Here is a 57,671-nt window from a genome sequence, read left to right on the forward strand (position 1 = left end):
GTTATTTGTTCATTGGGAACTCCTAGGTAGTAAACCAACGGTTTAGATAACCGGAGCCGTATGAAGGGAGATCTTCACGTACGGTTCTTACAGAATCTCAGGCTGAGATGCCTGGGTTTACTTACTAGTCTAAAGGTCTGTTTTACATAGGAATGGCAGTAAGTGAGAAGTATCACTTACTGCCATACTGTTTATATACCATATTGTGGCGTCTGCGCAGGTAGTTTCAGGCTGTCTTTGATCAGGCGTTTATCAAATGGTATGAGCGCTTCTCCGCGTGCTATTTTCTGTGGCAGATCAGGATTACTAATGGCCGCTTTCCCGATAGATACCATATCGGCCAGTTCACCCGACAGCATCGACGCAGCTAATGATACATTGTGCATTCCCCCATTGACAATGACAGGCCGGCCGGTCAGTCTTTTTGCAATACTATTGGAAGAGCGGCCATCAGCATACAATGATTCTCTGCCCCAATTACCACCTTCCGAAGCAATGTGAATATAGTCTGCGTTCAATTCATTGAGTATAGTAAATATGGCAGTCGCCGCCTCAGCGCCATTGGGCCATCGATAAGTAAGATCGTTAACCTTGCTTTCCGACAGCCGGACGCCGACAATAAAATCTGCAGGTACCACGGCTTTTATCTCCTGGTACACTTCCATCAGAAAACGCAGTCTGTTGCGGTCATTACCACCATAATTATCTGTTCTGGTGTTGGTATGGGGTGTGATAAACTGGTCAATCAGGTAACCATTGGCCGCGTGTATTTCCACACCGTCGAAGCCAGCAAGTACAGCCCGCTGGGCAGTAGCAATGAAACCTGCTTTAGCAGTAGCTAGTGTAGCTTCAGTCATTGCGGTGGGAAGGGGGAAGGCGCCTTTCAGGCCGCCGCGCTCTGTATTGCGTACACCTACCGGCTGCACTGCCGAAGGCGCTATAGTCTGATTTGTATGCTGTACCAATGCTCCACCGTGCATCAACTGTAGAATGATACGGGCTGTTTGTCCGGAGTTATCACGTCCGTTATGATGTACACTATCCGTAATATGTTTCCAACCCGCCAGTTGTGCATCGTTGACAAGTCCTGGCTGGTCATCGTCCGTACGACTGAAGTGTATATCCGTATAAGTACCTTCTGTGATAATCATGGCGAAGCCGCCGCGTGCAAAGGCTGCGTAATATGATGCCATTTCAGCGGTTGGTACACCATCAGCCGTGGCACTTCTGCGGGTCATGGGTGCTACAGCAAAGCGGTTTTTCAGTACCTGCGCGCCTATTTTAAGTGGTCGAAATAATAAGTCTTGTTCCATATAAAGAATGTTTTCTTGACTGGAACAAAGTTCATATACAGGAGGGCATTCGGACGTATAACTAATTTAATTTTGGTACTTAAACTTCTTTTATTACTTACTTTTTGTAAGCTTTTCTGATCTGACTGAGGAAGACAGGCGTTATCCCCAGAAAGGAAGCAATATGTTTCTGCGGTAGTCTTTGCTCAAGAGTAGGATATTTATTGATAAGCGCTTCATAACGTTGCGCACCGGTCATAGAGATAGCATTCAGAATACGTTGATCCTGCGATATCAGTGCCTGTTGATTAAGTATCCGCCAGAATCTTTCAAATGGAGGCGCTTCATCAAATAGTGTTTCAAGTCCTGCTTTGTCAATCTGAAGTACGGTGCAAGGTTCCAGTGCTACAATATTGATACTCGAAGGAATTTGCGGTATGAAGCTGGAAGAGTCTGATATCCACCAGTCTTCCATAGCGAAATGTAAAGTATGGTCATTCGCATCATCATCAACATAAAACGACCGTAGGAAACCATTGCAAACGTAACTTTCATATCTACAGACCTCTCCCTGTTGCAGCAGATATTGCCTGGGCAGTAATCTCCGTAAGGTCAGTAAACCGGTAAACCGCTCCTGCTGTTCTGCCGTAAGATTGATCCGTTGCTGTACATGACGAATAATCTGCTGATGTAGTGCTGATAGTGATCCGGGTACGGTCATATAAATAGCTTTATACCAAAAATAGAAAAACGTCGTCTTCTAATCTCAAGACTCTTAACATCTTAACACCCTGTTAGTAACTCTCTACGCCTTTTAATTGCTTTTGTCAAACAGATTTTTAACATTTGCGAAAAAAATTTAAGGGACATGTCAGTGAATCTTGAAGTGGTGCGGGAGGTTAGTGAATTTAACAATTATTACAATAGCCTGGCGGAGTTATTAAATAGGCACTTGGCAGACAACAACCTTTCTTTATCTGCACTTCGGGTATTAAGAAAGTTAAAGGAGGAAGAGGACCAGTGTACTGCTGGGAAACTGATTGCCAACCTGGGTATAGACGGTGGTTACCTCAGCCGCATCCTGAAGTCCTTTGAATCAAATCAGCTGATTTCCAAGCGTAAATCCAACCTGGATGGCCGTACCTGGTATCTCCAATTAACGTCTAAAGGATCCAGACTACTGGAAACGCTGGAAGAGGGGTCCGCTACACAGATCACTAAACTGTTGGAACCTGTTCCCGCAGAACAGCAGTTGGCACTGGCCGGCGCTATGAAAACAGTGCGTCACATTCTCTCTGATGACGCCCGGATTTCGCCTGAGGATATCACTTACAGACGCGACCTGCAACCAGGAGACGCCGGATTCATCATGCACATGCATGGTTCCCTGTATGCAAAAGAAGCAGGTTATAACCTGGAATTTGAAACACATACCTGCAAGACTTTTTACGAGTTCCTGGAAGCCTATAACTCTTCCAAAGACCAGGTATTCCTCGCAATGCATGGTAATCAGATCATTGGGTCAATTGCAGTACTAGGTCATTCCCGCTATGCTACTCAGTTGCGTTGGTTCCTGGTACATCCCGACTATAGAGGTATCGGTATCGGACAAAAACTGCTTACTGAAGCAATCAATGCTGCAAAAGAAAAGCTATTTCAGAAGATCTATCTCATTACAACCAGTCAGCAGGTAGCAGCTACTTCATTGTTTAAAAAGAACGGCTTCCGGAAATCAGGGGAGAAACACATGCCAATGTGGGGCTTACAGCTGACAGAAGAACGTTATGAGATCGACCTGGTCTAGGAAACGAGACATTTCTTGTTAACCCCCTTGCTTTATTTAAAATATTTGGATATTTTTATTTCGCTGTAGTTTTATCCAGGGTAGAATGTAGTTATCATACATAAAACCCTTGACAATGAAGTACCCATTTCTTCATTATTTCCCTTCCATTTACATATCATTGATTCGCCAGCCCAAGGGTATTGGCCACAACTTTGCATTCGCTGATCCGATCATCAGCCCGCAGTTCCGTATTCGCTCCATTCCACGGGAGCAGAAAACAAGTCCGCACACGTCCGGCAGTTTAATTATTCATTTATACTGATCCTTCAAAACCATTTCAACATGAGATCACTTCTACAAGTGGCCGTACTGCTGCTGTGTATGCAGTTCAGTTCATTCGGCCAGCTCGCAAATTTCAATTCCACGGCAGAGGCCCTGCAAACAAGTATGTACAATACTTTCGGAGTACCTAATGAGAATTACTGGTGGTGTTCCCATGGTGTACATGCATTACTGGACGGCTATACGCGTACCCGTTCCGAGACTTACAAAACCCGTATGAAAGCCCTATTGCTAGGTACTAAAGCCTTTAACGGCAACACTTACATTAACTACTTTTATGATGACATGGAGTGGATGGGCATTGCAACATTGCGTGCCTGGCATGAAACCGGCGATGTAGAGTATTACAATGTCGCTACCCAGTTATGGACTGACATCAAAGGTGGCTACACCAATGGTGCTATTGACTGGAATAAAGGCTGTGCAGGTTGTAAGAACTCCTGCTCTAATGCGCCAGCTATCATCCTTGGTGCAAGAATATACCAGGTCAATGGATCCGCTGCCGACCTGCAGCTGATCAAAGACATCTTTACCTTTATGAAAAACAATCTTGTTGATCCTTCAACAGGTGCAGTATGGGACGCTATCAACCTGAATACGGGCGTAACTAACAAAGACTGGATCTTTTCCTACAATGTAGGCACTTTTATAGGCGCAGGATGGGAGTTGTATAAAATAACCGGCGATACCTATTACCTGAATGAAGCCGTTAAGACAGCCAATTATGCACTCAGCCGCAATTCCAATGGAATGCTGTTTGCCAATGAGACAGGCGGTGGTGACGGCGGACTGTTCAAAGGTATCCTCATTCGTTATCTTTCAGAACTGGCAAGAGAGGGAAATATCCCAGCTACTACCAGAGCGGCTTATAATGAAGCTATCCGTTTTAACGCGCAGACACTGAAGACAAACGGTATAAACCCCTCTACAAATCTGGTCGGTACTATCTGGTCACAACAGCCTTCAGGTAGTACAGACTATGCCACACAGCTGAGTGGGGTGATGCTCATAGAGGCAGCAGCCCTGCTGGACCAGTCTTTCTTTTATAAGGATATCAACTATGGTGGTAGTTACCGTGGTTTAGGCGTAGGTAGCTACAATACTGCTGCATTAATAGCCCGAGGTATCAATAACAACGATGTAACCGGTTATGCTATTCCAGCTGGTTTCCAGGCTACGTTATATAAGAACGATAACTTCACTGGCGACAACATTACCGTGAGCGGTAACAGTGCCTGGATTGGAGGAGCCTGGAATGATAGCGTCTCCTCTATTATCGTTCGGTACACAACGGGAGCTTCACTTTTTAAGGATTGCAACTATACAGGTGCAGTGGTAAGTCTGCCGGCAGGTAACTACACGCTTGCACAGCTACAGTCCCGGGGCGTCTTGAATGAAGACCTCTCTTCGCTGAGGGTCAGCAGTGGTTATCAGGTAATTCTGTATGAAAACGATAATTTCTCAGGCACCTCGGTTACTGTGAATAGTGATAACAGCTGTCTGGTAGCCCAGAATTTCAATGATAAAACAACCTCTCTGCGGATTATAGCTACCGGTGCTGCGCCGGCGGCTGTTACAACGGCAATGACCACAGCGAAAAGCAACAGTCTGCTAACCGGCGTAACACTTTACCCTAACCCCGCTGGTAACACGTTGTATTTCAAGGCAGGTGTTAACCTTACTGGTGCAGATGTGGCCATTGTTGATATGTCCGGAAGGGTAGTCCTGCGTAACAGGCTGACTACTAATAATCTGAATGTTTCTAGTCTTGCCAGCGGCGTTTATTGGATAACGATAGTGAAAGAAGGTAAAAAAAGTACTATTTCTTTTGTGAAATAAGTGCCTGTAAAAGAATTATCTATCATCAGAAGGCCGGAATGCTGCGCGCATTACCGGCCTTCGGCTTGTATAATCCAACCGGATTGATGTATATTTGAGGCCATAAAACCTCAAAGGGACTGTTCGTGAATGTAAAGTGTAGACATGTTTTTTAATGTTCCCCCAGGAATGATATTATACACTCTAAGAGACTGGATTTCATTTTAATATATTAGTTACTGTATGCCGAAAGTTGCCGCAAAGAGCATTTATTTGTATTCTTTCAATATTGTCATTTTCCTTTTGTTGATTCCTGTGTTCACACGAGACACAAGAAACAATCATCCACTGCGTCCAAGAAGATCTGCCGTCAGTTACAATCACTTACAACAGGATACTATCCTGCCACAGGTACCTGTTGTAGATACCTTGCCCGACACCATCAGTTTTTCTATTGTAGGAGATCTTATGGTCGGCTCTTCCTACCCGGCAGTGTCTTTCTTACCAAAGGAGGAAGAAGGTAATATCCTGCAATATGCAATGCCGGTTTTACTACAAACAGATCTCAGGATCGGTAACCTGGAAAGTGCCGTTTCAGACAGCGCCAAGGTGTTCAAAAACTGTGGTACGTCTCAGTGCTACGCGTTCCGTACACCCTACAAACAGGCCATGTGGTACAAAGAGGCAGGATTTGAATACCTCAACCTGGCTAACAACCACTCTTTTGATTTTGGCATGAAGGGGGTGAAACATACCATAGGTTTTCTTGATAGCGTCAATATTAAAACCAGCGGTGTACCCCAGCGCCGGTTCGACACCTTGACTGTTCGGGGTACTACCATCGGATTCGTGTCTTTCGCTCCTCATAGTAATTGCCTGGATCTGAATAACGATACCCTCATACAGGCGACCATAGCAGAGGTACGTCCGCTTTGTGACCTGCTTGTTGTGTTCTTCCACGGTGGAGGCGAAGGCGCTTCCCGTATACATACGCCTAAAGGCAGGGAGTTCTTTTTAGGACAGAACAGAGGAGATGTAAGGCATTTTGCTCATATGTGCATTCGGGAGGGGGCAGACCTAGTAGTAGGTTCCGGCCCTCATGTGGTAAGAGGAATGGAGGTATATAAAGGTAAGCTAGTGGCTTACAGTTTGGGAAATTTTGCAACTTATCATCAATTCAATCTAAAATATCCCAATAATATTGCACCTTTGCTGCGGTTAAAAATCACCAGTCAGGGAAACCTGGTCGAGCATAAAGTGTTTTCCTACCTTCAGGAGGGGGAAGGGATACCTAAACCGGATACAACGTTGAAAGCTTTCAAAATGATCCGTTCTTTATCAATAGAGGATTTTGGATTCTCTGGGGTAGAAGCGGGGACCTTTGACTAAAACCATGTTACTGTGAAGAAGTTATTGCCGATAATCATATCTGTTGCCAGCATTACAACCGTTGCGGCACAAGTAAAAAAGAAACCAGTTAAACACGCGCCTGCGAAAAAGCATACTACTGCTTACCATAAAAAAGCGACTACCCATAAGACAAAGGTAGTGGCTCCTAAAAAGGTGGTTACGCCACCCCCGATGCCAGACAGTTTGTACTTTCCAAACTCTGAAATCACACTCAATACCTACGATACCTCCGGTCTCAGAAGCAATATCAAACAGCTACTGGCTGTTCTGGAATCGGAGCTGGGCAAACCTTACGTACGTGGCGCTATCGGGCCAATGGGCTTTGACTGCAGCGGGTTGATCAAATTCGGGTTCTCTTTCATAGGAATGACCCTGCCCCGTACAGCTGCCGATATGAGTACCATCGGTAACCTCATTACGGCCTCCGACTGGAGCCCCGGCGACCTGCTGTTTTTCACAGGCCGTAATAATAAGTCGAAGATCAAAAGGATTGCACATGTGGGCTGCGTCTACAAGGTAGACAACGGCAAGGTATTGATGATTCATTCCAGTAACCAGGGCGTTAATATCGTAGATGTCACTAATAGTGAGTACTACAAGAAACGCCTGATCGCCGCTAAACGGGTGATCGAGGTGGATTCTACTAACACAGTCATCCCCATGTCCAAAGAGGGCATCATTACCGACTTCTAGGTTTTCTTCTACTATGCTATCTTACTAAAGGTCATAGCCATGACCAGTAACTTAATATTGCCTCGCCGGATCTGTATATACCAGGTCCGGCGAGTGTGCTTTATCCGCCTGTTAGCAAAAAATCATCCCACTGTGATATTACAGACTGTTTTTCCTTATTTTTAGTTGTGGCCATTAAAAAGCCCCGAACCAAAAACAATCATATGGATGCACAGCAACTGGACATGAACCGGAACGAAGATGCGATGCGCAGATCTCTAAGCACGCTCAGACAACGCCTCTCCGTCATAGAACAGGGAGGAGGTAAAAAGAACCTCGAGAAAGTGCGGCAGAAAGGTAAGTTGACCCCACGAGAAAGAATTGCGTATCTGCTCGACAAAGACACCCCCTTCACTGAAATCGGCGCTTTCGCCGCTTATGACATGTATGCCGAACATGGTGGTTGCCCCGCTGCCGGTACTGTCGGTGGTATTGGTTATATCAGCGGCCGCCAGTGTATGATCGTTGCCAACGATATGACCGTGAAAGCCGGTGCCTGGTTCCCGCTGACAGGCAAGAAAAACCTTCGCCTGCAGGAAATTGCCATGGAGAACAGGCTTCCCGTTATTTATCTGGTTGACAGCGCTGGCGTATACTTGCCAATGCAGGATGAAATATTCCCTGATAAAGAGCATTTTGGACGCATATTTCGTAATAATGCGCGTATGAGCGCTATGGGTATCACCCAGATCGCGGCGGTAATGGGTAGCTGTGTTGCCGGTGGAGCATACCTGCCTATCATGAGTGATGAAGTGCTGATGGTCAATGGCAACGGTTCCATCTTCCTGGCTGGTCCCTACCTGGTAAAAGCTGCTATCGGTGAAACTGCAGATGCTGAGACCCTGGGCGGTGCGGTTACTCATACCGAGATTTCTGGTATTGCAGATTATAAATTTGATTCCGACGAAGAATGTCTTGATCACATCAAGAAAATTGTCAGTAAAATCGGCGATCCTGTCTCCGCAGGATTCAACCGTATTGCTCCTGCTGCGCCGGAAATTGATCCTGCTACGCTGTATAACGTTGTTCCTGAAGACAGTACACGCCCCTACGATATGCTCGAAATCATACACCGGCTGGTAGATCGCTCTGAGTTTGACCAGTATAAGGAAGATTACGGCAAGACTATTCTCTGCGGTTACGCTCGTATCGACGGATGGGCGGTAGGTATTGTTGCTAACCAGCGAAAAATGGTAAAAAGCAAGAAAGGTGAAATGCAGATGGGCGGTGTTATCTACAATGACAGCGCTGACAAAGCGGCCCGCTTTATTATGAACTGTAACCAGAAAAAGATTCCGCTGGTATTCCTGCAGGATGTTACGGGCTTTATGGTGGGTAGCCGTAGCGAACATGCGGGTATTATCAAAGACGGCGCTAAACTGGTGAACGCCGTGGCTAACTCTGTTGTGCCTAAATTTACCGTGATCGTTGGTAACTCTTACGGCGCTGGCAACTATGCTATGTGTGGTAAAGCTTACGATCCTCGGTTTATCTATGCATGGCCTAACGCAAAGATGGCAGTGATGGGCGGTGAACAGGCAGCTAAGACATTGTTGCAGATCCAGGTAGCCTCACTCAAGGCCAAGGGTGAGGAGATCACGCCGGAAGCAGAAAGCCGCCTGCTGAAAGAAATTACTGACCGTTACAACAGCCAGACTACACCATACTATGCCGCTGCACGCCTCTGGGTAGACGAAATCATAGACCCGCTGGATACACGCCGTATCCTGTCTGAAAGTATCGCGGCCGCCAATAATGCGCCTGTAGAAGATAGCTTCAGCCTCGGTGTATTCCAGGTGTAAATCCTTAGCGGGTAATCCTTATCTTTGCCCGCTATGTCAGAAGTCATTATTTACACGGACGGTTCTTCACGCGGTAACCCGGGCCCTGGAGGCTATGGTGTGATCCTTATGTGGAATAACGTTCGCAAGGAACTTTCGCAGGGATATCGCCTTACTACCAATAACCGTATGGAACTGCTTGCCGTTATTGTAGCCCTGGAAGCACTGAAAAGAGACGGACTGCAGGTCAAGATCTTTACAGACAGTCAATATGTAGTCAATAGCGTTGAAAAAGGCTGGTTATGGGGGTGGGTGAAAACCGGCTTCAAAGACAAAAAGAACAAGGATCTCTGGCAACGCTTTATACCCGCTTTTAAAAAGCATCAGGTGAAATTCAACTGGGTCAAAGGCCATTCCACCAATCCGATGAACAACCGTTGCGATGAACTGGCTACACAGGCAGCTGATAGTCGCAATTGGCTGGAAGATGTCGGTTTTGAAGGAGGAGACTGATAAGATACATTACTTTATTGCACGGGGCCGTCCATATAGGACGGCCCTTTTTGCTGTAAAACGAAATTTGTCCACCATTATCACATTTTTATCCATTATTAAATTTCTAATGTAACTTACTTTTACAGTATCAGATAAAGCCTAAAACGAATAAATATATGACACACTGGAAGATTGATGCATCACACAGCGAAATTGGATTCAAAGTTAAACACCTGATGATTACCAACGTAAGCGGCTACTTTACCGAATTCTCTGGTATGATTCACAACGAAAGCGCAGATTTTCACGACGCGACGATCACTTTTGAAGCAGTTACAGCTAGTATCACTACCAACAACAAACAAAGGGATGAACACCTGAAAGGAGATGATTTCTTTGATACTGCACATCACCCGAAAATCAGCTTCGTATCTAAAAAAGTAAAGAAGATCACCGACGAAGATTACAAACTGATAGGCGATCTTACCATCAAAGGTCATACACACAGTATTGAACTGGAAGTGACCCGCCATGGCGCTGTGACAGACCCTTACGGACAGGAAAAAGAAGGCTTTTCCATCAAAGGACGCCTGCACCGTGCAGACTATGGTCTGCGCTGGAACGCGGCCACCGAAGCTGGTAGCATTGTGTTGAGTGACGAAGTAAAGCTGTTGATGGAAGTACAGGTAGTAAAAGTACCAGCACAGGAGCTGGTGGGTGCAAACTGACTCGTGCAGTGAACCCGTTATAACTATATGGAAATTGGAATAGACAGTTTTGCGGCAAGGTTCAGTGATAACGCTGCCGCTGCGTTAAGTGACCGGGACGCCATGTTCCAGTTGCTCGAAAGAATGGAACATGCTGATCGTGCTGACCTGGACGTATTCGGCATCGGAGAACATCATAGGAAAGGTTTCCTGGATTCAGCGCCTTCTCATATACTGGCAGCTGCTGCATCCCGTACCAAGAAGATCAAGCTGGCCAGCGCAGTAACTGTGCTGAGTGCCATAGATCCGGTACGTGCCTTTCAGAACTTTGCGACACTGGATCTGATCTCTGACGGTCGCGCAGAAATGGTAGTTGGCCGTGGCTCATTCACCGATGCTTTCCCGTTATTCGGATACAAGCTGGATGACTATGATGACCTCTTCACCGAAAAACTCGACCTGCTGCTCCGTATCAGAGATGAGGAATTTGTTACCTGGTCCGGTAAGTTCCGGCCCGCTATGAAAAATCAGCCGGTATACCCCAGACCATTGCAGGAAAAACTGCCCATCTGGCTCGGGGTAGGTGGCACGCCACAGTCTTTTGTACGCGCAGGCGCATTAGGACTGCCGCTGATGGTAGCTATCATAGGAGGGGAAACACACCGTTTCCGTCCACTGGTAGACCTGTACCGCGAAGCCGGCCGCAAGGCTGGTCACGCTCCGGAAAAGCTTACCGTCGGACTGCACTCCCTTGGATACGTCGGAAAAACTACCGGCGAAGCTATCGATGACTTCTACCCAGGTTATGCTGCCAGTATGACCAAGATCGGGAAAGAACGTGGATGGCCTCCAATGACGAAACAACAGTTCCTGGCACAGGCAGGGCCCACTGGCGCGTTGCTGGTAGGTAGCCCGGAAGAAGTGGCTGATAAGATCCTGCGACATGCTGCCGCATTAGGCGGTGTATCCAGACTTACCTTCCAGATGGATTCGGCAGAGGTTCCCCATGATAAACTCATGCGGGCTATTGACCTCATTGGTGCCAAGGTCAAACCTTTAGTAAACGCATAAAGAAAAAAGGGTGTATCTACTATCAGATACGCCCTTTTCTGCTTAATAGCAGCTACCTCCGCAATAAGAATTACCGGCGTACAAATCCGCTGACGCTCCTTATTGCCTGATAAACAATCTGCTAGTAACCAGGAGCTTAATGCTACACCAAGGACCAAAATCACGGTTTTTAGTGTATTATCCCATCATTTGCATTTATTGTCGTCGCAGTTCGGTAGTTTTGTGACGGATTTCAACCTGTAGACGAACATGAAGAACTTACTGATTACCGGCATGGCCCTGCTATTCAGCCTGATGAGTTACGGACAGCCCACATGGACACTTAAGCATAATAAAGATGGTATACAGATCTATACCAAAACTATAGAGAACTCTGACTATAAGGGAATCAAAGTAAAATGCTCACTGCCAGCTACATTGACCCAGTTTACCGCCGTAATTATGGATGTAAATACAGCAGGAGAATGGCTGTATGCTACTAAATCAAGCACTTTACTCAAACAGGTTTCGCCAACTGATGTATATTACTACTCAGAGGTTGGCCTGCCCTGGCCGCTCAGCAACAGGGACTTTATTTGCCACCTGACTGCCAGTCAGGACCCTCGCACAAAGGTGGTAACGATAGACGGCCCCGTAGTGCCTAACTACATGCCTGAAAAAGAAGGCATTGTACGCGTAACGCATTCCTCAGGCAAATGGGTCATTACGCCCGCCGGTAGCCAGATAAATATCGAATATACACTCGAAGCCGACCCGGGTGGTAGCCTCCCTGCCTGGATGGTGAACCTGTTCGTTACCAAAGGGCCAATGGAGTCATTCAAAAAATTAAAGGTGCAGGTAAATAAGCCGGAGTATAGGAAAGCACAATATGCGCTGATTAAAAACTGATTATTCAATTAGCAGATAATGATAAGAAGGCCTTCCATGAGGGCCTTTTTTGATGCTACTTCCTTCCCACAATCTTCCCGGTATAACTACCTGTAACTGGCTTACCGGCAACAATGATGTCAAATCCGACAGTAAATATCTCTTCCTTCCTGGTTACATTAACGTTACCTGCTGTCACGCCAGCAATACCACGGCCTTGACCAAAGACGCCACTGGGTGTATAGGTGATCAAAGCGTCAAAGAAGTTCTTCTTTTTGTCATAAGTGGCGTCGTTATGCCTCCTATAAGTGAAAGTATTGGAAAAGTACAGGCTGTCAATCGCAATCTCAATGGAGTTCACTATATAATCCGGCGCTTGTGGCAGATTGGCAATCCTTAGACCGTTCCTACCCGACCAATCGGCATAGTCTGCCATATAGGTCTTACCATCTATTGTAAAAGAGCCGCCTGTTGTTGCTACGGGATCTGGCGTCGGCTCCTCATCGGTCCCCTTCTTGCAGGCACCGGCAAATAATATTAGGGAAAGCAGCAGTAGCGCTATTCTTCTCATAGGTTATACGGTTTGTACGCTTACCTGTCGGGATAAATTTTCAGGCGCAAATATATGGTGCTTTGTCTGATATTAGTAATTCCAGATTGTGTTAATCATCAACGAAGCAGTCTGCACCCACCGCTTGCTATCCAGGCTGTCTAATATTCGATAGATTGCTTCTGCATGTATATCGACTGGTTATGTAAGGACTCAAGGTTCATTTATGCAAACGTTTGCTTAAAAAACTTGTTTTTCTGCATCAAATGGGCTATCATCGTACCACACGTTCCGGAAAACAGTCAACCATTGCTGCCACTTATTCTCTGCTGATGAAACCCATACACTCTACCTTAATACCGTTTCTGCTGCTGGCTGTATCGTCTTTGTACGCTCAGGATACCTGCCTTTTTGACTTCAGTAACACGCTCAGATCTGCCGGCTACACGCCTGTCACCGCCGCCAGTCAGTATAATGGCAGGTTTGGTTTTGATATGGGAACCGGTGGCAGATTTATTCCCGGCAAAGGACGGCAGCGCGGAGCCTTTACTACAGACAGCGCCTGTTACTTCTCCATTGCAGTGCCGGAGGGAAACTACCAGGTAACCGCTGTGCTGGGAAGCCACCAACATGCCGGCGCTACACTGATAAAGGCCGAATCCCGCCGCCTGGCGGTCAACACCGTCAAGACTGCAAAAGGGGAGACCAAGACGGTTAGTTTTATCGTCAACGTGCGTTCCCCCCGGATCTCTTCCAATACACAGGTGAAGCTGAAACCACGTGAACATGGTAAGCTGGATTGGGATGATAAACTCACCCTCGAGTTCTCCGGACCACAGCCTTGCATCAGTCAGTTGAAAATAGAAAAAGTGTCCGGCCAGATCACCGTCTTCCTGGCGGGTAATTCTACTGTTGTTGACCAGGAAGAAGAGCCCTGGGCTGCCTGGGGACAAATGATCCCCTGCTTCTTTAAGCCAGGTGTGTCCATCGCTAATCATGCTGAGTCAGGACTAACGCTCGGCAGTTTTCTAAATAGTGGCCGGCTGGAAAAGATATTGAGCGTCGCGCAACGGGGCGACTACCTGTTTATAGAATTTGGTCACAACGATCAGAAGGAAAAAGGACCCGGCGACGGTGCCTATTATTCCTATACAGAAAGGCTAAAGTTGTTCGTCCATAAAGCCCGTGAGAAAGGCGTTCTTCCCGTCATCGTCACTTCTACCGCCCGCCGGTCTTTTGACGCAGCAGGCAGATCTCAGAACACCCTGGGAGATTATCCCGACGCTGCCAGGAAAGTGGCGGCGGCCGAAAATATACCGCTTATCGACCTGAACACAATGACAACCACCCTGTACGATGCATTAGGTGTAGAAGCATCGAAGAAAGCGCTGGTTCACTATCCGGCAAATACATTTCCTGGACAGAATAAGCCGCTGCAGGACAATACCCATTTCAATACCTATGGGGCCTATGAACTGGCTAAGTGTGTGGTAGCCGGTATCAGGTTGAACAAATTACCCCTTGCTGCATATCTGGCCGACATGCCCAATTTTGACCCTGCCCATCCTGACGATCCGGACGGCTTTTACTGGCCACTCAGCCCTAAAAGGTCGGTCACGAAACCAGATGGTAACTAATTTTCTCAATCCATACTTCAAAGACGTTATATGAAAGCTGCTGTTATTCTTGCCGCCCTGCTCTCTGGTATCCTGACGCATTTTCTGCCAGAGGTACCGGCTACCAGTAAGCCCATCGTTGCTGCTGACGAAGAACCTGCCTGGGTCAGACAGACCGGAGCCAAACAGTTTCCAGCTGGGAAAAAGACCTTTTGGGTGAATAATTATCTGGCTGACAGTACAGGCGGTTCCCTTACGACTACTGCCATACAGGCAACTATAGATGCTTGTGCCCGCGCTGGCGGAGGTATGGTACGTTTTAAACCGGGTAAGTACCTCACTGGTTCCATTTTTATTAAGTCAGGTGTACTACTACAGGTAGATGAAGGAGTAGAGATAGCAGGCAGTCAGGACATACGCGACTATCCCGAAATAGATACCCGTGTGGCCGGTATTGAAATGAAATGGCCCGCCGCCCTCATTAATATTATCGGGCAGCAAAAGGCGGGTATAGCGGGTAAAGGACTTATTAATGCGCAGGGTAAACCTTTCTGGGACATCTATTGGAAAATGCGGAAAGAATATGAACCCAAAGGCCTCCGCTGGATCGTTGACTATGACGCTAAACGGCCACGGACATTACTGGTAGCAAATGCAGCACATATTACCATCAGGGACGTTACGCTGCAGCAGGCTGGCTTCTGGACGGTACAGCTGCTCTATTCCAGCCATATCACCGTTGATGGTATTATTATCAGGAATAATGTAGACGGCCACGGACCATCTACTGATGGTATAGATATCGATTCTTCCACTTATGTGCTGATCGAAAACTGTGATATTGACTGTAATGATGATAACTTCTGCCTCAAGGCTGGCAGAGACTGGGACGGTCTCAGCGTAGCCAGACCAACAGCGTATGTAGTTATCCGACATTGCCTGGCACGTGCCGGTGCGGGCATTATTACGCTTGGTAGTGAAACATCTGGCAGTATAAGGCATGTAATAGCAAGTGATTTGACCGGCAATGGAACCAGTAACGGACTGAATATAAAATCTGCCGTCACCCGAGGCGGTACAATCGAGGATATCCACTTCAAACGTGTCGTGATGAAAAAAGTACGTACCGCTTTTCAGTTTACTATGAACTGGAACCCGACCTATAGCTATTCTTCGCTACCCGAAAACTACCGCTACGACAGCATACCTGTGCACTGGAAAAAACTGCTGACAAAAGTAGAACCTGCGCAAAGAGGTATCCCCATATTCAAAGACGTATACATCTCTGATATTACGTTAGATAGTGTGAAAACGGTTATCCACGCAGTAGGGTTGGAGCAGTCTCCGCTCAGCAACTTCCACTTCGAGGGTATAAAGGGTAGTGCAGCTACTGCCGGCAATGTCAGGTATGTACGTGGATGGGAGTGGAAGGGCAATGATATTGCTACCGCAGATAAGACCCAACTGACGCCGGCGTCTTTTCAATAGCCAGCTCCTGACAAGTGCCTGGTTTAACCTGGCCGATCGTGGCGCTGACCGAAGTAACCGGCGGGCACCGTGCAGCCACCCTGAGCACCAATAATTGATGGTGCATGCCATTGCGTTGGTGCAAATATTGCACTGCTGGCAGGATATAGATATCGCTTCCGGCGATAAAGACACACATGGGCCGGCGCATGCTTTATCTGTTCAAAACTTAAAACAATGAAAACCGTCAGAACAAGTCTCACACAAAACATTTTCCGGGTTATTTTAGGGCTGTTTATGATACTGGCAGCCGTCGGGCATCTCACCTTTCAGCGCGCAGAGTTCCAGGCCCAGGTACCTGACTGGGTACCTTTGAACAAAGATCTTGTGGTGATCCTTTCAGGCATAGCAGAGCTGGTCCTGGGATTATCCATGGTATTCCTGGCTAAACATAAGGTCACCGTAGGGATTGTCCTGGCGCTATTCTATGTAGCGATATTTCCCGGCAATATTGCCCAATATGTGAACCACCGGGACGCTTTCGGACTCAATACCGATCAGGCAAGACTAATCCGCCTGTTTTTCCAGCCGGTGCTGATATTGTGGGCGTTATGGTCTACAGGCGCGTTGCAATATCTGCGACAAAGGAATAAGGTGGCTACCCGTTAGAATGGTCCAATGTACTATCATCCGGTATACTACGGATATCCAAAGAAAAAGGCTTACGTCCCCGGGACATAAGCCTTTTTCTTTACAGGTCAGCTATGGCTGTTACATGTTATTATACAGTTGCTGCATTTCATTTGTCATCTGATCGTAGATGGGCTTTGTGAACTGCATGAATAGTTCCTGTGGCGGCGGCGGTGGAATATCCTCGCCACCCATCAGGGCTTTGTCTTCATCACTCAGCGCACGCTCATCTCCTTTATAGAAACCCCACTGGTTCATCCAGGTGAAGCTGCCCGGTAGCCTGTCCGTGCGGATAATATTACCGTTCATTGCATCCAGCAGCTGGTAATCCAGCACACCTTTGGAAATGACGGTGGCTTTGTTAACATACACCTTTGCTTTGACGGTCGCATAACGTTTGATCGTTGGCTTACCGGTACTGTCTTTTACGGTGGCTACCACTACTTCCCTTGAAACGTCTCTCTCTGAGCGGTCTACGTAAGTCTGGCCTACCACGAAATCATAAAAGCGCATTTCCAGGTATTGGTCTGCGGGTATACGATTTGCCTTGGCAATACGTTCATCTGTGAATTGCACAAAGCGGTTTATATTGCGTTGCTGCAGGTTTCTGATCAGCACCTCGCGGAACTGGTCTGCGCTGAACTGAAAATAGGGGGAGCGTACGTCTATGTGGCGGATCACTACATTTATCAATCCACGCTGGAAGGCTTCTTCCCTGAGCTGTGCCGCATTGCGATAGTTGGGGATGAGGCTCAACGCGGCCTGAAATTCTTCATATGCTTGTCTGGCGGCCCCTTTATCTCCCTGATCCAGCAGGGAAGTACCCCTGTCGTATCTTACCTGTGCTGCATTCTCTTGCGCGCCGCTGATGGCATTGCGATAGTCTTTCGGTGTTACGATTGACCTGGCGGCGGGCGACGCATTGATGACATCATACAGTCTTTGCAGGCTGCGGTACTCCGTACGTACATATTCCCATTTCAGCGGGTCATTAGAGGTAAGGTAGCCATTGACTTTATCTTCATGCTGCCGTTGGGCATGTGCATAGGCATCAGGTAAGAGTTGCAGCGCTGTAGTGTAAGAAGGCTTTTTCTGCAGTTTCTTTACAAATAAGGTAACAGCTTCGTCGTAACGTCCTTTGTTGTACGACTTTTCGCCTGATTTACAGGAAAGGATAAATAGGATAGGGGCGATCAGCCACCAGAAACGGTTTTGCATATACTCGATCGTGTATTTTTACTTATTTCAGGAATCTTCTGATCTCCCTGTCCGTTTCACGTTGCTTGATGCTTTCTCGCTTATCATGCAGCTTTTTACCTTTACCCAGACCGATCTCTATTTTGGCCAGGCTCTTATCGGTAATGAAGATGCGCAAAGGAATAATGCTGTAGCCTTTTTCCTTTATTTTGTTTTCAAGTTTTCTAAGTTCACGCTTGGTTAGCAGTAACTTACGTTCACGAAGGGGATCATGATTAGCATAGGTGCCGTGTGAATACTCGGCGATATGCAGGCTTTTAACAAACAATTCTCCTTTAGAAAAATAGCAGAATGAATCGTTGAAGCTCACGCGGCTGCCACGGATTGATTTGATCTCCGTTCCTGTCAACACCATGCCGGCGATATACTTATCCTCTATTGCGTACTCGAAATATGCCGATCTGTTCTTGAGTTCTGCCATGGAAGAAATAATTGGGAATTAGGAATTTAGAATAAAAATTTACTACGTAGGAATGGACGTAATAGTATTGATTCCAATCCCTAAACCATTGCTTTTGTGGTTAAATTTGAATAATGAGTAATGAAAAATTAGGAATTAAGTATTAAAGATTAATAACCAGCTACTGCGCTGAATTGCTAATCCCTAATTCCTAATTCCTAATTGATTTGTCAGTTAGTTTTTAAATAACTCCAATAATAGCGCCAGTCGCTGCTTCATTTCCTTACGGTCAATGATCAGGTCCAGGAATCCGTGTTCCAGCAGGAACTCGGCACTCTGAAAACCTTCCGGCAGGTCTTTCTTGATAGTTTCTTTAATAACGCGCGGACCGGCAAATCCGATCAGAGCCTTAGGTTCCGCGATGTTCAGATCACCCAGCATAGCGAAGGAAGCTGTTACTCCACCCGTAGTCGGATCTGTCATCAGGGATATATATGGCAGTTTTGCTTCTGCCAGCTGCGTAAGTTTTGCGGAAGTCTTAGCCATCTGCATCAGGGAAAATGCGCTTTCCATCATACGGGCGCCACCTGATTTGGAGATGACCATCAACGGCATCTTGTGTGCAATGCAATGGTCAATGGCACGGGCGATTTTCTCACCTACCACTGAACCCATGGAACCACCAATAAAGGCGAAATCCATACAGGCAACTACCAGGTCATTACCCTGTACTTTACCTGCACCTACACGCATGGCGTCTTTCAGTCCGGACTTCTTCTGCGCTTCAATCAGCCTTGCACCATATGGTTTCAGGTCCTTGAAGCCAAGGAAGTCTTTCGGATAGATGTTGCCAAACAGCTCTTCGAACTCATTGTTATCAAACAGAATTTCGAAGTACTCTGCCGAATTGATGCGATTGTGGTAATTACACTTGTCGCATACATAAAAGTGCTCTTTCAGATCTTTTACTGTAGAGGTTTTTTTGCAGTTAGGACATTTGTGCCACAACCCATCCGGCGCTTCTTTCTTCTCACTTGTAGACGTTTGAATGCCTTGTTTAATGCGCTTAAACCAGCTTGACATATTGTGCTATTAGGTTACAAAATAGTTGTGCAAGATACAAATTATATTAACTTCCAAACTATGCGATGGCTATAATTATAATTAAAGTATTTGGCAACCAATAATTTGACTGGAAAGATATATATATAAGTGATATAATAAAAATGCAGTAGCAAAAAAAATCCCCAGGAATGACTTCCTGGGGATGAATGCGATGTCCCGCTTCGGGAATTAAGCGTTTCTGTTCAGACAGTTCAAGTCACCGAAAGCTTCTTCCAGGCGTTTTACAAAGGTTTCTTCACCTTTGCGCAGCCATACGCGTGGATCATAGTATTTTTTATTTGGCTTATCTGCACCTTCTGGGTTACCCAGCTGCGCCTGCAGATAGTCTTTCTTCGCTTCGTAGAAGTCATGAATACCTTCCCAGAATGCCCACTGCATATCTGTATCGATGTTCATCTTGATTACACCGTAACCCAGAGATTCAGCAATCTGGTTCTTAGGAGAACCGGAACCGCCATGGAATACGTAGTAAATAGGTTTCGGAGCAGTACCGAGCTTCTGCTGTACAAATTCCTGGCTGTTGTGCAGGATGATAGGACGCAGTTCTACGTTACCTGGGCTGTATACGCCATGTACGTTACCAAAAGCAGCTGCGATCGTGAAACGCTTACCTACTTTAGACAGGGTATCATATGCATAGAATACTTCCTCAGGCTGTGTGTACAGCTTGTCGTTTTCAACACCAGAGTTGTCAACGCCATCTTCTTCACCACCAGTTACGCCCAGCTCGATTTCGATGGACATACCCAGCTTATTCATTCTTTCGAAGTATTTCAGGGAAGTTTCAATATTCTCTTGAATTGGCTCTTCGGAAAGGTCCAGCATGTGGGAACTGAACAGTGGCTGACCAGTCTGTTTCATGAACACTTCACCCGCATCCAGCAAACCATCAATCCATGGCAGCCATTTCTTAGCAGCGTGGTCGGTGTGCAGCACTACAGGAACACCGTAGTACTTCGCTACCTCGTGTACATGTTTTGCACCAGAGATCGCACCAGCAATATTTGCCTGCAGCTTGTCATTCGGCATTCCTTTACCGGCAAAGAACTGTGCACCGCCATTGGAAAACTGAATAATTACAGGTGAATTTACTTTGGCAGCGGTTTCCAGTACTGCGTTTACGGAATTGGTACCCACCACGTTAACGGCAGGCATTGCGAATGCATTACTCTTGGCATCATTGTACAGCGCTTCCAGCTCATCGCCGAATAACACGCCAGCTCTGTATTTTCCCATAGCTTTCGGATTGTTTTACATTTAAGGTTGGCAAATATAAGTACTAAAGATTAACTATTATAGCACATTTGCGAATTATCTATAACGAATTACGAATTAAAATGCCATTTTTCTCGTAATTTTTTATTCTTTATTCACAATTATGCAACGTTTTCCATAAATCTTCCAGGTACCCCGCCGCTTTCTCCAACCGGCTGCCATACCAGGAAAACATCTCTCCGTCTACCAGTTCAATACGGGCCCCGGGCACCATCTCCGCCAGTTCCGCTATATGTTTTTCCTTAAAAGGGTAAGGTTCCGAAGACAATAACAATAACTCGCACTCCAGTAATCGTAATGATACTTTCTCCACTACCGGGTAACGGGTTAGTCCGGCATACACATTCTGCAATCCGCAATACGGCATCAGGTTATTAATGAACGTTTCACCCCCGGCTACCATCCATGGCTGCCGCCATATAAAGTAAGCCGTACGCAACTGCCTGCCCTTCTGCGTTATATTTCGTAACCTGCTGAATTTGATAGAGATAGAGCTGGTTATCTGCTTCGCCTGTTCAAGTCGGTCTGTCATTAAACCAATACTTTCGATCATTTCCTGCGCCGCTGCCAGCGAATGAATATCACTTACCCACACCGGCACGTGTTCCATCAGATACCGGATATCTTCCTCAGTATTTTCCTCCTTATTAGCAATCACCAGGTCTGGCTGCAACTGAATGATCTTGTCCAGATGTAACTTTTTCGTTCCTCCAACTTGTTGTTTCTCTGTAGACCATTCCGCAGGATGCACACAAAACTTGGTAATACCAATCACCGAATCTGCAAGACCAAGATCAAACAACAGCTCTGTCTGAGAAGGGACTACTGATATAATACGACGAGGCGGGAATGGTATTACCACTTCCCGCCCCAGTTGATCTTTATAGATTCTTTCTGTCTTCATCAGCTACCTAATGCCTGGATGATGTCATATTTGGTAACAATATGCGGTTTGCCGCTTTCGTCTTTGCTGATGACAGCGCCGTTTTCCTTATTAATGTAGGCCGACAATTTTTCTATCGGCATCTCCATACTTACTTCCGGAAACGATGCATGCATCACCTGTTTGATCTGCGCATCTTTCAGATTGGCATCATCAATCAGCCGGTTGAATAATCCGCCTTCGGAGATTGCACCTACTATTTCCCCGTTATGTAATACCGGAAGGTGCTCAATATCAAACTTCTTCATCTTCACAATCGCATCGCTGACTTTTTCTTCCTGACTAATGGTAACGAGCGGCTGATTCCTACGGCTGTTCACCACATCTTTAACTGTCTTTACATCCAGGAATCCGCGCTCCATCATCCACTGGTCATTATATACCTTACCTACATAGCGGCTGCCATGGTCATGGAATATGACTACCACCACATCAGAAGGTTTCAGGCGGCTTTTCAGCTGCATCAGTCCTGACAGTGCAGAACCGGCAGAGTAACCCACAAAAATACCTTCCTCTTTGGTAATACGACGGGCCATGACTGCGCCGTCTTTATCAGTCACCTTCTCAAAGTGATCGATGATACCCATCTCGTAATTCTGCGGTACGAAGTCTTCTCCGATACCTTCTGTAATATATGGATACACTTCGCTCATATCAATCTCCCCGGTCTCATGATACTTCTTCAGCAAAGAGCCGTAACTATCTATAGCCCAGACCTGGATGTCCGGATTTTTTTCCTTCAGGAACTTGCCTGCGCCAGTAATCGTACCCCCGGTACCGGTAGCCACTACCAGGTGCGTGATCTTACCGTCAGTCTGTTCCCATATCTCAGGGCCGGTCTGCTCATAGTGCGCATCGCGGTTAGCCAGGTTGTCATATTGGTTTACGTAAAATGAATTTGGGATCTCTGTAGAGAGCCTGCGGGATACCGAGTAGTAAGAACGGGGATCTTCCGGCTCTACGTTGGTCGGACACACAATCACTTCTGCACCTACGGCTTTCAGTATATCGACTTTCTCTTTGGATTGTTTATCCGTTGTCGTAAATATACATTTGTAACCTTTGATCACTGCTGCCAATGCCAGCCCCATACCAGTATTACCGGATGTACCTTCTATAATAGTACCGCCGGGTTTCAGTAAACCCTGTTTTTCTGCTTCTTCTACCATTTTGAGGGCCATGCGGTCTTTGATGGAGTTGCCGGGGTTAAAGAACTCAACTTTCGCGAAGACAGGGCACGGAAGACCTGCTGTAACGCGGTGCAGTTTCACAAGTGGAGTATTGCCAATCGTTTCGAGGATGCTGTTGCAAAATTTCATATAGATCTTGTTGGACAGTAGCGAAAGTAAGGAATTTCCCTCTATCACCCTCTCTTATACCAGGTATTTACCCTTCACCGCGTGAACTATTAATTAGTTATCTATCAATTAATTATGTTTTCACACTACACTACTATCCGGTTACATAACTTATTGATTACCAATGTCGGCCTTGAACACATACAGTAAATGTATATACAGATCGAACTAGGGTAGAAGTCGTTACGGACAGAACGTGGACTTGAGGTGGACTTGATACGGAATCTGGCCGGACCTGAGACTTCTCTGTGACCAGCCCTGCCCTGATACGGTCCATATTCGATACCTGTCCTGATTCCGGTGGCAAAGGCGCTTCTGATTTCTCCGCCCTGTCACCTCCTTTCCATCCATCATTGTCAGTTTTTATCTTTCACTGGGTTACCTTTTTGTCTTTCCTGTATTAACTGGTGGAAACCTCCCATCCCTGCGCCAGCTTCCCTGCAGAATTGATTCCATTACATTATCTTTGCATGTCATGAGTCAACGGATATTTATCACCGGCATTGGTACCGGTGTAGGTAAAACAGTCACGGCTGCCTGTGTCGTGGAAGCATTACAGGCAGATTACTGGAAGCCTGTACAGACGGGGTTAATGGAGGGAACTGATACTGATACTGTGAAAGGCCTGATATCTAATCCTGTATCCGTATGCCATCCGGAGGCTTACCGGCTCCAAGCACCGGCGTCGCCACACCTGGCAGCTAGGCTGGAAAATGTGGAGATAGACGTACGCCACGTGGTTAACCAGGTGGATAGTCTGCAGCCGGCAGGTCGCCCTTTAGTGATCGAAGGCGCAGGTGGGTTAATGGTACCGTTGACATCGCAGATCTTTACTATCGACTTCATAACGCAACTGGACGCCAGTGTCATTATCGTGGGCCAGAATTACCTGGGAAGTATCAACCACGCGCTGTTAACAGCCCAGGTATTGCAGCAGCGCGGTATACCCGTACTAGGGTGGATTTTTAGCGGAGCGCACCATAGCAATGAGGACGAGGTAGTTGCATGGAGCGGTTATCCGTTGTTGGGAAGAATACCTCATACAGCGCTGTTGGATAGGACATTTGTGAAGGAACAGGCAGAAAAGCTATATTTGGGATAATTCTGATCCACTTGTTAACAAAAAAGGATATACGAAAGGCATACCTGGAAAAACGTTTAAACCTTCCGGACGATGTGATTGCCACCCTTAACAGGGAGTTACTGGGACAATGTCAGCTGTTGGATTACAGCTCGTTTAGAATGGCACACATTTTTCTTCCCATCACAGACAAGAAAGAGGCAGACACACACGCACTGGTTGACTGGGCCAGGGGTGCCTATCCTGCATTGCAGTGGGCCTTGTCCAGATCAGATATGCGTAATGCCACGATGGAGCACTTCCTGTGGACACCCGATACGGTGCTTGTAAAAAACGCCTATGGGATTCCCGAACCCTCCGGAGGCAACCTGGTGTTGCCTGCTGAAATGGACCTTGTTTTCGTACCAATGTTGGCATTTGATAAAAAAGGTCAGCGTGTGGGATACGGAAAAGGGATGTATGACCGTTTCCTCAAGCAATGTGCGCCAACTGTAACAACTGTCGGATTATCACTATTTGATCCTGTGGAAGCGATTGCCGATGCCGACAACCACGACGTACCACTGGATATAGTGGTAACGCCGCAAACTATTTACTATTTCAAAAAGAGCTAAGATGCTGAAACACCTGAAAGTCTTATTATATCCTTTCTCACTGCTGTATGGCCTGGTAATGTGGGGCCGTAACCGTCTGTACGACAGCAATATGCTGACGGCGGTAGAGTTTGACCTGCCGGTGATCGCGGTTGGTAACCTCTCTGTAGGAGGAACGGGTAAGACGCCTCACGTGGAATACCTGATCAGGCTGTTAAAAGACTCCCGGCAGGTAGCCACACTCAGCCGGGGATATAACCGCCGTACTACCGGGTATTTACTGGCTGATGCAACCAGTACCGCCGCACAACTGGGCGATGAACCCATGCAGTTTCATCGCAAATTTCCTGAGATAGCTGTTTGCGTAGGAGAGGAACGCATGCTGGCTATCCCACAGTTACTGGGCGAACGTCCTGAAACTCAGGTAATATTGCTTGACGATGCTTTTCAGCACCGCTCTGTAAAACCGGGGCAAAATATCCTCATTACCGATTACAACCGCCGTTTCACAAAAGACCATGTGGTGCCTTTCGGTCGCCTGCGCGAAGGCCGCAAAGGATTTGAAAGGGCCAATTGTATCATCGTATCTAAATGTCCGCCGCAACTGTCTGACACTGAGAAAGCCGCCATCCGGCAGGAGATTGCTCCTCTGCCGCATCAGCAACTGTATTTTACTTCTCTGACCTATGGCGCCCTGTATGACATGTTCAGCGGTACTGCTGTAGACGCTCCGGCAGATACGACTATACTACTCGTTTGTGGTATAGCAAGACCGGAACCACTTTTGCAACAGTTAAAAGCCAGCTATAAAAATGTTTTCCTGCTCTCTTTCCCGGATCACTACTACTATTCCGTTCCTGATCTGGAAAAGATAAAGAGAGAGCTGGAAAACCTGCCGGGCAATAATAAACTGGTAGTTACAACGGAAAAAGACGCAGTGCGGCTACAACTGCTGGAAGAACAGCTGCGTCCTATGGACTTGCCCATAGCCGTTATGCCAGTGGAAATATCTTTCCTCTTCGGGGAAGGAGAATCATTTAATAATTATATTTTTACCTACGTGGATCAGTTTGGAAGTAACCATGATTAAACGTTACGAGAATGACAAAAAAGAAAAAACCTCAAAAACACAGTAGTCTGAAGAAATCCTTCAGCGGCACTGTCCAGATAACCCGCTCCGGGATGTCCTTTGTAATTATCGAAGGGCAGGAGAAGGACATAATGGTCCGCCAGAAGAACCTGAATACCGCCCTCGATGGCGATGAAGTACTTGTTGATGTGATCAAACAAGGCAGGAACGAAGGTCGTATGGAAGGCGTGATAACGGATATCGTTAAACGCAAGAAGGTCGAATTTACCGGTACCCTGCAGGTCAACAAAGGATTTGCTTTCCTGCTGCCGGAAAAAGGACTGTTCCTGCCTGACATATATATACCCGCCAATGCGCTGAAAGATGCAAAGGACGGTGACAGGGCTGTTGTACGGGTCGTGACCTGGGGAGAAAAGACCCGCAAACCTGTGGGAGAGGTGATAGAGCTGCTGGATGCTACCGATACCAACGATCTCGCTATGAAAGAGATCCTGATCGAAAGTGGTTTCCCGCTCAGTTTCCCTGAAGAAGTGCTGGAAGAACTGAATAATATCGCTGAGAATATAGATGCTGCCGAGTTGAAGAAGCGGAAGGACTTTCGTAAGACCCTCACCTTCACTATCGACCCGGTGGATGCTAAAGACTTCGACGACGCCATTTCTATCCGTAAACTACGGGGTAACTGGTATGAAGTAGGTGTGCACATTGCTGACGTTAGTCACTATGTACTGCCGGATACTGCGTTGGATAAAGAGGCTGACAAGCGCGCTACCTCTGTTTACCTGCCAGACCGTGTATTGCCGATGCTGCCCGAAAAGATCTCCAACGAGCTTTGTTCCCTGCGTCCGCATGAAGACAAGCTGACTTTTTCAGCCGTTTTCAAAATGAATGACAAAGGAGAGGTGAAAGAACATTGGCTGGGTCGCACTGCTATTCACTCCGATCACCGCTTCACTTATGAAGATGTGCAGGAGATTATTGAAGGTGCAGAAGGCCCCCATAAAGATGAGGTCCTGTTGCTGAATACAATTGCCCAGACACTGCGTAAGCAGCGTTTTGAGAATGGCGCAATCAATTTCTCCTCCCAGGAAGTACGTTTCCAGCTGGACGAAAACGCAAAGCCTGTAGGCATTCTGATCAAGGAAAGCAAGGAAGCCCACCAGCTGATAGAGGAACTGATGTTGCTGGCTAACAGAACCGTCGCTGAATACGTATTCAATATCCGTATTGGTACTAACCAGCAGGTACCTTTCCCTTACCGCGTGCACGATACGCCGGATGAGGAAAAACTAAGAGTATTCTCTGGCTTTGCCCGTAAATTCGGCCATAAGCTGGAAATAGATAATCCGGACAAACTGGCCCGTTCCTTCAATGAGATGCTGCGACTGGCTCATGGTAAGCCGGAGCAGCACGTTCTGGAGACGTTGGGTATCCGTACCATGGCAAAAGCTGCCTATACGACGGATGATATTGGTCACTATGGATTAGGCTTTGACCACTATTGCCATTTTACCTCCCCCATCCGCCGTTATCCGGATGTACTGGTACATCGTGTGTTGCAGCAATGCCTTACACATACCATCCATCCTGACAAGCAGATGGAGAAAAAATGTAAGCACTCCTCAGAAATGGAGCGCAAAGCAATGGAGGCAGAACGTGCGGCCAACAAGTACAAGCAGGTGGAATATATGCAGCAATACATCGGAGAGGAGTTTGACGGTGTAGTAAGCGGCGTAGCTCACTTTGGCTTCTGGGTAGAAACAGTGGATACGAAGTGCGAAGGACTGGTAAGTCTGCAGAGTATGAGTACCAAAGACGAGTTCCAGTACGATGAGCAGGAATATGCACTCACCGGCCTGTTTACCGGCAGAAAGATCCGTATTGGAGATAAAGTACGTATACAGGTAGTAGCCGCCAACCTGGTGAAACGCCAGCTGGACTATGACCTGGTAGAGCCGGAAGGTAGTCTGCCGGAAGCATTTCCTGCAACCGCATCTTCCCGCAGAGTCAGAGACGACAGGAAAACGTCGAAGGAAAAGGGTAGAAAGAAAGAGGGAGCAGGGCGTAGTACTGGTTCACGGAAAGAGTCCGGCGCTAAAAAGAATGCAGGCGGAAAGAAAGAAGCCGGGGCGAGAAGAGAGTCTGGTGCCAGAAAAGAGTCAGGTACGAAGAAAGAAGGCGGTGCAAAGAAAAAGCCGCAAAAGAAAGAGGGAAGTCCATCAAAGAAAAAACAATAAAAAGGCATTAGGTATATGAGGCCGGGAATTGGTTTAGCATGTACAGCAAAAGGTCAGGCTAACCAGTTCCCGGTTCCACATTCCTGGTTCCTGATTGATTATTTAGTAGATATCACACCATGCATTCATTTCAAGAACTAACCATTCAGTTTGGAGAACATTTCAGTAAGGAGCATTTCCCGGAGCAGCCCAAGAAGCTGTATGCAGCGGCCAGCCATATATTAAGTATCGGCGGGAAGCGAATCAGGCCTGTATTGTCTATTATGGGGAATGAACTGTTTGATGAGATCCATCAGGACGCTTTTCATGTAGGTACTGCCATTGAATTGTTTCACAACTTCACATTGGTGCATGACGATCTTATGGACAAAGCGCCATTACGCCGCAATCAGCCTACTGTTCATACCTTATACGGAGACACCGCCGCTATATTGGCAGGAGATGTGATGCTGATTAAAGTGTATGAGTACCTGAATAAGGTACAGCCGCACTACAAGCAGAAACTGATCACCGCTTTCAATAAAGCCGCAATAGAAGTATGTGAAGGGCAGCAGATGGATATGGACTTTGAGGAGATGGAGCCTGAGCAGGTGAAGTATGATGACTATGTAAATATGATCGCATTAAAAACCTCTGTGTTACTGGCTGCCAGTCTGCAGATGGGCGCTATTATCGGAGGGGGCAGCGATTACAACCAGCAGCATCTCTATGAGTTTGGGAAGAACATCGGTATTGCGTTTCAGATCCAGGACGACTACCTGGATGCCTTCGGAGATCCTGAGAAGTTTGGTAAGCAGCAAGGCGGTGATATCCTTGTAAATAAAAAGACCTTCCTGCTACTCAAAGCGCTGGAACTGTGTAATACCACCCAGCATAAGAAGCTGAAAGAACTCTTGGCCAGTAGCCCGGACGATAAGGTGGGGCAGGTACTGGAACTGTTCCATGACTGTAAAGTGGACGCCTGGGCAGAGAAAGAGAAAGAGCGGTTTCAGCAACTGGCATTTGAGCATCTGGAGAATATTGCCGTGCTGTCAAAGCGGAAGGAACCACTGATCGAACTAGCGGGTTTCTTATTGAAAAGAGAAAAATAGCTTGTAAGGAAACAGGAGTCGGGAAGCAGGAATGAGGTAGTAATGCCTGCCGGTTTGGCCAGGTGTGTTTAACAGCATTCTTCCTTCCCGATTCTTAATTCCTGATTAATTTTACATATATTCGCGCATCGCATAAGTTTACGCTAAACCTGAACCTAATTACCTGATGTCCAAATCGCTTTTTCGTAAGAAATCTATTATCAGTATACTCAAAGATGCTCAAGATGGTTTAACGGATGCGCATGGAGGTGAACTAAATAAGGTATTAAAAGTGCGGGATCTGACTGCACTGGGTATTGCTGCTGTAATTGGCGCAGGTATCTTTTCTACAATCGGTGAGGCCTCGTTTCATGGAGGTCCGGGTGTTTCCTTATTATTTATTATTACAGCTATTACGTGTGGCTTTTCGGCACTCTGTTATGCAGAATTTGCTTCACGCGTACCGGTATCCGGCAGTGCATATACTTATTCCTACGTTACGTTTGGTGAATTAGCCGCCTGGATCATCGGGTGGTCGCTGATATTAGAGTATGCTATTGGTAATATCGCGGTAGCTATCTCCTGGAGTGGCTATTTTAATAATCTGCTGGCAGGCGTCGGCAAAGGTATAGGACTGGATTTGTCATTCCCTGAATGGCTGGCCAGCAACTATGACAGTGCGTCGCCCGAGTTATATGCAGTAGCTCCGCATATCTTTGGTATTCCGGTGATATTGAATCTGCCGGCATTTATCATTGTGGTGCTGGTAACCTACCTGGCCTATGTAGGTATTAAAGAAAGTAAGCGTAGTGCCAACTTCATGGTAGGCCTCAAGATACTGGTGATCTTATTTGTTATCATTGTAGGTGCGTTCTTCGTGAATACAGACAACTGGACACCGTTTATGCCCAATGGCTTTTCCGGTGTACTGAAAGGAGTATCCGCCGTGTTCTTTGCGTATATAGGTTTTGACGCGATCAGTACTACTGCCGAGGAGTGTGCAAACCCACAGCGCGACCTGCCCAAAGGAATGATCTATTCGCTGGTTATCTGTACGGTATTATATATACTTATTGCATTTGTACTGACAGGTATGGTGTCATATGCTGAGTTGAAAGTCGAAGATCCGCTGGCCTTTGTATTCAATGCTGTGAACCTTCCTAAAGTCAGTTTCCTGATATCTGTGAGTGCAGTTATCGCCACTACCAGTGTGCTCCTGGTCTTCCAGATTGGTCAGCCCCGTATCTGGATGAGTATGAGCCGTGATGGTCTGTTACCTAAGCGTTTCAGTATCATCCACCCCAGGTTCAAAACCCCTTCATTCGCCACTATCATTACCGGCTTTTTGGTAGGTGTTCCGGCCCTGTTTCTGAACCTGACCGTCGTTACTGACCTGACTAGTATCGGTACACTGTTCGCCTTTATCCTGGTATGCGGTGGTGTATTGTTACTGCCTAAACAGGAGAAAGATCCTAACTCAAAACGTTTCAGACTACCGTATATCAACGGGCAGTTTATAGTACCTGTTATCGTAATCGTTTTTGCTTACCTGTTCCGCAACGAGCTTCCGCAGCGTTTTTCCTTTGATGGCGGCTGGGAAGTGTGGAAACATAATATACCCTTCTTTTTCTTTGTGATAGCAGCAGTGGTATTCACAGTGCTGTCCTTCCTGCACAAACTTTCATTAATTCCTGTATTGGGTCTGTTGAGTTGCTTCTATCTGATGACGGAGATTGGTTTTAGAAACTGGGTGGTATTCTCTATCTGGCTGCTGATCGGTCTGGTGATCTACTTCGGTTACGGCTACAGAAAGAGTAAGCTGGCACAAGCATAAGAATATCAGTATTTTAGGAGATTAGTTGCTGCCGTCAAATTGACTATTGATTTAGTCAACTATAATTCGTATATTCGGTTAGCTCTTTGATCTTAAAATCATGTTTTATGAATCTGCTACAACGAATAGACCGTTGGGGCGAGACGCATCATCCACGTTGGTTGGATGCAATACGCGTACTCCTCGGTGTTTTTTTATTCTACAAAGGGGTGGTTTTCATACAAAATATTGATGTACTTAAGTCTGTGATCAGCGAAAGTCCGGTGCTCACAGTTATGTCCTTCTGGCTTGCTCACTACATTGTCTTTGCTCATCTGGCTGGCGGAGTCCTTATCATTTTCGGTTTACTTACACGTGTGGCTATTCTGGCCAACATTCCAATCTTACTAGGCGCGATTATCTTTGTACAGACCTCTACGGGGTTATTTAATGTACATGGAGGAGCCGGCCTTTCTATCCTTGTTCTGCTGTTACTGGTATTCTTCCTGGTGGAAGGCAGCGGCCCCATTTCTTTTGATGAATACATGCGTCGGCATCCGGCGTGAGATGTATCAGCTTTTTAGCATCTGGGATCAGGCATGCGTAGATGCACCTGTGACAGGGAGAGAACACCCTTGTCAGGCTGTGATATGCACATATTAGCTGTCTTTACCGCAAGGATAAGGCAATACCGCGCAGCAGGCGGTTAGTACGTGATTGCTTATAATCATATGATTATCAGTAGTTACTACACTTGTTATTGCCAGTTGTCTCCTCCATATACCGTTATTCGCAGGTTGTGCCTACCATTTCCTGATCCCTAATTCCTGATTCCTGATTGTCTTTTCTTATTTTTGCTCTCCGCAATGCGGACTGCTTTCTTACAGCAGCTCCCTAAAAGGCGGTTATTGCAAATATGAAGTTTGAGATTGGCGATAAGATATTGCTCCTGCATTCTAAGGAAGAGGGGACCGTTGTAGACATTATCAATGCCGATATGGTAATGGTAGAAGTGGGCAAAGTGACCTTTCCTGTCTACCTTGATCAGATCGATTTTCCCTATTTCCATCGCTTTACGAGCCCTAAGCCTCCTCCGCCAAAACAGCGCCTTGAAGGATATGATATTAAGCCGGAAAAGAAGAAGTATGAAGACAATATCCGGATGAGCCGGGGTATGTTTCTCTCCATTCTGCCGATCTTCCGGTTGGATGCCTATGAAGAGCATGTACAGTCGCTGAAATTTCACTTGCTGAATGAAACGAGCGAAGCTTACCGCTTTAACTTCCAGGTATGGCTGCGCAATAGTATGGAGCTCGAAATCCGCAATGAGATCCAGCCCTTCAGTAATTTCTACTTATCAGACCTGCTATTTGAGTCGCTGAATGATAGTCCGCGGCTTGAATTTGTATTCTTTCCAAAGGAAAAGAATGATAAACTGGCGTCTTCTTTCCCGAAGACCTGGAAGCCCAAGGCCAAGCAGTTGTTCCTGCAGCTGTCTGAGTTACAGGCCCGCAGAGACGCAACGCTGACCCAGGTGTTATTTGAGAAATACCCTGAGAAGAGCAAGAACGATAAGCCTTATTTTGACCCATCCAGCGTTGGATCCATGGCGGCAGGTACGACTGCAGCGGCTACGCCTGCTATACCAGAGCCACCGCAGCAGCCCAAGTATGAACTGGATCTGCATATTGAGCAGCTGGTTAAGGAGTGGAAAGGATTGAAGAATATTGAGATACTGGCTATTCAGCTAAACGAATTTGTACACTACCTGGAGCTTGCCATGGTACATCATCAGCATAGTATGATTGTAATTCATGGCGTTGGAAAAGGTAAACTCAAAGACGAAATTCATGCTATACTGCGAGACACAGCTGGGGTAGAGCGGTTCGTGAACGAATATCACCCACGCTATGGCTATGGCGCTACCGAGATATTTTTCCGGTACTAAGTCATATGCCAGGTTTTCTATTACATTTGCAGAAACTACAAACCGTGCTATCGCTTCCAGCTTCGGCTGGATGAGGAAAGTCCGGACAACATAGAGTAACGCACCACCTAACGGGTGGGGCTGCTTTTTTCTCCGTTAAAAGAGAGAAGAGCGGTACAGACAGTGCCACAGAAAATTACCGCCTGTCTATTGCGCAAGCAGTAACAGGTAAGGGTGAAAATGTGGGGTAAGAGCCCACGTTCTGGTATGGTAACATATTGGGAGGGTAAACCTTGCGTGTTGAAATGCCATGTATACGGTCGCTTAGGGCTACTCGTCCGATGACCGAGGGTAGGCAGATACAGGTGTCGTGTGAACGGCATCGAAGATAAATGATAGCATCTCCTTTATGGAGAACAGAATCCGGCTTACAGGTTTGTAGTTTTTGCTTTTACACATCTTTGTGTGCTTATCAACCAGCAGGCAACCCTGTAGACATAACCCGAATCTTATACCCGTATGCAAAAACAAGAAGAAAGAAACTGGGCGCTCGCGATGCACCTGGCCGGTATCGGAGGTATGATATTTATCCCACCGGCAGGCAACATCATTGCCGCACTAGTGCTGTGGCTCATTAAACGCAATGAAACTGAATTTCTGAATGCTACCGGTAAGGAGGCATTGAATTTCCAGATCACACTTAGTATCATCAACGTCGGACTAAACCTGATCGGTATGCTTAACCACTGGGAGTGGAGCTGGGGCAGGCCAGGCTTTGATCACTATTGGGGCTTTAATAATATCTCTGACTTCCACGGCACACGCGGTGTAGTATATCTGATTAATATCATCTTCTCAGCAATTGCAGCCTCCAAAGTCCATAACGGTATCTTTTATAAGTATCCGTTTAACTGGCGATTGGTTAAATAATATGCTACCGGCAAAAAAGAAAGGCTACTTCAATCCGAAGTAGCCTTTCTTTTTATCTGAATGATGATCAGCCTTTTTTAACGGCCTCCATCTTTGCTTTCTTTTTCTTCTTCTGCTTTACACCTTTCTGTGTATCCATGCTGTCTGCAAGTTTCAATGCCTCATAAGCATTAACTAGTCCGCCGGAAATCGACAGATCAGCAAATGGTATCTTGGTGTCGCCTGCGCCTGGTTTATTTACTTCTGTCACACCGTCCGGTAATTGGCTGGCTGACTTCATCAGTATAAACTTTAACTGTTCAGCAGTCAGTTCAGGATGATAGGCCAGTACAAGGGCCGCTACGCCGGCAACTACCGGAGCCGCCATACTGGTACCACTCGCATTACCATACTTATTACCGCCAGGAACGGTAGAGTAGATCTGAACCCCTGGTGCGAAGATGTCTACGTTTTTCTTACCATAATTGGAGAAGCTGGCTACTTTGCCACCGGTTCTGCCATTGCTGCTCGCACCTACTGTTATATAGTTATTCGCCCTTCCGGAGCCATTAGCGTAATCCGGATTAGGGAAGTTATCTACTACGTCGTTGTCATTACCGTCGTTGCCTGCGGCATGTACGAGTAATACGCCTTTTTCTTCGGCATATTTCACCGCGTCGTCTACCCAATCTTTATGAGGAGAAAAGCCTTTACCAAAGCTCATGTTAACTACACGTGCGCCATTGTCCACTGCATACCGGATAGCCAGCGCCACGTCTTTGTCACGCTCATCTCCATCAGGAACCGCTTTTACCATCATGATACGCACATTATCGTTAATACCATCCATGCCCACACCGTTGCCCCTTACTGCTGCAATAATACCGGAAACGTGTGTACCATGAAAGCCAAATTCGCCCATCACGTCATTGTTACCGTAGTATTTATCGTTGATGTCATTAACATTATCACCGATGATCTCTGCACGTTTGTCCAGCGGACCTTCGCTTTCGGCTGCTTCGGCTTTCTTCTTCAGGTCGTCCAGGTAGGCTTCGAATTCAGACTTCAGTTCCGAGTAGCTTAGATTTTCTTCACCGGTGTTCTCAAAGATGCGCTGCATGAATTTCTTTGCTACCATCACATCCTGATCTGCCGTCTGGATACTGTCCAGCTTTGCAGCGGTAAAATCGTTCTGTTTGAGGTAGCCGGTCAGCAGCTGTTCGCATTTGCGCAGGCTTTCCTGAAGTTTCAGCATGGTCTTGTAGTTCACCTTGCTCTCGTTAGGAGAAGGCTTTGCCACTTTACCCTGCAGCTTCTGCCAGTATCGGTATTCTTTTGACTGTTTGTCAAGCGCAGAATCTGGATTGACATACAGGCTTTTATAGCGGTAATATTCGCGGGTAGCTTCGTCGGAATCTTCCCTTACACTGCGGCCGTCTTTACCACCCAGGAAGTTCCATCCATGGATATCATCCACGTAGCCATTTTTGTCGTCATCTATGCCATTACCTGGAATTTCTTTAGGATTTACCCATAGAATAGGTTTCAGGTCTTCGTGCAGGGTATCAATACCTGAATCGATCACAGCTACCAGTACAGGGGTACTTTTCTTGCCTTTCAATAACTCATTGTAGGCCTTCTCTACGCCGGTACCGTATACACTATCCTGTGTGTAGTTCAGTAAGTGCCAGTTTCTGGGAATTGCTGTGGTTTGGGCGTACGTAGGGTTAGCGGTAAGAGCAGCCATCAACACAAAACTTCCAGCCATGACTGCCATAGCTCTGTTAAATTTCATTCAGTCTGTTTTTTCTCAATAAACTTTACAAATCAAAAACCAAATTAGGTTAAAGGTATGCAAAATGTGAGGGAATCGGTTTTCTTAAAATGATGAACGCGGGAAACAATGTGCCAATAGCTCATTAACCGGATAATCGTACATAGCATATTATGACAGGGAATAGATATGTTTCGGTGCCTATTTCTGCCAGTCTGCTATCAACTTAATATTTATAAATATTCAGATATAACTTTTTTCAAAGGGAAGTAAGTTAACAGACACAATGAAAGTGGCTACCGTATTGACATTGCCAGAAATAGCTACCGCTTGTCAAAAAAAATTTGTGAATACCACAAAAGTAGAATATGAATTTCCGGAAAAAAGTGTAATATTTAGAGCTGGAAAAGTACTTGATAACTTTCTAAGTTATTAGTAAACTTTTCTCATAAGCATGGTTTCCGTTTAACGAAAAAGCGAGGTTCTCTAACCTCGCTATTATTTTATAGGACAATCGTCACTCACAACTGACTGTAAACAATTTCCTGCAGGTATATCGAGTAATGTTTTTCAAGTTCCGCTATTAAACGGACGCAGGATAAATATATTGTGTAGCTCACCTAACTATTTGTTCTCATATATTTCGGCTATCTTGACAGTTCCTGCCTGAAATGTAATGTATTACGCCAGTCAGAGCCATTTCAGCAATATAGAAAAAGGACGCTCCGGTAATGAAGCGCCCCTTAAATATTACTGACTCCGGTACTTAAACCGGGAATGTCTATGCTATCTTTCTAGGCCAGGTCGAACTTAATCCCTTGTGCCAACGGCAGGCTTGTTGAATAGTTAATTGTGTTGGTCTGACGGCGCATATACGACTTCCAGGCATCCGACCCGCTCTCTCTACCGCCGCCGGTCTCTTTCTCACCACCAAAAGCCCCACCGATCTCTGCACCGGAAGTGCCAATATTGACATTTGCAATGCCACAATCGGAACCCGCCTGAGATAGGAACAGTTCTGCCTCACGGAGGTTAAGGGTCATAATAGCGGAAGATAGTCCTTGTGGTACATCATTCTGCATCGCAATAGCCTCATCCAGATTATTGTATTTCATCACGTACAGAATAGGGGCAAATGTTTCGTGCTGTACGATCGCATAAGTGTTTTCCACAGCAGCAATACATGGCTTAACATAGCAGCCGGAAGCATAAGCATCTCCTGACAAGACACCGCCTTCCACCAGGAAGCTGCCTCCCTGTGCCTTAATCTTTTCAATGGAATCCAAATAAAGATTTACCGCGTCCTTGTCTATCAGCGGACCAACATGGTTATTTTCATCCAGCGGATTGCCAATGCGTAGTTGCTGGTAAGCTTTTACAAGCTTCTGTGTGAAGGATGCATAAACGCTTTCATGTATGATCAGGCGGCGGGTACTGGTACAACGCTGTCCGGCTGTACCCACAGCTCCGAACACACAACCAATCAGGGCCATATCCAGGTCTGCATCTGCGGTAATGATAATGGCGTTGTTACCGCCGAGTTCCAGCAACGCGCGTCCCAGACGTGCGCCAACTACACTGCTTACCGCTTTACCCATGCGGGTGGAACCGGTAGCTGACACTAATGGCACACGGGTATCCGCAGCCATCCATTCCCCTGTTTCACGACCGCCAGTTACCAGGCAGCAAACTCCTTCAGGTACCTTATTAGATCGCAGCACATCTTGTATAATCTGCTGACAGGCAATTGCTGATAAAGGCGTCTTTTCAGAAGGCTTCCATACGCATACGTCGCCGCATATCCAGGCAAGCATCGCGTTCCAGCTCCATACAGCAACAGGGAAGTTAAAGGCGGAAATAATACCGGTAATGCCCAGCGGATGCCATTGTTCGTACATCCTGTGTCCCGGACGTTCAGAATGCATGGTCAGGCCATGTAACTGACGGGAGAGCCCTACGGCAAAGTCACAGATGTCGATCATTTCCTGCACTTCTCCATATCCTTCCTGCAGACTTTTGCCCATTTCATAGGAAACCAGTTTACCCAGGGCTTCCTTATTGGTACGAAGCGCTTCGCCAATCTGACGTACTACCTCGCCCCGGCGTGGAGCAGGCCATAAACGCCATTCCTTAAATGCCGCCTGTGCAGTTTCTATCACCTGGTCATAATCAGCCCGGGTTGCGGCAGTAACAGTCGCAATATCCTGACCGTCTACAGGAGATGAAGCCTGGATAACCGGACCTTTTGCATCCAGCCAGATTGTGCCGGTGCTGACGCCGCTGTTAGCAGCGGTAATATGTAGTTGTTGAAGAATATCGTTGATCATGAATGTTTTGTTTTGATGTATATTCAATTAGCGAGAGCTATTGATAATGAGTCACATATGAAGTATAAATAATAAGGCCGGACATGTCTGTAGCCGGCCTTATCTAAGTTACTTACTGGTCTGAGAGCTATAGGTGCTTTCAAAGATGCGGTCTGCATTACCGGCTTCAAATCCTTCCCGGCGGTGCTCGCGGGTGATCTGATCAGCCGGCATGTCTGCAAACTGTGGCAATACCCTTCGTTCTGCAAACTCGACATAGGAACCTGCTATTTTATGTACGTCGTTGCCGGCAAAGGTAGCAGGGATCATTTTGGCAACCGTGCTGCTTTGCAGCAGGAGGTGATCCGGACTTTCCTTAATTTTTCCACCAGAGTCATTAAGTATGAAACCAGCGTTTTCAAGGAATGTATTGAAATCCGCAACTGTATTATAACTAGCCGGCAGGTTTTGTAAACTGATAGTAAAGTGGTTCAGGTAGTACCTGTTGTAGATCACCCAGGCGGCGTATTCACTTTCTGCTGCCAGCGCCTCGTAATCTTCCCACGTAGGTGTGCGCCAGAGTGCGCTGTGCAGGAAGGTGTCAACTGCAGGACCATCATTCAGATCCAGGTTGCTGACAGGGTCTACCAGCACTTCTTTGGTATAGCTGGCAATGATCTTCTGCGCTTCAGCACTCAGGTCCTTTACCCGCAGTTCGCTGATGAATATACGCGGATAGTTGGGAGCCGGCGGTGCGTACCAGTAAGCATCCAGCTTTTTGGCAGGAAACTGATAGGCATCACGTCTGGTATAACCGTAATGGAGGAATATTTTCTCTAGCGACTGTATCCCAAGTTCAGGAACCCCGATGGTTCGGAAGGCAATATGGTCATTCTCAATGTCTTCGGGAACCTGGATCAGATTCTCAGTGATCATGGCGGCAATAATGCCCGCAACATCAGGAACCCTTTCCTGATAGCGTTGCATCAGACCGCTTAGCACATAGTCTAACATAAAACGATTTTAGTATTGTTCGTTGTCGTTCGGAAAGTCTTTCGCTTTCACGTCGTGGATATATTGCTGTGACGCTTTGTAAATTTCGTCATATAAATTGAGATAGCGGCGCAGGAAGCGGGGTTTAAAATCCTTATTGATACCTAACATATCATGCATCACTAATACCTGGCCATCGACGTATTTACCTGCGCCGATACCAATAACAGGAATAGTCAGGCTTTCAGCTACCTGCTTAGCTAGCATGGCAGGGATCTTTTCCAGTACCAGGGCAAAACACCCTGCATCCTGTAACAGGCGAGCGTCGTTCAGGAGCTTTTGAGCTTCTGCATCTTCTGTTGCCCTCACAGTATACGTTCCGAATTTATTGATAGATTGCGGAGTTAGTCCGAGGTGCCCCATTACCGGCACACCAGCAGAAATGATACGCTTTACTGATTCAATAATTTCCTCACCGCCTTCGATCTTTATACCGTGGGCGCTGGTTTCTTTCATAATGCGCACGGTAGAGGCCAGTGCCTCCTTAGAATTACCCTGGTAGGAACCGAAGGGGAGATCTACCACCACAAAACTACGTTTGATAGCCCTTACAACAGATGCTGCATGGTATATCATATGATCCAGTGTAATTGGCAGGGTGGTTTCGTAACCCGCCATTACATTGGCAGCTGAATCGCCTACTAACAGGATATCCATACCAGCGTCGTCAAAAATGCGGGCCATAGAGTAGTCATAAGCAGTGAGCATGGAGATCTTCTCTCCATTGTCCTTCATTCTCTGTAATATGTGCGTAGTGATCCTTTTAACTTCTTTGTGCGTTGACATCTGAAAGACAGATTATTGATTAGAAAAATGGGCGTTAAGGTAACCATTATTTGGCAATTACCTGCTGACCTCAGCATACAACGACTGAATCAGGCCATCTGCAAGACCAATCTTAGGTACGTAGATCTCTTCCGCATCTGCCCAACGCATAATATTTATGTATATCTGAAGGGCAGGTACAATTACATCTGCACGGTCTTCCCTTAGATTGTAAAGGTGAATCCTCTCTTCTACAGTGAACCCGTTGAACTCTTTATAATAATCTTTCAGCACATCCAGCGTCAGCGGCTTGCCTTCCTTGCGTTTGGATAAAGAAAATACTTTGTTAATATTTCCACCGGAACCAATGGCGGTAATTGTACCAAGACCTTTGATACTCGATTTGATAGTGTCTTTCATGTACTGCCACTGATCATCATTTACCTGCTGTTGCAACAGCCTGATGGTACCAATGTTGAAAGACTCTTTATGTCGCAGACTGTTATTGCTGAAGATGGTGACTTCTGTACTGCCGCCTCCGACATCAATATACATATAAGAGCGGTTTTTGTCCAGGTTCTCTGCGATATGACTGTCATACAGAAAAGAGGCTTCTTCCTGACCGGATATTACTTTAATATCAATACCTGTTTCCTGTTTGACGGTCTGTAATATTTCAGCCGCATTGGAAGCATCACGCATGGCAGAAGTAGCGCATGCCTTCAGGTGTTTCACTTCATATACTTCCAGTAAAAGTTTGTAGGCTTTAATAGTATTTAGCAGGTGCGTGGCTCTTTTTTCGGAGATAGCTCCTTCGCTGAATACGTCAAGTCCCAGACGTAAGGGAACTCTGACAAGGTTTACTTTGGTAAAATCCATACGGCCCTGACTGTTGGGAGATGCTTCTGAGATGAGCAACCTGGCAGCGTTGGACCCTATATCGATGGCAGCTAGCTTCATGGGGGCAAAGATAGCAAATGGAATGAGGAATTATGAATAAGGAGGGAGGAATTAGAACTGATATCTATCAAGTATCAGTACTGGTTCCTCCCTTCTTATACCTTAACTATATTGTTTTTCGTGGAGATACTTAAATATTTCTATCTGAGATCTGATCTTCTTCCCGCTGTTATCGCGCTTATACTCATTCTTTTGTTCATTATCCAGCACACGTGCCTTCACATTCCCACTGAGTTGAATCGTAAGTATATCTTTGAGCTCCTGCTGAATGGCCGGGTCAAAGATCGGGATAGCTACTTCAACCCGATGATCGAGGTTACGCAGCATCCAGTCGCAGGAAGCAATGTATACCTTCTCCTGGGCATCTTTACCAAAAGCGAATACGCGTGCGTGCTCCAGGTATTCATCTACAATGCTGATGGCTGTGATATCCTTCTTCCACTTTTTATTCTCCGTGTAGGCACAACAGATACCTCGGATAATCATTTTTACATCCACACCTTCTTTAGCTGCTTCATAAAGTTTACCGATCATTTCAGGATCGGAGAGGGAGTTCATTTTGATAATCATTGAACCTCCTTTTTTATGTTTGGCATTCTTGATCTCTTTGTCGATCATCCGAAGGAAGAACGGGCGCATGCTATATGGACTCACAGGAAGCGTATTGCAGGCCTGCAAAAGTTTAATATCATGTTTGGAGTTCTCCAGGTAACTGAAAATACGGTTGATGTCAGCCATGATATTTCTGTTGGCTGTCAGCAGACAATGATCTCCGTACACCCTGGCTGTTTTTTCATTCAGGTTACCCGTGCTGACAAAACCACATTGGATTGTCTTTGTACCAATGCGTTTTTTGATCACACATAACTTCGCATGTATTTTGAGACCAGGAATACCAATCAATACTTTTACGCCCTCATCTTCCAGACGTGTTTTCCATTCAAGGTTGTCGGCTTCATTAAAGCGCGCGCGCAGCTCGAGGGCTACAGTCACTTGTTTACCGTTTCTTACCGCATTCACAAGAGCATTCACAATCTTGGAGTTTCTGGCTAGGCGGTAAGCAGTAATCTTGATACTGGTTACGTTTGGATCTATAGCGGCTTCCCTTAGCAGGTCGATGATTGTATCAAATGAATGATAGGGGAAGTGCAGCATGACATCCTGTAACTGTATCACGTGCATCACACTGGATGCATTGGCAAACAGTGGATGAATAAAGCTTTTACGTTGCGGATGTGGTCTTTCCCTGAATACTGCAGGAGGGAAGTCCATGAAATCCTTGAAGTTATGGATACGTGCCCCTGGTATGAGGTTGTCCTTACCGGATAGTCCCAGTCTGCGCATCAGGTATTCCAGCAGCAATGGATCAATGTCCTTATCGTATACAAAACGTACAGGTTTCCCTTTCCGTCGGTCTTTAAGGCCTTTCTCGATCTGGTGAATAAGACTGGTGGAAATGTCATTATCAATATCCAATTCAGCGTCCCGGGTCACTTTGATGATATGGGCAGTGAACTTATCAAAGCCGAAATAGGTGAAAATATGTGGCAGGTTAAAACGGATAACGTCTTCCAGCAATATGATATCAGCTTCACCTTCTTTGGAGGGCAGCGTAATAAACCTGGGCAGTACGCTTGGGATCTCAATCAGTGCAAACTTCTGCCTGACTGAGTTATCTTGTCTGGCCAGTACTACGGCAAGATAAATTGATTTATCGCGGAGATAGGGGAAGTGCTGAATACTCTCGATCATCAGGGGGATGATGTTGGTACGTACTTCATCGTTGAAGTAATTCAGTACAAATTTCTGCTGATCTTTATTCAGGTGTTTTTCAGTACGGATGAAGATCTTCTGTTGTTTCAGTTCCTCTTCTATTCCTTCCCATATGCGGTCAAATTCACGTTGCTGGTCAATTACCATGTCCTGAATATCATCCAGGATCTCATCAGGATTTTCTTCGAGGTGCATGCGGGTGGATTTACCTACTAGCAGCATTCTTTTCAGGGTTGCAACACGTACGCGGAAGAACTCATCCAGATTGTTGGAAAATATACCGAGGAAGCGGATACGTTCAAGGAGGGGCACACTTTTATCAGAAGCTTCCTGTAACACCCTCGCATTAAAGGCCAACCAGCTGATGTCCCTGGGGATCATTTTCGGCTTCTTGGCTGCTGGCACTATCTTTTTGCTATTGCTTTTCTTTTCCATCGCCGGATCTTGAAAATTAAATTCTATATGCTCACTATTGGACAATCGCATCTATAAGCTGATTAACGGTTGTGATTATACTGCTAATCGCAACAATACATATTTTGAAGAACATCTTATGTTAAATTTAGATGTCTTCTCTAAAGATAAGCAATAATAATGCGAGACTTGTCAGGCGGGTAGGAGAATCTATGGTATATTTTGCTGCTATGCATGTATAAACTGTTGTTTCCGCCGTAGCATGTAAGGTAGCAATAAAAGAGAAGGGTGTATCAATGCGTGATACACCCTTCTCTTTTAGACTACCAGGTAGTCAATAGCGCCTTGTAGACGTTTTTGTATATTTCAGTACATTCTGTACTTGAGATGCTTTTTCAACAATAGAATGTCAGATAAGTATCATGTTAGCGGGCATCGGCAGGGGTACCTGTTTTAGCTGCCTGTACCTGCGTACGGTTCATTAAGGGTAGCGCGATCAGGCTGGCCAGTCCGACAATCAGTACCAGCAATGTCTGTGCAGACCATACAATCCAGCCAAAGGCATAGGCAGAGGTATCTAATACGCCGTATACCATAAGTGTACGTTGTACAAGGAACTGATAAGCACCGGTACCTCCAGGAGTTACAATCATTCCGACACTGCCGATGATTAATACCGCCAGCGCTGCTTTGAGTCCGAGGTAACGGGTTTCCTCCATACAATAGAAGCCCAGATACATCATTGCAAAGTACATTACCCAGATGAGCACTGAATAGAATATAAACCACCCTTTCTTTTCCATTTTACCGATAGAACGGATACCATCCCATACACCATGTGCCAGTGCACGTAGTTTGATACCTATGCCTGAGCGGGCAATGAGGCGGAAGCCGATATAGCAAAGAAGAAGTATGCCAAGAACGATACCTGCCAGCAGCAGGGAGCGTGAACTTCCGGCAGCGCCCAGTTTATTTTCAACGGGGTGCCAGATCTCATTCAGAAATAGTCCGCCTATTACATCTATCTGTATAGCAACAGTAATCACCATGAGGATGATGAGGAGCAGCATATCAACAGCGCGTTCTGCAATCATGGTACCCACCAGTTTGTCCACCGGGATCTTTTCATACCGTGCTACGATACCACAACGGGTTACTTCACCGAGCCGTGGCACTGCCAGATTAGCCAGGTAACCAACCATTACCGCAAAGAATGTATTCAACGTACCAGGATTGTAACCCAGTGGCTGCATGATCAGCTTCCAGCGTACGGCCCTGTACCAGTGACTGGCAATACCGACAATGATAACCGGGATTAGCAGCCAGTAGTTGGCACGGCCAAGCGAGTTGAAAATATCATCTTTTTCTTTGTCAGTAAGATTGTGTGTAACAAGCCAAACCAATCCTAGCCCAATGGCTAAAAAGCAGATAAACTTCAAAAATTTGGGCATAGTAATAGTAATTTTGGGGGATCAGCGGTTACAATTTATTATTATCCTTCGGGAAAATGGCAATCGGAGTATGTTTTTTAGCCTCCTCAAAATCCATAGATGCATAAGAGATAATGATAACGATATCGCCGACCGCACATAGACGGGCAGCGGGGCCATTCATGCAAACAACTCCTGAACCGCGTTTGCCTTTAATAATGTATGTTTCCAGGCGTTCTCCGTTATTCACGTTCACAACCTGTACTTTCTCATATTCAATAAGGTTGGCAGCATCCAGCAGATCTTCATCAATAGTGATACTTCCTACGTATTGTAAGTTTGCTTCAGTAATAACTGCGCGATGGATCTTACTTTTCAGTACTTCAATATGCATGTTAAATAGTTCCCACTCCTGTGGGCTGTTCTAGTGTGTATGGCAAAATTAGGGAAAAAATACAATACGGCGTTGCTGCCAATTCAGACATCCTGCTGATGACTGCTCCGGCAGCAACACTGTATCAGTACCGTACAGTTCAGTTGACCTGCATATTATCGATCAGTCTTACACCGCTGCTGTTCTCCCTGGCTGCAACAACTGCATACAGCGGTTCTTCACCGGTAACTGAGGGGAATGCAATATTGCCATCAGGGAGGATAGACACCATTTCCAGGTAGTCTACATCGAATCCGTGATCTTTCAGCTGGCTCATACCTTTTTGTGAAAGCTCGTTCAATGGAGAACTCCCGATATGATCTTTTATATAAGTAAGCGCCCGGGAGATGTGAAGCGCATTTTGTCTTTCTGTCGGATTCAGACGCAGGTTGCGGCTGCTCATTGCCAGACCGTCAGTTTCGCGTAGGGTAGGGCAGATGACCAGTTCTACTTTGAGATCCAGCAATTTAATCAGCCGGTTGATAATCAGGCATTGCTGGAAGTCCTTTTGTCCCATAAAGAGCTTATCTGGATTAACCAGGCCCAGTAATTTATGTACTACCTGCCCAACACCCTGGAAGTGGCCTGGCCGGTGTGCGCCTTCAAGTACACTTTCCAGTTCGCCGAAATCATAATGCATGTCAGGAGTGAGTCCGTTAGGATACATTTCCTGCACAGTTGGCAGGAACAGTACGTCATTACCTGCAGCAGCCAATAGTTGAACGTCCTGATCTATAGTAATGGGATATTTTTCAAAATCCGCCGGGTCATTGAACTGAGTGGGGTTGACAAAGATGCTGCAAACTACCAGATCGCTATTTTCTTTTGCAGCAGCGATCAGGGAGAGGTGACCTTGATGCAATGCGCCCATAGTAGGCACAAAACCAATACGTTTGCCTTCTTTCCTTGCTGATGATAAATGCCTTTCGAGATCGTCTCTCCGCTTGAACAGATACATAATTTATTGCTTAAAAGGATGTTAAAAGTGCCAATTTGTCTTTTCTTCCGTTAAAAATCCGTAATTTTGCAAACCAAATTAAAAATTACTGCATTAATATCAGCATTAGATGTCCACAAAGAAACGAATTCTTTTTATTGCTCAGGAAATGTCGCCGTATCTGGAATTAACAGATTATGCGAATATGGTCAATAAAATGGCGATTAAGTCCAATGAGTCCGGTCTGGAAGTGCGTGTGATCATGCCCCGATTTGGCATTATCAACGAGAGAAGGCACCGGTTACACGAGGTGGTAAGACTGTCTGGCATTAACATTGTGATTGAGGGTGACGACTATCCATTGATTATCAAAGTAGCATCTCTGCCGAATGCCCGTTTACAGGTTTATTTCCTGGATAACGAGGACTATTTCAAACGTAAGACGTTATTTACGGATGAAAATGAGCAGTTCTATGACGATAATGCAGCCCGTGCAGTATTTTTCTGTAAAGGTGCATTGGAGACCGTTAAGAAGTTTGGCTGGCCGCCGGACATCATTCATTGCAGCGGATGGATGACATCACTGATCCCTTTATATCTGAAGACTGCCTACAAGAAAGAACCGGTATTTGCCCATTCCAAAGTAGTTTACTCTATGGAGCCTAACTCATTCAAGGAAAAACTCGGCGCCGGCTTTGTCAAGAAAGCAACCATCAGCACCCAGATCAAAGAAAAAGACCTGGAGCTGTATAAAGAGGGTACCAACAGTGCACTGAACAGAGGCGCAGGTAAATACGCCGATGCAGTTGTACTGGCAGGAGAAAAAACAGAAAAGAAAGTAGTAGATGAACTGAAAGCGGAAAAAGGCAAGATCATCCTCCCTTACAAAAAGGAAAACGAAGATCTGGCAGACTACCTGCAGTTGTATACTCAACTACTTGGAAAATAATTCTTACCAGCAGAAAAAAGCCTCGCAGCAAGCGAGGCTTTTTTTATTGACACAAAGTTCATTCTCAAACTTTTTTCCTATTTTTGGCCCGGTTTACCATTAGGCTTACCACCAAAAGGCAAAATAATGGTAAATTGTACTAAACATTACTAATCTAAAAGCCGAAATTCAATTATTTTATGCCTTACTTATTTACCTCAGAATCCGTTTCCGAAGGTCATCCGGATAAAGTGGCCGATCAGATATCCGACGCATTAATTGATCATTTCCTCGCTTATGATACTACCTCCAAAGTAGCTTGTGAAACCCTGGTTACAACCGGTCAGGTGGTATTGGCTGGCGAAGTTAAATCTGAAGCTTACCTGGATGTGCAGGAAATTGCTCGTGAGGTAATCCGTAAGATCGGCTATACGAAGAGCGAGTACATGTTCGAGGCTAACTCCTGCGGTATCTTCTCGGCTATCCACGAACAATCACCTGATATCAACCAGGGCGTTGAACGTAAAAGTCCAGAAGAACAAGGCGCTGGCGACCAGGGTATGATGTTCGGTTACGCTACCCGTGAAACTGATAACTATATGCCGCTGGCACTCGATCTGGCACATAAACTCCTGATCGAACTCGCTGCTATCCGCCGCGAAAATAAAGAGATCTCCTACCTGCGCCCTGATGCGAAATCTCAGGTAACAATTGAATATTCTGACGATAACAAACCTGTACGTATTGATACTATTGTTATCTCTACTCAGCACGATGACTTCGATACAGAAGATAAAATGCTGGCCAAGATCAAGGAAGATATGATCAAAATCCTGATCCCACGTGTTAAAGCACAGCTGAAACCTGAGTTACAGCCGCTCTTCACTGATCAGATCACCTATCATATTAATCCAACAGGCAAATTCGTTATCGGTGGTCCTCACGGCGATACCGGTCTGACCGGCCGTAAAATTATCGTAGATACCTACGGTGGTAAAGGTGCACACGGCGGTGGCGCATTCTCCGGTAAAGATCCTTCCAAAGTAGACCGTTCCGCTGCATACGCAACCCGTCACATCGCTAAAAACCTGGTTGCTGCCGGTCTTTGTGATGAAGTTCTGGTACAGGTTTCTTATGCTATCGGTGTGGCTAAACCTTGCGGTCTGTTCATCGATACGCACGGTACCGCCAAAGTTCAGATGACTGACGGTGAGATCGCTAGAAAGGTAGAAGAGATCTTTGACCTTCGTCCTTACGCTATCGAACAGCGCCTGAAACTGCGTAATCCTATCTATAGCGACACAGCCGCTTACGGTCACATGGGTCGTGAAAGCAAAGTAGTTTCTAAAGTATTCAACAAAGGTAAAAAGAACGAGAAGAAAGTAGATGTTGAGCTGTTTACCTGGGAGAAACTGGACTACGTTGATAAAGTAAAAGCAGCATTCGGTCTGTAATCAGGTCATGCTTATAATATAAAGGGCTGTCTCGCAGGAGATAGCCCTTTTTTATTGCCTTACTCCTCAGCACTTCCCGGAAAAAGCGAAGGTGCACTGTAAAAGTACACCTTCTGGTTTTGCTTGTGGGCGGTTTATCAATAAGAAGTTGTCGTTAATGTTGCTGTAATGGTGTGCCTTGCGGCATATTAACTTGTCTGCCTGTTACTATCTTGATACCTTGCTGTAACTGCCTTTATGCCTTTGTACCGGAGCCGGTACGCGCTTAAATTGTAACATCCATTCGTAAATATTCAGATTATCTGTACTGTCTCTGTAGGCAGGGTCATAAAACTCATGCCATCCGGTATGCGCTTTTTCATGCCTTGTAAGCTTTACCAGGCCCTTTTGATAGTGATTGGTACTATCTATACAACGCAGGCTGTTTTCGAGAAACTGGGGCTCTGCACTGCCTGCAAAATACCAGGCATGTAGACCTGCATCACTTACCAGTTTAAAACGGCTGTAATTTTCAGGATACATCGGTGGCGGAGACATAGGTACAGCTGCCGCAATCCTGGAAGTAAGCCTTTTGCTTTCTGTCATAGACATCAGGGTACACCATCCGCCTGCACTATAGCCTGTCAGATAAATGCGGGAAGTATCAACTGGATATTTCTTCACCACATCATTCAGGATAAATTCCAGCTGCGAAGGATTAATACCCCAGCTTTCGGCTAAAGGTGCCAGTACAATAAACTTATACAACTTGCCGTCGTCTTTATTAACGGCCTGTATTTTACGGCCCTCCCTGATCTGGCGGGGAATACCTTCCCGGTAAAGTTTTGAGATGTCATGACCTGCTATGCTGCGGCCATGAAAACAGATGATCAGTGGATATTTTTCCTTGGCGTTTCCCTGAGGAACGTGCAGCAACGCCGGCACTTTGTGCCAATCATCGGTAGGGACAGTGATCTCCCTGAATGTTCCCAGAGGACCAGGCGCTCCTGCGATCGTTAGGATAATCAACAGGGCGAAGAGTAAAAATCGTTTCATCATTTAGTTTTTAGTACTCAATGTGCTTGCCTTAACCGGTGTGTTGCCGGTCGTGAACTTGTCTTTAAGTTGAATAAATCGTTGTTCAATAACATAAAAGCTAAGTACCGCAAAACCATACACTACCGGTATATCCACCAGGAATAACCAATACTTATTGCTTTCGCTTACAGGTACCCATCTTTCAATCAGTTGTGTTTGTATTACCCAATGCAAAATGTACATGCCATAAGACACCTTTCCGATTGCCACCAGTATCCGGTTCTCCAGTACTTTTTTTATCAGGTTCCCTGCAAAACTCCGCTGATCTGACACCAATAGTAACAGCAGCGACGCCGCACTGCAATTCAGTACAGTATAATACCATACATGCTGATAGCTGTTTATGTCTCCGAAGTTGTAACCCATTGACGTTGGCAGCGAGTGACCATGGCTCTCGGCAAAGTAATTAGCCAATCCTGCAAATAACGCAAGTGCAACTCCTGATACAAACAGCCATTCCGGACGTTTAATCCGATCTTTAAGTCCAAGTAGCGGAATGGCCAGTCCGGTGAAGAAAGCATCCAAATGACTGAACGGAAACCAGTATATCACATCAAATACTTCAAAATCTCCCTTGCCACTTTGCATCAGGTAATTACCGAAGGACCAGCGGAACACAGGACCTGCAATTAACACTGCTATCATCAATGCCCGTAGCGAAGGCCCGGATAACAGGAAGATGATGAAAGGAAAAAACAGATAAAACTGCTCTTCCACACACAACGACCAGAAATGCGTATACACGGGACTTTCATGCCAGCTGTTGCTGATCCTTGTCAGGTTAAATGTATATGTAGATAAGTAGGGGAGGTCCTGGAAATAGCGTGGCGGAAAAGCCGTTATCAGACAGATGACCACAAACACCGCCAGGTAAATGTAATACAACGGGAAAATACGCAGGCTTCTCCTGATCCAGAATTTCTTCAGCCTTTGGAATAAAGATGCTGGCCTTTCTTTTTCTTTCAATAATATCGTACTGATCAGATATCCTGATAGTACAAAGAAAAGCTGCACGCCCATCCATCCAAAACGTATAATACCGAAGTGGAAGGCCATCACCAGTAATATCGCAATGGCACGGACGCCATCCAGGCTCTTTATATAGTTTGGCTGTGTTTGCATTATGGATGAATGGGATAATAAGTGACTGTTACATTTGGCGGCAGCAAAGGTTTGTACGCGGCAAGTTTATTATACAGTGTAGTGGCTTCTGCCGGGTCCACTGCATAAAAGAATACTTCATCACCTCCGCAGATCACATTATCAGTAATCTTCCAGGAGGCTACTTTCTTCCATTGCTGCAACAGCTTGCTATCAAACCAGGTATCGTAGACTACGGCAATCTTTACTTTTTCCTTTTCACTGAATTGATGCAGGAACTCCGGCGAATACTGGCCATGCAGCTTGCCGGCTGCTACCACATTATTGCCTAAGCCCCACAGATCAAGGATCCTGTTTTCTGACAAGTAACTTACCGCACCTACATCGTTAGCAGCGATCGCTGTATTGCTATAGCTTGTTTGTAGAAAATGGCCCATCTGATACTGCTGCTCATATATATTTCTCGCAGCTGCAGGCAGATTATGAAATGCACCTAATGCCCGGAATGGTAATGGCGCACAAAGGAATAATAAAAGGAAAGCACCTACTGCTTTCTCAAGCAATGAATAACTCCTGGCTACTTTCCGCAGCTGTAATACGAAATAGTACAACAGGATGGCCACGACTGCTATATCCATCGCCACCAGATAGGCTTCATAACGGAATAGCCAGCCAACTGCTGCAAGTGCCATATGCAGAAATGTATTGATCAGCGGAATACAGGCCAGCTGTTTCACTTTACTGATAGTGTTTACATTATCTGCATCTGCACGTAATACCAGTATCAATGCCGGTATAATCAACAGTAATCGGATGACCGTTGTTCCTGACAGGGAAGAAGAGCCTTCGGGATAATACCTGTTGGTAAAGATGTTGACCATTGTGTTATTACCATACAGTAATTTATAAATCAGGATTTCCTGCACACTGCTCATCAGTTGTGAACCTCCACCTGTCAGCCGGCTCGCTTTCAGCAATACCGAGTTGGGCAGAAAATAGCCACCGTGCTGCACAGATATCAATCCGAATATAATCAGTGGCACAAGTGACAATACCAGCACTACGGCTGTCTGCTGCCAGCGTTTGTTATAGATACCGGCTACCACCACGCCTGCAAGCAGAAATAAAGATTCAAACCTGGCAAGAATAGCCAGTCCGCTGACAAGCGATAACAATAATACCACGTTGCGGGTAGTATTGTCAGGCTGCAGAAAACTAACAGACAGGTATAACATCCACATCGCCAGGAAGGCATGCAACATGTGTTCCATGCCGCTCGCCACCATTACAGGAATAGGTACTAGTATTACCAGCGCGAGGAGCGTAATACATCTTGCCGGCGCATGTACACTGAAACGCTGTAACAACTGATCTGCCATATACAACAGTAAAAATGCAAAGCCGACGTTGATAAAGAAAGGCATCCAGATACTGTTGATGCCTGCCTTAAGAAAAGCAGCCAGTATAAGGGTATACAGAGGGGAGGAGCTGGCAGCACTAAATTCCTGTGCGTTGATGCCCCATACGCCATGCAGTGCAAAATTTTTTGCTATGGCCAGATGAATAAAGGTGTCGTCCAGCGGGTAACAGAAATGGCCACCCGTCTGCGTCAGTATCTGACGACACGCAATTGCCAGCATTACTGTCAATAACAGTAATGCGGCAATGAGCGGGTAGTGCTTTTGAAAATAATACTTCATTATTCGAGATTACACTTATTTGGAAAAGTTGCGTGCCTGTGATTGCAGAACGGCTTCTTCAAAACTAATTCCGATCAGTCTTTCCAGATCGATCTTAGCCTGTCTGATATCTCTTTCGAGCATCACTTTTCTAACCATTTCCTCGTTATAGCTTCTGTAAGCGATGTTCAGTGTTTCTACTGTTACATCTTTATCTCCACTGGAGAACTTTTCTTCTGTTTGTTTATAGTTGTTATATACGTCTTCCAGCAGCGGCACTTCCAGTTCCAGCATTTTTTTGTTGGCAGCGTACAGCTCATAAGCGTTCAGTACGTCGGCTTTCAGTTTCAGCTGTTCTTCTTCTTTCATATTGATGATCACTTTCTTTTCTGCACGGGCAATCTTTACATCATTAGGAATAGTGATAAAGCTACCCAGCGGTACTGTCAGTGAAAAGTTATACCTCGGAAAGAAAGTCGCGTTATTACTGTTATTCTTCAAGGTATACTCATTGAGGTTACCTGATGCCTGCAACATATTCAGCCACCCGGCTTTTGCCTTGTTTGATTCGTACCTGTTCACTTTCAGTTTTCCATCATAAACTTTAAGTGCGGGGTTTTGCATGGCCAGTTCAACTAATACAATTTTCAGTTGTGCTACTTCGGGGGAATCGATCAGGGGGATATAAAGGCTTGTTTCCCTTCTCTGCGCCTGCGCAAAAAGACAGATAGCCAAGCCAATCATAACGAAAAGTCCCTTTTTCATACGTTGTTATTTAGATTTTGAAAGATTATACTTTACCTTAATAGTTATGCCCAGAATGGCATTCAGAAATATGGAAGACTCTACCAGTCCGGCAGCCTCCTGTGCATACTGTGCCACCAGTATTGCAAACATGACGGCAGCTATACTTATCAGCAGCAGTTTGTTCAACTCATATTCCTCTTTAAAATAGTTCTTGATGGCATAATGGATACCCATATAGGTATAGATACATACCAGTATCAATCCTATCCATCCCAACTCCAGCGCTGACCTCAGATAACCACTGTCTGGCTGAAAACCTGCGAGACGGTGTCCGGGATTATAGGTCTCTCCATCAGCACCTGCTGTCATCACGCCTCCTCCAATTGGGTGGGCATAGATCCAGGGCTGTATACTATGCCTGTTCACATCCCGGAGATTCAGCGATTCGTCCTGACTGCCCATAAACGCAGTTCTGAAACGGATGATAGTGGGGCTACTGTAGAAGGGTCCAAACAATATAGCCAGCATGGTAAATGTAAATACGCCGGCGGCGATCAGTGTATTCCTGTTGTGCAGGTTAACCAGGAAAAACAGTAACAGTCCTACCGGTAGCATTACATAGGCTGTACGTGTACCCGAAAATCCCAATGCCAGCAAGTGTACAATGATCATAAACAACAACAACACCTTTTTCGGGAAACTGATCAGTTGTTGTTTGGCAGTCAGCAGCACCATACAGATGATAGAACTACATGCCATCAATACACCGAAGGCAGCGGGATCGGCCATGAAAGAAAATATTCTGGGACGGCCCTGTAATACGACCGTCCTGAACTTATCAGGATCCATGGCGATATATGCCTTCTCAAAGGGTAACAGCCCTGTGGCCTGTTGCAGGCACCCGTACAAGGCGGCTGCTGTCGTCAGGGCCAGCCAGAATTTGAAGAATTTATATATCTCGTTCCATCCGCTGATAACTCTGAAGGTGAGGAACAGAAAGATAAAGTTGCGGATATACACCCTGATGAAAATAAACCAGCCTGAAATTGAGAACATGTTCGGATTGAAACACTGTATCAACAGATAGGCGGTATAGAAGTACAAGACCAGCAGCAGCGGATCTTTATAATACTCAATATTTGATTTCTCATTCTCACGCTGTTTAGTGAATATCGCTCCTGCCAGCACCAGCAACAGGAATGAGTCCATCACCACACCTACCGGTATGGTCGCTTTGGCCATCCTTTCCGGCAGGTGTATGGAAAAAGAGATAACAATGTAGATGTAATAACCTAACCTGAAATTGGCTGCAGTGACAGTTGCCAGTGCAAGGCCTATGACGCCGGCAAACAGTACAATACTGAGTTTGGCATCCAACGAAGAGATGTAGGCAATAGCGGGTACTGCTATCACCCACAACAGGATGAACAGGTATATAATGGTATTTTTCTTTGCCTGTTGACTGTACATGATGATTCTACTACGTTAAAAAAACATGATTTTCACAAAGAGCAATACCATGGTTAATGCTACAAATAGTAGCAGTAGGGTTTGATGGAATGCCTTACTGATACCCGGCTTATATTTCTTTTTTACAGGCATTTTAATCAGTGTGTTTTCGGTGTCGTCACAGCTTGCGGGTTATATGGGGGGGCTGTAAAAGGGCCTTTGAACAAAAATCCCATTTTCATCCTCACACATAACCGGTAAACAATGACAGATAAAAAGATGGCGATAAATATCAATAGTAAAAGCATAATTAACACATACCCCTTCAATGGCGTAGCAATCAGGAAATACCTGATCACCGAAACAATCGGTACGTGCAACAGATAGATGTAAAGTGAATAATGCCCGAACGTCCTCAATATCGGCAACGCATTATACTTGGCCAGCTGAAAGGATAACATGATGGTGAACAGGCTGCCGATGACTGCAATCGCAGCATACAGGAACAGGTTCATCTGCTGGTGATGCAGGAAGTAAAACTGGCATACCACAAAGACTGGTAATAATAGTACCAGGCCAAAGGCAGATGACAGGCGTTCCTGGGTTTTTTCAGCAAAAAAATAACTGGCGGTGAGATTACCAATACAGAAAAATGCATAATGCAAAGCAATATCGTAGAGTGTACTGATACTGTTCACAAGCGGCGCTATAGCAAGCAATGCCAGGGATATCAGTACCTGAGCAAATTTGTCATAGCGGAATAGTTTTGCTACCAGCAGATAAAGCATCGTCACATTAAACAATGCAAACAGATACCACAACTGATCAAGGTGGCGGGGTTGTGTTAGAATATTCAGGTAATCAGCACCCGTGCGGTGTGCATTAACGACTGAAGAAAAAATAATTTGAAGGGAAATCTGGATGACTGCCCACAACAGATAAGGATACAATAATGTGTTAACGCGAGAAACAAAGAAACCGGATTCTCCTTTCCGAACTATTCCTCTCTCGAAGAATAGTCCGGAAAGAAAGAAAAACAAAGGCATACGAAAGCTATAGAACATGTTATTGCCATCGACAATCCATTGTTCTACCGGGATACCAGTGCTTTTTATTCCGTATACAACATGTCTGTATACGACCAGTATGATAGCTATGCCCTTGGCATAGTCTATCCATCCATGTCGTTTGGCATCAGGTGGTTTGAAGTTGAATAAATCTTTCAACGCAAATTGTTGCATGGTGGCTAACTTTTGATTATAACTCGAGGTATTCTTCCTGCACATTATTCAATACCGCTCCCACGAATTTATCACCAAGTGTCTCAAAGAATTGTGTTGATTCACGATCTACCTGTGTCAGGGACAATTTTGATGAAAAGACCGCTATCACGCCATCTACATACTGGGCCAGCTCTTTACTATCGGTATAGTCATTCAGCGGAGCGCCTTCCAGCAGGATGAAATCATAATAGTTGGTCAGGAATGGGAGATAGTTCAACAAATTATTCTTTGGCAGTATTTCAGAAGGAGTGTAGTCTCCTCCTTTACAGCCAATTACCTCAATACCTGAAACGGCATAGGTAGTTACTATCGCTTTCACTTTGTCTATACTTAGTTCAGTTGGCGGAACTGAGAATGTTTCAAGAGTAGGGGCGGCTTCCATCTGCACAGTGATGTCATTGTTACAGAAGTTGGTATCAATTACCAGCACATTTTTATTGCTGAGGCTCAGGCTGTACGCCAGCGCCTGTGTCAGGGTAGTTTTGCCCTGGCGGGATTCCGTACTGGTAATCAGAAATGATTTCTTGCCGCTGCTTTCTATTTCGTAGCGCAGTTTACGCAGTAATTCCCGGAATGTATTCTGGCGCTGTTTGGTCTGTTTATCCGGAATAGTGGTGCGCTGCAACACTTCCAGGATACTATATTTGTTCAGATCAGCATGATTCACACTGCTGATAAGACGAAGGTCGAGATGCTTTTCAAATACAGATGGGGATTTCAATGAGCCATCCAGGAACTCCATGAGCAAAACGATAAAGGAGGTAAGCAGTAAAGTAGATATACCCGCCATTCCCATAATAATCATGCGTTTGGAAGACTCTGGTTTGAATGCAGGCTGACCTTTTAATACCTGTTTGAAGTTCAGGTCTGTAGTGCTTTTGTTATCCTGGGCTGCATTCAGTTTTTCCTTCAGTTTATTATATTCTTCCTGCGCCATATCAACTTCAGACTGTAAACTACTTACAGTTGCTTCTTTGTTGGCATAAGAACCCACAGAACCTTTCAGCTTATAGATCTGATTCTGCAGACTTCTCATATTAAGCTGAGAGGCATTTTGCTGTGCTTCCAGTGTAGCTTTTTCCTGCAACAGGGCTTCTTTGGTAGTTGCGCTTTGCGTTCCTGTGGTAGACGCGCCAAGTTTCTTTTGCAACTGTGCACGCAGACCAGCCAGACGGGTGCGCATTGCATCGTCATTACCACCTTTCTGAGTCAGGTCGTCATTCAGGTCATTGATCTGTTTACGCAGTTCAATGATCTCACTGTTATTATTGGTGAATACGGTCTTACCTGCGTTAGCTGCTGCAAGACGGTCGTTTACACTTTGCAGGGAAGAAGTAATAGTATTGTAATTCGCTCTTTCGTCAGAAAGTCCTTTCTCAAACTGTTTGATAAGATCCAGTTCATTACCGCTGGCAGTTTCCACATTCAGCAATCCTTCTGATGCTTTATAGGCGCGTAACGCTTCTACCTTCTGGTCGAGTTCTGCTTTTTTCTGCATTGCCAGCTGGTCAAATGATTCAACGCTTTCTACAGATCTCTCTGAGCGCATGCTTCTGTAATAACGCATAAACTCACGGTATACGGTGTTGACAGTATATGCGGCCTGTTCAGGATTTTCAGCCATATACACGATTTCCAGGAAGTCAGTACGCTGTACGCGGTTTGCACTCAGGCGTTTCCGGATAGACTCATAATCGTATTTGTACAGCTTCATGAAAGCCAGGATATCTCGCTCTACCGGGTTGTAAGAGGAGAGAACCTGTAATGAATCCAGCTTATTACGCAGAATATTAACGGTGGTTTGTTTATCAACAGCTTTGTAGGTCTTTGACTTCAGATCGTCTTCATCCAGGCGTACATAAGGTTTGCTGCTGGTCAGGTCATGCAGCAGCAGATTATAAGAAAGCATACCGATTACCACCGGGGAATTAATGGTCTCGATCGCATTGTCAAATTTTACTTCGGCTTCAAAAATGTTTACATTCTCATCACGTAGCTTCACCTGGTCATTCATAGTAAATCCGGTGGCTATCTGGGTTACTGAGGCATACATTCTAGGTTTGCCGAGGGTAAAAACAAACGCGGCAACAATGGCAATGATGGTGCTAACAATGATCCACCATTTCTTTTTAAGCAGGGCCTTGATGAAATATATTATATCCATATTAATTTGTAATTATTTAACATCTGTAGCGTGCAAAAAAATCCGGCTTACCCGGATTTTTTGGGGAAGAAAACTGGTAAAGCTTAACGCTTCACCAGTTTTACCATCTTGGTTTCGCCGTTCTTACCGCTGATGCGCAGCAGGTAGATGCCTGGAACACTAACCCTTGAACCGGTATTAATGCGCAGGGTGCTCGTACCTGAAGGAACGGAACCTTTATAATCTGAGTACAACAGTCTGCC

Annotated in this window: 49 protein-coding genes and 1 other RNA gene (1 of these 50 running past the window's edge); 24 read left to right on the top strand and 26 right to left on the bottom strand. The window is 45.7% G+C overall.

Annotated features, from left to right (window positions below; all coding sequences use genetic code 11):
- Nucleotides 1-191 precede the first annotated feature (191 nt).
- Together K1Y79_RS20200 and K1Y79_RS20205 are read right to left on the bottom strand one after the other, a co-directional pair.
- Nucleotides 192-1,313, bottom strand: a complete 1,122-nt coding sequence (locus K1Y79_RS20200) for an oxidoreductase (protein ID WP_220252008.1) — start codon at nucleotides 1,311-1,313, stop codon at nucleotides 192-194.
- Nucleotides 1,314-1,410: 97 nt separating this feature from the next.
- The gene (locus K1Y79_RS20205) at nucleotides 1,411-2,013 is read right to left on the bottom strand and encodes a Crp/Fnr family transcriptional regulator (RefSeq protein WP_220252009.1); all 603 of its coding nucleotides are present in this window, start codon (nucleotides 2,011-2,013) and stop codon (nucleotides 1,411-1,413) included.
- A 147-nt stretch (nucleotides 2,014-2,160) separates the two neighbouring features.
- Between K1Y79_RS20205 and K1Y79_RS20210 the strand changes: the two genes are divergently transcribed.
- From K1Y79_RS20210 to K1Y79_RS20250, 9 genes are all read left to right on the top strand, one after another.
- Nucleotides 2,161-3,096 carry a bifunctional helix-turn-helix transcriptional regulator/GNAT family N-acetyltransferase gene (locus K1Y79_RS20210; RefSeq protein ID WP_220252010.1) on the top strand — a complete coding sequence of 312 codons (936 nt, stop codon included), beginning with the start codon at nucleotides 2,161-2,163 and terminating at the stop codon, nucleotides 3,094-3,096.
- 324 nt (nucleotides 3,097-3,420) lie between these two features.
- Complete coding sequence (locus K1Y79_RS20215) at nucleotides 3,421-5,259, top strand: glycoside hydrolase family 76 protein (protein ID WP_220252011.1); 1,839 nt, start codon at nucleotides 3,421-3,423, stop codon at nucleotides 5,257-5,259.
- Between the two features lie 222 nt (nucleotides 5,260-5,481).
- The gene (locus K1Y79_RS20220; RefSeq protein WP_220252012.1) at nucleotides 5,482-6,627 is read left to right on the top strand and encodes a CapA family protein; all 1,146 of its coding nucleotides are present in this window, start codon (nucleotides 5,482-5,484) and stop codon (nucleotides 6,625-6,627) included.
- A 12-nt stretch (nucleotides 6,628-6,639) separates the two neighbouring features.
- A complete protein-coding gene (locus K1Y79_RS29165) occupies nucleotides 6,640-7,341 on the top strand; it encodes a C40 family peptidase (RefSeq protein ID WP_220252013.1) in 702 nt (233 codons plus the stop codon).
- 203 nt (nucleotides 7,342-7,544) lie between these two features.
- Nucleotides 7,545-9,182: an acyl-CoA carboxylase subunit beta gene (locus K1Y79_RS20230; protein WP_220252014.1), complete on the top strand. Its 1,638-nt coding sequence runs from the start codon at nucleotides 7,545-7,547 to the stop codon at nucleotides 9,180-9,182.
- A 33-nt stretch (nucleotides 9,183-9,215) separates the two neighbouring features.
- The gene (gene rnhA, locus K1Y79_RS20235; RefSeq protein ID WP_220252015.1) at nucleotides 9,216-9,674 is read left to right on the top strand and encodes a ribonuclease HI; all 459 of its coding nucleotides are present in this window, start codon (nucleotides 9,216-9,218) and stop codon (nucleotides 9,672-9,674) included.
- Nucleotides 9,675-9,832: 158 nt separating this feature from the next.
- Nucleotides 9,833-10,384 (top strand): YceI family protein, encoded by a 552-nt coding sequence (locus K1Y79_RS20240; protein ID WP_220252016.1) that lies wholly within the window; start codon nucleotides 9,833-9,835, stop codon nucleotides 10,382-10,384.
- A 27-nt stretch (nucleotides 10,385-10,411) separates the two neighbouring features.
- Complete coding sequence (locus K1Y79_RS20245; protein WP_220252017.1) at nucleotides 10,412-11,434, top strand: LLM class flavin-dependent oxidoreductase; 1,023 nt, start codon at nucleotides 10,412-10,414, stop codon at nucleotides 11,432-11,434.
- A 249-nt stretch (nucleotides 11,435-11,683) separates the two neighbouring features.
- Nucleotides 11,684-12,322, top strand: a complete 639-nt coding sequence (locus K1Y79_RS20250; RefSeq protein ID WP_220252018.1) for an START domain-containing protein — start codon at nucleotides 11,684-11,686, stop codon at nucleotides 12,320-12,322.
- Nucleotides 12,323-12,377: 55 nt separating this feature from the next.
- Here the strand turns inward: K1Y79_RS20250 and K1Y79_RS20255 are convergent, their stop codons facing one another.
- Nucleotides 12,378-12,872 (bottom strand): hypothetical protein, encoded by a 495-nt coding sequence (locus K1Y79_RS20255; RefSeq protein ID WP_220252019.1) that lies wholly within the window; start codon nucleotides 12,870-12,872, stop codon nucleotides 12,378-12,380.
- A 245-nt stretch (nucleotides 12,873-13,117) separates the two neighbouring features.
- Between K1Y79_RS20255 and K1Y79_RS20260 the strand changes: the two genes are divergently transcribed.
- The 3 genes from K1Y79_RS20260 to K1Y79_RS20270 all read left to right on the top strand — a co-directional run bounded on the left by K1Y79_RS20260 (nucleotide 13,118) and on the right by K1Y79_RS20270 (nucleotide 16,603).
- Complete coding sequence (locus K1Y79_RS20260) at nucleotides 13,118-14,488, top strand: rhamnogalacturonan acetylesterase (protein WP_220252020.1); 1,371 nt, start codon at nucleotides 13,118-13,120, stop codon at nucleotides 14,486-14,488.
- A gap of 30 nt (nucleotides 14,489-14,518) precedes the next feature.
- Nucleotides 14,519-15,955, top strand: a complete 1,437-nt coding sequence (locus K1Y79_RS20265; RefSeq protein ID WP_220252021.1) for a glycoside hydrolase family 28 protein — start codon at nucleotides 14,519-14,521, stop codon at nucleotides 15,953-15,955.
- 216 nt (nucleotides 15,956-16,171) lie between these two features.
- The gene (locus K1Y79_RS20270; RefSeq protein WP_220252022.1) at nucleotides 16,172-16,603 is read left to right on the top strand and encodes a DoxX family protein; all 432 of its coding nucleotides are present in this window, start codon (nucleotides 16,172-16,174) and stop codon (nucleotides 16,601-16,603) included.
- 102 nt (nucleotides 16,604-16,705) lie between these two features.
- Here K1Y79_RS20270 and K1Y79_RS20275 read toward each other — a convergent pair whose 3' ends face one another.
- The 6 genes from K1Y79_RS20275 to K1Y79_RS20300 form a co-directional block, all read right to left on the bottom strand.
- Nucleotides 16,706-17,842, bottom strand: a complete 1,137-nt coding sequence (locus K1Y79_RS20275; RefSeq protein ID WP_220252023.1) for a hypothetical protein — start codon at nucleotides 17,840-17,842, stop codon at nucleotides 16,706-16,708.
- A gap of 22 nt (nucleotides 17,843-17,864) precedes the next feature.
- Nucleotides 17,865-18,302, bottom strand: coding sequence for an SsrA-binding protein SmpB (smpB, locus tag K1Y79_RS20280; protein WP_149698822.1), 438 nt, complete (start codon nucleotides 18,300-18,302; stop codon nucleotides 17,865-17,867).
- A 213-nt stretch (nucleotides 18,303-18,515) separates the two neighbouring features.
- The gene (accD, locus tag K1Y79_RS20285; RefSeq protein ID WP_220252024.1) at nucleotides 18,516-19,364 is read right to left on the bottom strand and encodes an acetyl-CoA carboxylase, carboxyltransferase subunit beta; all 849 of its coding nucleotides are present in this window, start codon (nucleotides 19,362-19,364) and stop codon (nucleotides 18,516-18,518) included.
- 210 nt (nucleotides 19,365-19,574) lie between these two features.
- Nucleotides 19,575-20,642 carry a class II fructose-bisphosphate aldolase gene (gene fbaA, locus K1Y79_RS20290; RefSeq protein WP_220252025.1) on the bottom strand — a complete coding sequence of 356 codons (1,068 nt, stop codon included), beginning with the start codon at nucleotides 20,640-20,642 and terminating at the stop codon, nucleotides 19,575-19,577.
- A gap of 130 nt (nucleotides 20,643-20,772) precedes the next feature.
- Entirely contained in the window at nucleotides 20,773-21,585 is an 813-nt protein-coding gene (locus tag K1Y79_RS20295) for a helical backbone metal receptor (protein ID WP_220252026.1), read from the bottom strand.
- On the bottom strand, nucleotides 21,585-22,943 hold the full coding sequence (locus K1Y79_RS20300) for a pyridoxal-phosphate dependent enzyme (protein WP_220252027.1): 1,359 nt from the start codon (nucleotides 22,941-22,943) through the stop codon (nucleotides 21,585-21,587). The genes K1Y79_RS20295 and K1Y79_RS20300 overlap by 1 nt, the downstream gene beginning before the upstream one ends.
- 514 nt (nucleotides 22,944-23,457) lie before the next feature.
- Between K1Y79_RS20300 and bioD the strand changes: the two genes are divergently transcribed.
- The 10 genes from bioD to K1Y79_RS20350 all read left to right on the top strand — a co-directional run bounded on the left by bioD (nucleotide 23,458) and on the right by K1Y79_RS20350 (nucleotide 33,723).
- Nucleotides 23,458-24,084, top strand: a complete 627-nt coding sequence (gene bioD, locus K1Y79_RS20305; protein WP_220252028.1) for a dethiobiotin synthase — start codon at nucleotides 23,458-23,460, stop codon at nucleotides 24,082-24,084.
- Nucleotides 24,085-24,095: 11 nt separating this feature from the next.
- Complete coding sequence (locus tag K1Y79_RS20310) at nucleotides 24,096-24,677, top strand: 5-formyltetrahydrofolate cyclo-ligase (RefSeq protein WP_220252029.1); 582 nt, start codon at nucleotides 24,096-24,098, stop codon at nucleotides 24,675-24,677.
- Between the two features lies 1 nt (nucleotide 24,678).
- The gene (gene lpxK / locus K1Y79_RS20315) at nucleotides 24,679-25,746 is read left to right on the top strand and encodes a tetraacyldisaccharide 4'-kinase (RefSeq protein ID WP_220252030.1); all 1,068 of its coding nucleotides are present in this window, start codon (nucleotides 24,679-24,681) and stop codon (nucleotides 25,744-25,746) included.
- 11 nt (nucleotides 25,747-25,757) lie between these two features.
- Complete coding sequence (gene rnr / locus K1Y79_RS20320) at nucleotides 25,758-27,983, top strand: ribonuclease R (RefSeq protein ID WP_236059759.1); 2,226 nt, start codon at nucleotides 25,758-25,760, stop codon at nucleotides 27,981-27,983.
- 119 nt (nucleotides 27,984-28,102) lie between these two features.
- Entirely contained in the window at nucleotides 28,103-29,074 is a 972-nt protein-coding gene (locus tag K1Y79_RS20325; RefSeq protein WP_220252031.1) for a polyprenyl synthetase family protein, read from the top strand.
- Between the two features lie 166 nt (nucleotides 29,075-29,240).
- Nucleotides 29,241-30,887: an amino acid permease gene (locus K1Y79_RS20330; protein WP_220252032.1), complete on the top strand. Its 1,647-nt coding sequence runs from the start codon at nucleotides 29,241-29,243 to the stop codon at nucleotides 30,885-30,887.
- Between the two features lie 107 nt (nucleotides 30,888-30,994).
- Complete coding sequence (locus K1Y79_RS20335) at nucleotides 30,995-31,432, top strand: DoxX family protein (protein ID WP_220252033.1); 438 nt, start codon at nucleotides 30,995-30,997, stop codon at nucleotides 31,430-31,432.
- 350 nt (nucleotides 31,433-31,782) lie between these two features.
- A complete protein-coding gene (locus K1Y79_RS20340) occupies nucleotides 31,783-32,814 on the top strand; it encodes a Smr/MutS family protein (RefSeq protein WP_220252034.1) in 1,032 nt (343 codons plus the stop codon).
- 34 nt (nucleotides 32,815-32,848) lie between these two features.
- Nucleotides 32,849-33,240: RNase P RNA component class A (gene rnpB, locus K1Y79_RS20345), an RNA gene on the top strand.
- A gap of 72 nt (nucleotides 33,241-33,312) precedes the next feature.
- Nucleotides 33,313-33,723 carry a DUF4870 domain-containing protein gene (locus K1Y79_RS20350; protein WP_220252035.1) on the top strand — a complete coding sequence of 137 codons (411 nt, stop codon included), beginning with the start codon at nucleotides 33,313-33,315 and terminating at the stop codon, nucleotides 33,721-33,723.
- A gap of 67 nt (nucleotides 33,724-33,790) precedes the next feature.
- On the opposite strand, the gene K1Y79_RS20355 is transcribed toward K1Y79_RS20350, so the two are convergent.
- From K1Y79_RS20355 to panC, 9 genes are all read right to left on the bottom strand, one after another.
- On the bottom strand, nucleotides 33,791-35,497 hold the full coding sequence (locus K1Y79_RS20355; protein ID WP_220252036.1) for a S8 family serine peptidase: 1,707 nt from the start codon (nucleotides 35,495-35,497) through the stop codon (nucleotides 33,791-33,793).
- Between the two features lie 773 nt (nucleotides 35,498-36,270).
- The gene (gene amaB, locus K1Y79_RS20360) at nucleotides 36,271-37,803 is read right to left on the bottom strand and encodes an L-piperidine-6-carboxylate dehydrogenase (RefSeq protein ID WP_220252037.1); all 1,533 of its coding nucleotides are present in this window, start codon (nucleotides 37,801-37,803) and stop codon (nucleotides 36,271-36,273) included.
- 108 nt (nucleotides 37,804-37,911) lie between these two features.
- The gene (locus K1Y79_RS20365; RefSeq protein WP_220252038.1) at nucleotides 37,912-38,796 is read right to left on the bottom strand and encodes a DUF1338 domain-containing protein; all 885 of its coding nucleotides are present in this window, start codon (nucleotides 38,794-38,796) and stop codon (nucleotides 37,912-37,914) included.
- Between the two features lie 9 nt (nucleotides 38,797-38,805).
- Nucleotides 38,806-39,621: a 3-methyl-2-oxobutanoate hydroxymethyltransferase gene (panB, locus tag K1Y79_RS20370; protein ID WP_220252039.1), complete on the bottom strand. Its 816-nt coding sequence runs from the start codon at nucleotides 39,619-39,621 to the stop codon at nucleotides 38,806-38,808.
- Nucleotides 39,622-39,678: 57 nt separating this feature from the next.
- The gene (locus K1Y79_RS20375) at nucleotides 39,679-40,560 is read right to left on the bottom strand and encodes a Ppx/GppA phosphatase family protein (RefSeq protein ID WP_220252040.1); all 882 of its coding nucleotides are present in this window, start codon (nucleotides 40,558-40,560) and stop codon (nucleotides 39,679-39,681) included.
- A 102-nt stretch (nucleotides 40,561-40,662) separates the two neighbouring features.
- The gene (ppk1, locus tag K1Y79_RS20380) at nucleotides 40,663-42,819 is read right to left on the bottom strand and encodes a polyphosphate kinase 1 (protein WP_220252041.1); all 2,157 of its coding nucleotides are present in this window, start codon (nucleotides 42,817-42,819) and stop codon (nucleotides 40,663-40,665) included.
- Nucleotides 42,820-43,172: 353 nt separating this feature from the next.
- On the bottom strand, nucleotides 43,173-44,198 hold the full coding sequence (locus tag K1Y79_RS20385; protein WP_220252042.1) for a lysylphosphatidylglycerol synthase transmembrane domain-containing protein: 1,026 nt from the start codon (nucleotides 44,196-44,198) through the stop codon (nucleotides 43,173-43,175).
- A gap of 28 nt (nucleotides 44,199-44,226) precedes the next feature.
- Nucleotides 44,227-44,571: an aspartate 1-decarboxylase gene (panD, locus tag K1Y79_RS20390; protein WP_220252043.1), complete on the bottom strand. Its 345-nt coding sequence runs from the start codon at nucleotides 44,569-44,571 to the stop codon at nucleotides 44,227-44,229.
- A gap of 139 nt (nucleotides 44,572-44,710) precedes the next feature.
- Complete coding sequence (panC, locus tag K1Y79_RS20395) at nucleotides 44,711-45,568, bottom strand: pantoate--beta-alanine ligase (protein ID WP_220252044.1); 858 nt, start codon at nucleotides 45,566-45,568, stop codon at nucleotides 44,711-44,713.
- Nucleotides 45,569-45,677: 109 nt separating this feature from the next.
- Here panC and K1Y79_RS20400 point away from each other — a divergent pair, with 109 nt between their 5' ends.
- Nucleotides 45,678-46,496, top strand: coding sequence for a glycogen/starch synthase (locus K1Y79_RS20400; RefSeq protein ID WP_220252045.1), 819 nt, complete (start codon nucleotides 45,678-45,680; stop codon nucleotides 46,494-46,496).
- A gap of 179 nt (nucleotides 46,497-46,675) precedes the next feature.
- Nucleotides 46,676-47,929 (top strand): methionine adenosyltransferase, encoded by a 1,254-nt coding sequence (metK, locus tag K1Y79_RS20405; protein WP_220252046.1) that lies wholly within the window; start codon nucleotides 46,676-46,678, stop codon nucleotides 47,927-47,929.
- A gap of 207 nt (nucleotides 47,930-48,136) precedes the next feature.
- Here the strand turns inward: metK and K1Y79_RS20410 are convergent, their stop codons facing one another.
- The 8 genes from K1Y79_RS20410 to K1Y79_RS20445 all read right to left on the bottom strand — a co-directional run.
- A complete protein-coding gene (locus tag K1Y79_RS20410; protein WP_220252047.1) occupies nucleotides 48,137-48,964 on the bottom strand; it encodes a carboxylesterase family protein in 828 nt (275 codons plus the stop codon).
- A 3-nt stretch (nucleotides 48,965-48,967) separates the two neighbouring features.
- The gene (locus K1Y79_RS20415) at nucleotides 48,968-50,128 is read right to left on the bottom strand and encodes an acyltransferase family protein (protein WP_220252048.1); all 1,161 of its coding nucleotides are present in this window, start codon (nucleotides 50,126-50,128) and stop codon (nucleotides 48,968-48,970) included.
- On the bottom strand, nucleotides 50,128-51,807 hold the full coding sequence (locus tag K1Y79_RS20420; protein WP_220252049.1) for a hypothetical protein: 1,680 nt from the start codon (nucleotides 51,805-51,807) through the stop codon (nucleotides 50,128-50,130). The genes K1Y79_RS20415 and K1Y79_RS20420 overlap by 1 nt, the downstream gene beginning before the upstream one ends.
- Nucleotides 51,808-51,822: 15 nt before the next feature.
- The gene (locus tag K1Y79_RS20425) at nucleotides 51,823-52,551 is read right to left on the bottom strand and encodes a TolC family protein (RefSeq protein ID WP_220252050.1); all 729 of its coding nucleotides are present in this window, start codon (nucleotides 52,549-52,551) and stop codon (nucleotides 51,823-51,825) included.
- Between the two features lie 6 nt (nucleotides 52,552-52,557).
- Nucleotides 52,558-54,003: an O-antigen ligase family protein gene (locus tag K1Y79_RS20430; RefSeq protein WP_220252051.1), complete on the bottom strand. Its 1,446-nt coding sequence runs from the start codon at nucleotides 54,001-54,003 to the stop codon at nucleotides 52,558-52,560.
- Between the two features lie 137 nt (nucleotides 54,004-54,140).
- A complete protein-coding gene (locus tag K1Y79_RS20435) occupies nucleotides 54,141-55,223 on the bottom strand; it encodes an acyltransferase family protein (protein WP_220252052.1) in 1,083 nt (360 codons plus the stop codon).
- 16 nt (nucleotides 55,224-55,239) lie between these two features.
- Nucleotides 55,240-57,429 carry an exopolysaccharide transport family protein gene (locus K1Y79_RS20440; protein ID WP_220252053.1) on the bottom strand — a complete coding sequence of 730 codons (2,190 nt, stop codon included), beginning with the start codon at nucleotides 57,427-57,429 and terminating at the stop codon, nucleotides 55,240-55,242.
- Between the two features lie 83 nt (nucleotides 57,430-57,512).
- On the bottom strand, nucleotides 57,513-57,671 hold the end of the coding sequence (locus K1Y79_RS20445; protein ID WP_220252054.1) for a fibronectin type III domain-containing protein. The gene runs 6,825 nt beyond the window's last position; only the last 159 of its 6,984 coding nucleotides appear in the window; its start codon lies off the right edge, out of view; it ends in the stop codon at nucleotides 57,513-57,515.

This window comes from Chitinophaga rhizophila (genome assembly GCF_019492185.1).
Classification (GTDB): Bacteria; Bacteroidota; Bacteroidia; order Chitinophagales; family Chitinophagaceae; genus Chitinophaga; species Chitinophaga rhizophila.

Excerpts from the sequence above, each read along its gene's own strand:
- K1Y79_RS20200 (WP_220252008.1), bottom strand. The coding sequence starts at position 1,313 with ATGGAACAAGACTTATTATTTCGACCACTTAAAATAGGCGCGCAGGTA.
- K1Y79_RS20205 (WP_220252009.1), bottom strand. The coding sequence starts at position 2,013 with ATGACCGTACCCGGATCACTATCAGCACTACATCAGCAGATTATTCGT.
- K1Y79_RS20210 (WP_220252010.1), top strand. The coding sequence starts at position 2,161 with ATGTCAGTGAATCTTGAAGTGGTGCGGGAGGTTAGTGAATTTAACAAT.
- K1Y79_RS20215 (WP_220252011.1), top strand. The coding sequence starts at position 3,421 with ATGAGATCACTTCTACAAGTGGCCGTACTGCTGCTGTGTATGCAGTTC.
- K1Y79_RS20220 (WP_220252012.1), top strand. The coding sequence starts at position 5,482 with ATGCCGAAAGTTGCCGCAAAGAGCATTTATTTGTATTCTTTCAATATT.
- K1Y79_RS20230 (WP_220252014.1), top strand. The coding sequence starts at position 7,545 with ATGGATGCACAGCAACTGGACATGAACCGGAACGAAGATGCGATGCGC.
- rnhA (WP_220252015.1), top strand. The coding sequence starts at position 9,216 with ATGTCAGAAGTCATTATTTACACGGACGGTTCTTCACGCGGTAACCCG.
- K1Y79_RS20240 (WP_220252016.1), top strand. The coding sequence starts at position 9,833 with ATGACACACTGGAAGATTGATGCATCACACAGCGAAATTGGATTCAAA.
- K1Y79_RS20245 (WP_220252017.1), top strand. The coding sequence starts at position 10,412 with ATGGAAATTGGAATAGACAGTTTTGCGGCAAGGTTCAGTGATAACGCT.
- K1Y79_RS20250 (WP_220252018.1), top strand. The coding sequence starts at position 11,684 with ATGAAGAACTTACTGATTACCGGCATGGCCCTGCTATTCAGCCTGATG.
- K1Y79_RS20255 (WP_220252019.1), bottom strand. The coding sequence starts at position 12,872 with ATGAGAAGAATAGCGCTACTGCTGCTTTCCCTAATATTATTTGCCGGT.
- K1Y79_RS20260 (WP_220252020.1), top strand. The coding sequence starts at position 13,118 with ATGGGCTATCATCGTACCACACGTTCCGGAAAACAGTCAACCATTGCT.
- K1Y79_RS20265 (WP_220252021.1), top strand. The coding sequence starts at position 14,519 with ATGAAAGCTGCTGTTATTCTTGCCGCCCTGCTCTCTGGTATCCTGACG.
- K1Y79_RS20270 (WP_220252022.1), top strand. The coding sequence starts at position 16,172 with ATGAAAACCGTCAGAACAAGTCTCACACAAAACATTTTCCGGGTTATT.
- K1Y79_RS20275 (WP_220252023.1), bottom strand. The coding sequence starts at position 17,842 with ATGCAAAACCGTTTCTGGTGGCTGATCGCCCCTATCCTATTTATCCTT.
- smpB (WP_149698822.1), bottom strand. The coding sequence starts at position 18,302 with ATGGCAGAACTCAAGAACAGATCGGCATATTTCGAGTACGCAATAGAG.
- accD (WP_220252024.1), bottom strand. The coding sequence starts at position 19,364 with ATGTCAAGCTGGTTTAAGCGCATTAAACAAGGCATTCAAACGTCTACA.
- fbaA (WP_220252025.1), bottom strand. The coding sequence starts at position 20,642 with ATGGGAAAATACAGAGCTGGCGTGTTATTCGGCGATGAGCTGGAAGCG.
- K1Y79_RS20295 (WP_220252026.1), bottom strand. The coding sequence starts at position 21,585 with ATGAAGACAGAAAGAATCTATAAAGATCAACTGGGGCGGGAAGTGGTA.
- K1Y79_RS20300 (WP_220252027.1), bottom strand. The coding sequence starts at position 22,943 with ATGAAATTTTGCAACAGCATCCTCGAAACGATTGGCAATACTCCACTT.
- bioD (WP_220252028.1), top strand. The coding sequence starts at position 23,458 with ATGAGTCAACGGATATTTATCACCGGCATTGGTACCGGTGTAGGTAAA.
- lpxK (WP_220252030.1), top strand. The coding sequence starts at position 24,679 with ATGCTGAAACACCTGAAAGTCTTATTATATCCTTTCTCACTGCTGTAT.
- rnr (WP_236059759.1), top strand. The coding sequence starts at position 25,758 with ATGACAAAAAAGAAAAAACCTCAAAAACACAGTAGTCTGAAGAAATCC.
- K1Y79_RS20325 (WP_220252031.1), top strand. The coding sequence starts at position 28,103 with ATGCATTCATTTCAAGAACTAACCATTCAGTTTGGAGAACATTTCAGT.
- K1Y79_RS20330 (WP_220252032.1), top strand. The coding sequence starts at position 29,241 with ATGTCCAAATCGCTTTTTCGTAAGAAATCTATTATCAGTATACTCAAA.
- K1Y79_RS20335 (WP_220252033.1), top strand. The coding sequence starts at position 30,995 with ATGAATCTGCTACAACGAATAGACCGTTGGGGCGAGACGCATCATCCA.
- K1Y79_RS20340 (WP_220252034.1), top strand. The coding sequence starts at position 31,783 with ATGAAGTTTGAGATTGGCGATAAGATATTGCTCCTGCATTCTAAGGAA.
- K1Y79_RS20350 (WP_220252035.1), top strand. The coding sequence starts at position 33,313 with ATGCAAAAACAAGAAGAAAGAAACTGGGCGCTCGCGATGCACCTGGCC.
- K1Y79_RS20355 (WP_220252036.1), bottom strand. The coding sequence starts at position 35,497 with ATGAAATTTAACAGAGCTATGGCAGTCATGGCTGGAAGTTTTGTGTTG.
- amaB (WP_220252037.1), bottom strand. The coding sequence starts at position 37,803 with ATGATCAACGATATTCTTCAACAACTACATATTACCGCTGCTAACAGC.
- K1Y79_RS20365 (WP_220252038.1), bottom strand. The coding sequence starts at position 38,796 with ATGTTAGACTATGTGCTAAGCGGTCTGATGCAACGCTATCAGGAAAGG.
- panB (WP_220252039.1), bottom strand. The coding sequence starts at position 39,621 with ATGTCAACGCACAAAGAAGTTAAAAGGATCACTACGCACATATTACAG.
- K1Y79_RS20375 (WP_220252040.1), bottom strand. The coding sequence starts at position 40,560 with ATGAAGCTAGCTGCCATCGATATAGGGTCCAACGCTGCCAGGTTGCTC.
- ppk1 (WP_220252041.1), bottom strand. The coding sequence starts at position 42,819 with ATGCGATTGTCCAATAGTGAGCATATAGAATTTAATTTTCAAGATCCG.
- K1Y79_RS20385 (WP_220252042.1), bottom strand. The coding sequence starts at position 44,198 with ATGCCCAAATTTTTGAAGTTTATCTGCTTTTTAGCCATTGGGCTAGGA.
- panD (WP_220252043.1), bottom strand. The coding sequence starts at position 44,571 with ATGCATATTGAAGTACTGAAAAGTAAGATCCATCGCGCAGTTATTACT.
- panC (WP_220252044.1), bottom strand. The coding sequence starts at position 45,568 with ATGTATCTGTTCAAGCGGAGAGACGATCTCGAAAGGCATTTATCATCA.
- K1Y79_RS20400 (WP_220252045.1), top strand. The coding sequence starts at position 45,678 with ATGTCCACAAAGAAACGAATTCTTTTTATTGCTCAGGAAATGTCGCCG.
- metK (WP_220252046.1), top strand. The coding sequence starts at position 46,676 with ATGCCTTACTTATTTACCTCAGAATCCGTTTCCGAAGGTCATCCGGAT.
- K1Y79_RS20410 (WP_220252047.1), bottom strand. The coding sequence starts at position 48,964 with ATGAAACGATTTTTACTCTTCGCCCTGTTGATTATCCTAACGATCGCA.
- K1Y79_RS20415 (WP_220252048.1), bottom strand. The coding sequence starts at position 50,128 with ATGCAAACACAGCCAAACTATATAAAGAGCCTGGATGGCGTCCGTGCC.
- K1Y79_RS20420 (WP_220252049.1), bottom strand. The coding sequence starts at position 51,807 with ATGAAGTATTATTTTCAAAAGCACTACCCGCTCATTGCCGCATTACTG.
- K1Y79_RS20425 (WP_220252050.1), bottom strand. The coding sequence starts at position 52,551 with ATGAAAAAGGGACTTTTCGTTATGATTGGCTTGGCTATCTGTCTTTTT.
- K1Y79_RS20430 (WP_220252051.1), bottom strand. The coding sequence starts at position 54,003 with ATGTACAGTCAACAGGCAAAGAAAAATACCATTATATACCTGTTCATC.
- K1Y79_RS20435 (WP_220252052.1), bottom strand. The coding sequence starts at position 55,223 with ATGCAACAATTTGCGTTGAAAGATTTATTCAACTTCAAACCACCTGAT.
- K1Y79_RS20440 (WP_220252053.1), bottom strand. The coding sequence starts at position 57,429 with ATGGATATAATATATTTCATCAAGGCCCTGCTTAAAAAGAAATGGTGG.